Source organism: Cobetia sp. Ld8 (assembly GCF_045066615.1).
GTDB classification, from domain to species: domain Bacteria; phylum Pseudomonadota; class Gammaproteobacteria; order Pseudomonadales; family Halomonadaceae; genus Cobetia; species Cobetia amphilecti.
Window position 1 is genome coordinate 1 of record NZ_JBISHF010000007.1, and the last position, 55,906, is coordinate 55,906.

Genomic DNA, 55,906 nt, shown 5'->3' on the forward strand with positions numbered 1-55,906 from the left:
GAAGGAAAGGGGGCAAGAAGGAAAAGGGGGCGAGGGATAAGGGGCCGAGAGCCGGGCCAGGCTGCACGTCGGCGTATTGCCTGGCCCTGATTGCGCGATGACCTGATTGCGCGATGACCTGATTGCGCGATGACTTGTTGGTGAGGCGACTAGTGGGTTGGGTGGCGCGGCCTGGAGCTCAAGCGTCGCCAGTCTCACCCGGCGACTCGTCACCGGCGACATGCAGCGCGACCTCGTGCTGACGCATCAGGGTCAGGATACTTTCCGGGGGCTGGATGTCGGTGAAGAGCGCATCGAGCTGGCTCAGGTTGCCCTGGCGCACGACCGCATTGCGCTGGAACTTGGAGTGATCCGCGATCAGGAAGACCTGGCGTGAGTTGTGGATGATCGCCTGGGCGACACGCACTTCCTGATAGTCGAATTCCAGCAGCGAGCCATCTTCATCGATGCCGCTGATGCCGATAATCCCGAAGTCGACCTTGAACTGGTTGATGAAGTCGATGGTGGCCTCGCCGATGATGCCGCCATCGCGGGAACGCACCATGCCGCCGGCCACGATGACATTGAAATCCTCCTTGTGCTGGAGGATGGCCGCCACGTTCAGGTTGTTGGTGATGACTTCAAGCCCGTGGTGATCACACAGCGCCTCGGCCACCATCTCGTTGCTGGTGCCGATGTTGATGAACAGCGAGGCGTGGTCAGGAATCTGCCTGGCCAGGGCCGCCGCCATGCGCCGCTTGGCGTCCAGGTTCAATGTCTTGCGGGTGCTGTAGGCGGTGCTGACGGTACTGGACTCAAGCCCCGCGCCCCCGTGCACGCGCTTGAGCGCACCGGCCTCGGACAGCTGATTGAGGTCGCGACGAATGGTCTGCGGCGTGACCTCGAAGTGACTGGCCAGCTGCTCGATGGAGGCATATCCCTGACGCGTGATCAGTTCGACAATGGCGCGATGGCGCTTTGGCTGCATCATCCTGCTCTCTTGTTGTCAGCGGCTGCGGATCGTGAGTTCACTTCATGTCAGGAAGCGCGCATCACGGTTGCCGTTGGGGAGTGGGGTCGTCCAGTGAGGGTACATCCTAATCCAACAGGGGGGCGTCAGTGCAATTTGACGAATGGCGTCAAGGTGTTGCGAAGCTGCAACAGGCCATGTCGGCGCATTGGGTATGAGACCAAGGTACAATGATATTGATTGGTAATACGTTTGTGATAGCGCGCATTTGGCGCTAACGTTTGCAGCGATATTCGAAGACGAACATTTCGTGTTCGGTTGTGATGGTTCAAGAGGAAGTGTTCTCGCTGCGCCTGCCAAGCGCGAAGAGGACAAAGCCAACCCGCTTTCTCCTGTCGCCCTCACATGATACCCGAGCCAATATAGTGAAGTACCGCAGTCTCCGCTGACGTGTACTCTCAGAAGCAGCCTCGAAGCCAAGGACAGTCATAATGTCTAGCCCCAAGCCAGAGAAAGACTCTCGCGTCGATGGACCCACGCGCATTCTCGCGATCGACCAGGGTACCACCAGCTCCCGCGCCATCCTGTTCGATCGTGAAGGGACGGTGACAGGCCTGGCCCAGGAAGAATTCCCGCAGCATTTCCCGGACAGCGGGTGGGTCGAGCACAACGTCGATGATATCTGGGGGTCGGTGAAGCGCACCGTGCGTCAGTCGCTGATCAACACCAATGTCGGCGCCGAGCAGGTGGCCGCCATCGGGATCACCAACCAGCGTGAGACCACCATCGTCTGGGACCGCGAGACCGGCGTGCCGGTCTACAACGCCATCGTCTGGCAGGACCGCCGCACCCACGAGTACTGCCGTGAGCTTTCCGATGCCGGTCATGGTGACATGATCCAGCAGAAGACCGGTCTGCTGATCGACCCGTATTTCTCCGCGACCAAGCTGCGCTGGATTCTCGAGAATGTCGAGGGCGTTCGCGCACGCGCCGAGAAGGGCGAGCTGGCCTTCGGTACCGTCGACAGCTACCTGATCTGGAAGCTGACCGCTGGCAAGCGTCACGTCACCGATGCCACCAACGCCTCGCGTACTTGCCTGTTCAACATCGTCGATCAGTGCTGGGACAGCGAGTTGCTGGAGCTGTTCGGTATCCCGGAAAGCCTGCTGCCGGAAGTGCTGGATTCCAGTGATGATTTCGGCACCACCGACCCGCAGCTGTTCGGTGCGGCGATGCCGATTCGCGGCGTGGCCGGCGATCAGCAGGCGGCGCTGGTCGGTCAGGCCTGCTTCACGCCCGGCATGAGCAAGAGCACCTATGGCACTGGCTGCTTCATGATCATGAACACCGGCGAGAAGATGGAGCTGTCCCGCAATCGTCTGCTGACCACGGTGGGCTATCGCCTCAATGGCAAGCCGACCTATGCCATGGAAGGTAGCATCTTCGTGGCGGGCGCAACCGTGCAGTGGCTGCGTGATGGCCTGAAGCTGTTTTCCGATGCCTCCGAGACCGAACCGCTGGCGCGTGCGGCCAAGGCCGACCACGGTGTCTACATGGTGCCGGCCTTCACCGGCCTGGGAGCACCGCACTGGGACCCGCAGGCGCGTGGCGCGATTCTGGGGCTGACCCGTGGCACCGGCATCACCGATATCGTGGCGGCCGGCCTGCAGTCGGTGTGCTATCAGACGCGTGACCTGCAGGAGTGCATGCTGGATGACGTGGCCATCAACTGCGCGAATCTGCGCGTGGATGGCGGCATGGTCAGCAACAACTGGGTGATGCAGTTCCTGTCTGACATGCTGGGCGTGAAGGTGGATCGTCCGCGCGTGCTGGAAACCACGGCGCTGGGCGTCGCGTATCTGGCCGGCCTGCATATCGGCTGGTATGAAAGCCTGGATGAGATCAGCGAGCTGTGGCATTGCGAGCGTACCTTCGCGCCGGAAATGGCGGAAGAGCAGCGTGAGCGCCTCTACGCCGGCTGGCTGGAAGCGGTGGAAAGAGTGAAAAGCGACGGAGGCCACTGAGCATGTGGACCGATGTCATGACAGGCGAATTTCTCGGCTGTCTGTTCCTTATCCTGTTCGGCGGTGGCGTGGTCGCCAATGTGGTGTTGTCTGACACCAAGGGCAATGGTTCCGGCTGGATCGTGATTACCACCGGCTGGGGTTTTGCCGTGATGATCGGGGTGTTCGTGGCCGTCTCGACCGGCTCGCCCCAGGCGGACCTCAATCCGGCGGTGACGCTGGCCAAGTATCTGCTCGGGGTGCATGCCACCCTCATGGATGTGGCGCGGCATGTCATCGCGCAGATGCTCGGTTGTTTCGCCGGTGCCGTGATGGTGTGGCTGGCCTATCTGCCGCACTGGAAGCGCACCAGCGATGCTGGCCTCAAGCGGGCGGTGTTCTGCACTGACCCGGCAGTCGAGTGTCGTCTGGGCAACATGCTCAGCGAAGTGATCGGGACCGTGGTGCTGATCTTCGGTATCGGCGCCATCGTCGGTTCCGGCACCATCAGCGCCGGCCTGCTGCCGTATCTGGTCGGCATGCTGGTATGGGCCATCGGCCTCTCGCTGGGTGGCGCGACCGGCTATGCCATCAACCCGGCACGTGATCTGGGCCCGCGTATCGCGCACTCCTTGTTGCCGATCCACGGCAAGGGCGCCTCCGGCTGGGGGTATGCCTGGGTGCCGATCGCCGGCCCCCTGGCGGGTGCCTTGATCGCGGCCTCGATGTGGCATCTGCTGCTGTAACAAATCCTTGCCGCAATCCGCTGGAGCAGCCCCCTGCACCTGTGGCACTGTAGCCTGACTTCGCCCCGTCCCTCGACGGGGCGAAGTCATTTCGGGTCTCCCCCTTTTCTCGCCATCCCCCGGCGATAGCACCACTCCATCGTCATGGGGCGCGTTCGTGCGGGCGAGAGGTGGTGGTAGGCGACTGACAGGGGGCAAGTGGCGGAGGTCATCAAGATGTGGACTGACGTCATGACGTGCCTCGCTTGCGTGCCTCGCGCGCGGCCGATACGTGCCAGATTTTTTACCCAGCCATGGCAAGGCGGAATGGCGAGAAAATTTTTTATCATCAGGGGGTTGCATCAAAACGGGAGTTGCGTAGAATACGTCCTCGCTGACAGGGCAAAGCACTTCGCATCACACTGCTTCGCATTTCAGCATGCTGACATAGGACCATAGCTCAGTTGGTTAGAGCGCCACGTTGACATCGTGGAGGTCGGCGGTTCAAATCCGCCTGGTCCTACCAGCATCGGCACTGATGGCAACATCGCGCCACTTGATTCAGGACCATAGCTCAGTTGGTTAGAGCGCCACGTTGACATCGTGGAGGTCGGCGGTTCAAATCCGCCTGGTCCTACCAAGCCGTTCCACGGTATGTTTCAAGTGTTCCTGTGTCATCTGCCACACTTCAGGACCATAGCTCAGTTGGTTAGAGCGCCACGTTGACATCGTGGAGGTCGGCGGTTCAAATCCGCCTGGTCCTACCAGATTCCAGAAAACGCCCGGCTCATCGAGTCGGGCGTTTTCGTGTGCGTGTCATGAAAATCTGCCGTGGGCCAGGCGTGTGACCGGTGCGTGACATCTGGCGAGAAAGGCGCCGCTCAGGCAAGCGTCTCGTCGAGGAATTCGCGTGCTTCCTTGAGGGCGGCATTGGCTGCGCTCAGCAGCGGGGCGAAGCCGACGAACACATGCGGCATGTCCGGCCACAGGCTCAGGGTGACGGGCGAGCCGCAGTCCTGCGCCTGAGTAGCATAGCGACGGCTGTCATCGAGCAGGATCTCCGCCTCGCCGCACTGGATCAGCGTCGGAGGCAGGTCAAACAGGTTTCCCTCCAGTGGTGAGATGCGCGGATCGCTCATGTCGGTGCCGTCCTGCACATAGGCCATGCTCACGAAGGGCAGCAGGTTGGGATCGAGGATCGGGTCCACCTCGGCCTTGCGCGACAGCGAGGCGCTGCCCCAGCTGAGGTCCGTGGCGGGCGAGAAGGCGATCACCGCATCCGGCAGCCGCTCACCTGCGCTCTTGAGCGCATTCAGGGCCGCCAGCGTGAGGTTGCCGCCCGCACTGTCACCGGCCAGCAGCAGGTGGTCCTGCGGGTATTCGTCACACAGCCAGCGCCACGCGGCCAGCACATCCTGCAGGCCGGCCGGGAAGGCGGCCTCGGGCGCGAGGCGGTAATCCAGGGTGTAGGTCTCGGCGCGTGCCGCTCGCCCCAGGCGGCTGGCCAGAGGGCGATGGCCGGCAGGCGAGCCTGCGATCCAGCTGCCGCCATGCACATACAGCAGGCGACGCGGGCGCGCTGGTGCGTCATCGGGTGCCGGCAATACCTCACAGACACGCTCTCCCTCGCCACCCGGTACCATCGCGAGACGCGGTGTCACGCCGGTGTCGAGAATGCTGGCGTCGGCAGCGAAGTAGGCCTCAAGCAGGGTGCGCTTGGCGCCGAGGTCATTGCCGGTGCGCGCTGTGAAGGCCTTGATACGCTCAAGATGCTTGATGACTCGCTCAAGGCCGGCATGCGCATCGTCGTGATTTTGCAGCGAGGCCTCCGCGTGTGGGGGCGGCGAATCCGGGGAGGAGGGCGCTGTAGAGGATGATGTGGAGGGCGAAGTAGAGTGCGACGAGGGATGAGATGGCGACCGGGATGACATGTTTGGCTCCTGTCGGGGGCGAGAGCTCTTAACCTGTCATCTCGCACGGGGCTGTGCAAGGCCTGACAGGCCACAACGCAAGCCGCCCGCCGTGCGAGTGGCGCGGCGGGCGGCAGAGCGTGATGCTGACGTTCAGGCTGCCTGTCAGGCGGGCGCTCAGTTTGTCAGGCAGGAACGCTGTCGAAGTCGCTGGAGGCGATGAAGATCTCGACCAGGCGCTCGATGCCGGCCTGATCCTCTTCGTCGAAGCGCTCGGGGCTCGGGCTGTCCAGGTCCAGCACACCCCACAGCACTTGCTGACCGTCCTGCTCGATGAGCACCGGGATGACCAGCTCGCTGCGCGAGGCGGCGTCACAGGCGATATGGCCCGGGAAGGCGTGCACGTCCGCGACGCGCTGGGTGGTGCGCTCGGTAGCGGCGGCGCCACACACGCCCTTGGTGAAGGGAATCGGGTGGCAGGCCGGCTGACCCTGGAACGGCCCCAGGTGCAGGACCTGCGGCTGACGTTGCACGTAGAAGCCTGCCCAGTTGAGGTTCTCCACCGTCATGTTGACGAAGGCAGCCGTCTGGGAGGCATTGGTCAGCCAGTCGCGGGTATCGAGGATGGCATCCAGCTGGCGGGCCAGCAGTGAATAGTCGGGGCGAGTGGCCATGAGGGCTCCTGAGGGATAGGTAAGGTGGCGAGATGGCGCAAGAATGCGGTCGCGGGTCGCCTGTTTCAAGCGTGTCCTGCGCGTGTGTCTTCTCGCGCTGCGCCGGCATCTGGGCGTGATGAGATGCGTGATGAGATGAGTCATCCACCGGATGCAAAAGCGCCGACCAGTGGTCGGCGCTTTGCGTTCAGGCGTCTGTCAGTGACATGGGGTGAGGCTTACTTCCAGCCCGGCACCGCCGCACCCTTGAACAGCTCTTCCGCCTTGGCTTCGACTTCCGGCGTCTGGTAGGCCTTGACCAGCTTCTGCACCTTCTCGCTGTCTTCATCGCCCTGACGCACGACGATCAGGTTGACGTACGGAGATTCGGCGCCTTCACGGATCAGCGCGTCTTCCGGCTTCAAGCCAGCCGGCTGGGCGAAGGTGTTGTTGATGAAGGCCAGGTCGACGTCCGGCAGGATACGCGGCAGCTGGGCAGCCTCGATTTCCTTGAACTGGTAGTCATGCGGGTTCTTGGCGACGTCGATCGGGGTCGCTTCGAGGTTGCTCTTGTCGGTCAGCTCGATCATGCCCAGGTCGTGCATCAGGATCAGGGAGCGGCCTTCGTTGGACGGATCGTTCGGCAGGGCGATGGTCGCGCCGTCCGGCAGTTCGCTGATGTCTCCGTACTTCTCGGAGTAGGCTCCGATCGGGTACACGAAGGTCTTGCCGGCGCTGGCGAACTTGTAGCCACGCTCACGCACCATGGATTCCATGTATGGCTGGTGCTGGTAGGCGTTGGCATCCAGAGAGCCATCGGCCAGCGCGGCGTTCGGAGACACGTAGTCGGTGAACTCGGTGATCTCGACGTTCAGGTCGTACTTTTCCTTGGCGATCTCGGCCGCGACCTTCATCACTTCGGTTTCCGGACCTGCGACGGTACCCATCTTGAGGGTGTTCTCGTCGGACGCGTCGTTGCCGCAGCCTGCCAGCAGGGTGGCGCCGAGCAGGGTGGCAGCACCGGCAAGGCGCAGCGGGGAAGAAAGCGTGGTCAGCATGTTGCGCATCGATGTTCTCCTTGTGATCCGACGTGACCGGCGGGGTCCGCGGGATGTTATGAGTGACGGCTCATTGTGATGAGCCGTCACGATACCGAAAGCCGTGTGATTTGTAGATCGATCGCCACTTGTAGATCTGTCGCCGCTCATGGAGCGACGCTTACTTGTGGTTCGACTTGCGCACCAGATGGTCGCCCAGGCTCTGGAAGCCCTGCACCATGACGACGAGGATGACCACGGTCACCAGCATCACCATCGGGTCGAAGCGGTTGTAGCCGTAGCGAATGCCGAGATCCCCCAGGCCACCGCCACCGACGGTGCCGGCCATGGCGGAATAGCTGATCAGCGTCACCACGGTGATGGTCAGGCCATTGATGATGCCGCCGCGTGCTTCCGGCAGCAGCACCTTGGTGATGATCTGCATCGGCGTGGCGCCCATGGCCTGTGCGGCTTCGACCAGCCCCGGGCCGACTTCATTCAGCGCGCCTTCGATCAGGCGGGCGACGAAGGGAATCGAGGCGATGGTCAGCGGCACGATGGCGGCGTTGGTGCCGATGGAGCTGCCCGCGATCAGGCGCGTCAGCGGGATGATCGCCACCATCAGGATGATGAACGGCACCGAGCGACCGATGTTGGTGATGATGCTCAACACGCTGTTGAGTGCCGGGCGCGCGAGAATCTGGCCGGGGCGCGAGGTGTAGAGTGCCACGCCCAGTGGAATGCCGAGTGCCGCGGAGATCAGGCCTGCCACCGCGACCATGTACAGCGTCTCGAGGGTGGAGGACAGGACGAGTTCAAGCAGTGCGGGTGACATGACCGAGCACCTCCACTTTCAGGTCGTGGGATTCGAGATAATCGAGCGCTTGCTGTGTCTGGCGGCTGTCGCCCATCAGTTCGGCGATCATCAGGCCCAGTGTGCGGTCCTGAATGGATTCCACCTTGGCCTGCAGGATGCTGACATCCACCTGGCATTCACGCGCCAGTCGCGAGATCAGCGGAGTGGAGACGGCGTCGCCGCTGAAGGCCAGGCGCACCACTGGGTGGGTATGCGGGCCTGCGGTGGCTTCGAGGCGCTCCACCAGCGCGCGTGGCGGCTCAAGTTCCAGGAAGTCATTGAGGAACTCGCGGCCCAGGCGGGTCTGCGGTGCGGTGAAGAAATCGCCCACCGAGGCCACTTCCACCAGTTCACCGCCGCTGATCAGGGCGACCTGATCACAGATGCTCTTGACCACTTCCATCTCGTGGGTGATCAGCAGGATCGTCAGGCCCAGCTTGGTGTTGATGTCCTTGAGCAGCTCAAGGATGGAGGCGGTGGTCTGCGGGTCGAGCGCCGAGGTGGCCTCATCACACAGCAGCACCTTGGGGCGGCTGGCCAGCGCGCGGGCGATGGCCACACGCTGTTTCTGGCCGCCGGACAGCTGGGCAGGATACTGGTCGGCCTTGTCGCTCAGGCCGGTCAGCTCCAGCAATGGCTCGACGCGCTTTCTGATCTCGTCCTTCGAGATGCCAGCCAGCTCCAGCGGCAATGCCACATTGGCGAAGACTGTGCGTGAGGAGAGCAGATTGAAGTGCTGGAAGATCATGCCGATCTGGTGACGAGCGCTGCGCAGGGCGGACTCGTCGAGCTCGGTCAGTTCCTGGCCATCGACGACGACGCTACCGGCAGTGGGGCGTTCGAGCAGATTGACGCAGCGAATGAGGGTCGACTTGCCGGCACCGGACAGGCCGATGACACCGGTAATGGCGCCCTGAGGAACCGTGAGGCTGGCATCCTTGAGCGCGACCACGGCCTTGTCACCACTGCCGTAAGTCTTGGAGACGTTCTTGAGTGTGATCATGGGGGTCCGAGTGGTTAAGGCACCAACCGGATTGCGGGCGAAGGTCTGTAGAGGACAGAACGTTCTGCCGGCGTCTGCGCACATGGCAGACAGCGAAGAGGGGAGCGATCCAGTGGGGAGAAAAAAGACCACCCAAGACGGGTGGCCATCAACGCTGGACACACCCTTTTAGCAGAACTTGCACCCCGTGAGACCAGCTCTCGTGGTGGGCGCCCGCAATCCGGGTACAAATCGGCGCCAAACAGATTTGAGGCGCATTCTATCAGTCACCTTGGGGGTGTCAACGACTTTGGTCTTGCGCTGGACGTTTAATCGAACTGTCGTTCGATATGGCAATTTGGCGATACGCTCTGTAAGCCATTTCTTACAAGAGTCTTGTCGTGGCGCGGGTTTCAACAGGCATCGACGGCTTGCCTGTCTTGACGGTCAGTCGGGAATGAGTTGCGGCCCGCTCTGGCGACTCTGCGTTCGCGGTGGCAGCTGTGCTCATCTGTGGCGAGAGGCGAGAGGCGAGAGGCGAGAGGCGAGAGGCGAGAGGCGAGAGGCGAGAGGCGAGAGGCGAGAGGCGGGTGGCGAGGGCGGCAACGGCGCGCACTCCCACGGGCGGCAACGCCAGCATGTCGACGGCTAGTCCACCATGCTAGGATTTCGGCTGGGCATGCCGGTCATCTCGCTGCTGCATGCCGTCCCTTATTCACGGCTTCTCGACAGCAAGAAGCAGCAGTGCAAGGAAAGATCACGCATGTTCACGGGTATCGTACAAGGCATGGCGGAAGTGGTGGCCATTGAAGAGCGCACTGACTTTCGCACGCATCAGGTCCGGTTGCCGGCGGGGCTGGAGGCGGGGCTGGAGCTGGGGGCCTCGGTGGCCCATAACGGTTGCTGTCTGACCGTGACGGCGCTTGAGGGTCAGCTGGCCAGCTTTGACCTGATGCGTGAGACGCTGCGCCTGACCAATCTGGGCGAACTCGAGGTGGGCAGCATCGTGAACGTGGAGCGAGCGGCACGCTTCGGCGACGAGATCGGTGGGCACTCGATGTCCGGGCACGTGATGGCGATGGTGACCATCGATGCCATCGAGGCCACCGCTGACAATCGTCGTATCTGGTTCCAGGCGCCGGCCGAGCTGATGCGTTTTCTGTTCGACAAGGGCTATGTGGGACTTGACGGTGTCAGCCTGACGATCGGTGAGGTGCAGGGCACACGCTTCTGCGTCAATCTGATTCCCGAGACGCTCGAGCGCACCCTGATGGGCGTGCGCACCGTCGGTGATCAGGTCAACCTTGAAGTCGACCCGCAGACCCAGGCCATTGTCGAGACCGTCGAGCGGGTCATGGCCTCCCGTCTGGCATGAGGCTTGCAGGTCTGCAGCGGATCAACTCACTGGCATGACGCCAGAACTCGTCTGACTGGTCAGGAAATATGCCGGGAATGCTCGATTCGCTGCAGACCTTTGGGTACCATGTTGCGCCTTTCGATGCCCTGCCGCTGGCGGGGCATCGTGGTTCAGGCAGGCTGAACAGGGGAAAAGCTTCATCCGACGCCCTGTGCGGCATACCTGTCCGAGCGAGTTCGTCTTGATCTGCTGATTCTGACAATCACCGACCACTGCGCCTTGCCGGACAGGCACTGCTCAAGGATAGGGGCTACCTCAATGCTGGAACGTCTTTTCAAGCTCTCCGAGCACGGTACCAATGTGCGTACCGAAGTCATCGCAGGATTTACCTCCTTCCTCGCGATGGCCTATATCATCTTCGTGGCTCCCTCGATGCTGGCCTCCACCGGCATGGATCACGGTGCCGTGTTCGTCGCGACCTGTCTGGCGGCCGCCATCGGCTGTCTGGTCATGGGCCTCTACGCCAACTACCCGATCGCGCTGGCACCGGGCATGGGGCTGACGGCCTTCTTCACCTATACGGTCGCCGGCCAGATGGGCGTGCCCTGGCAGGTCGCGCTGGGCGCGGTCTTCCTGTCCGGGGTGAGCTTCTTCCTGCTGTCCGCCTTCAAGATTCGCGAGTGGATCATCAATGCCATTCCCGCCTCGCTGAAGACCGGTATCGCCGCGGGCATCGGCCTGTTCATGGCGATCATCGCCCTGCAGGGCAGCGGCATCGTCGTCGACGCCCCGGGCACGCTGGTCACGCTGGGCGATCTGTCCTCGCCGGCGGCCATGTATGCATTGCTCTCGTTCTTTTTGATCGTCGCACTGTCGTATCGGAAGGTGATCGGTGCGGTGATGATCGGCATACTGCTCGTCACGCTGCTGGCGACCCTGACCGGCAACAACGACTTCCACGGCTTTGCCTCGATGCCGCCGAGCATGCTGCCGACATTGGCGGAGCTCGATATCGCCGGCGCCTTCAATCTGGGCATGGTGTCGATCATCTTCGCCTTCCTGTTCGTCGATCTGTTCGACACCTCGGGCACGCTGATCGCCGTCTCCCAGCAGGCTGGCCTGACCAATGAGCGTGGCCACCTGCCGCGCCTGGGGCGGGCCTTGATGGCCGACTCCAGTGCCACCATGGTCGGCTCTGTCATGGGCACCTCGAATGTGACCAGCTACATCGAATCTGCCACTGGCGTGGCCGCCGGCGGACGTACCGGCCTGACGGCCGTGGTCGTGGCCGGCCTGTTCCTCGTCAGCCTGTTCCTGTCACCGCTGGCGACCTCGATTCCGGCCTTCGCCACTGCCGGTGCGCTGCTGTATGTTGCCTGCCTGATGACGGGCGGCCTGGCACGCATCGACTGGAACGACATTACTGAAGCGGCACCGGTGGTGATCGCCACCCTGGTGATGCCGCTGACCTACTCGATTGCCAACGGGATCGCGCTGGGCTTCATCAGCTACGCCGTGATCAAGCTGTTCTCCGGCCGTTATCGTGATCTGAGCCCGGGGCTGGTGATTCTCGCCATCCTGTTCGCCTGCAAATACCTGTTCCTCGACGGAGCCCTCTAATGAGCATCTACAGCGACTACATCAAGTCTGTCATCCGCACCGTGCCGGACTGGCCCCAGGAAGGCGTCAACTTCCGTGACATCACGCCGGTGCTGCAGAACTCCGCCGCGTTCCGCAAGCTGATCGACTCCTTCGTGCACCGCTATCAGGAGATGGAAATCGACGCCATCGCCGCCATCGATGCGCGTGGCTTCATCATCGGTGCTCCGCTGGCCTACGAGCTGGGCTGCAGCTTCGTGCCGGTGCGCAAGAAGGGCAAGCTGCCGTTCAAGACCATCAGCGAGACCTACTCGCTGGAATATGGTGAGTCCACCGTCGAGCTGCACTCCGATGCCTTCCGCGAAGGCGATCGCATCCTGGTGATGGATGACCTGATCGCCACCGGCGGCACCATGCTGGCGGCCTGCAAGCTGATCGAGCGCACCGGTGGTGTGGTCGTCGAGACGGCAGCCATCATCGACCTGCCGGAAATCGGCGGCTCCGCGCGCATTCGTGAAGAAGGCCACAGTGTCTTCGCGGCGTGCAGCTTCACCGAATCCGAGTAATGCCGGCTTGACGCGATGGCCCTGTCTTCTGGCAGGGCCATCGTCGTTGCTGCGGGCAGCGAATCTGAGGCCCTTGTCCGCGCTCTGGCGTGGCTGAGTGGATCTTCCCCTTGTGCGGTGGCGCGCCAGCCACCATGCTTTCCTTCTGTTTCGTCATTGCGAGTGACCCACATGTCTTCCGAACGCTACCACGACCACTTCATCGTCTCCTGGGACCAGCTGCACCGTGATGTGCGCGCGCTATGTCACGACCTCAGCGGTCGCGATTTCAAGGGCATCATCGCCATCACCCGCGGTGGCCTGATTCCGGCTGGCCTGATCGCCCGCGAGCTGGGTATCCGCCACATCGATACCGTGTGCATCAAGAGCTATCACGACCACATGGAGCAGGGTGGTCTGGAAGTGGTCAAGGGCGTCGACCACGACGGTGACGGCTGGCTGCTGGTCGATGACCTGGTCGACACCGGCAACACCGCACGTGCGGTGCGTGACATGCTGCCCAAGGCGCACTTCGTGACTGTCTATGCCAAGCCGGAAGGTCGCCCGCTGGTCGATGGCTTCATCACCGAAGTGCCGCAGAACTGCTGGATCCAGTTCCCGTGGGACATGGGTATCGCCTACGTCGAGCCGATCGCCGAGCAGCTCAAGAAGCAAGAGAGCGATAGCTGACATGCCGTTGGAGACTGCCGCGACTGGCCGCTCCGAGGTGTTGCCTGCCGATTGGCAGGCGCATCTTGGCCAAGAGTTTCAGGCTGACTATATGCAGCGCCTGCGCGACTTTCTGCGCGCCGAGAAAGATGCCGGCAAGGTCATCTATCCGCATTCCGATGACTGGTTCCGTGCCTTCTGGCTGACGCCGCTCTCCAACGTCAAGGTCGTGATCCTCGGGCAGGACCCCTATCACGGCCCGGGCCAGGCGCATGGACTGTGCTTCTCGGTACGCCCCGGCGTACGCCCGCCGCCTTCGCTGAAGAACATCTACAAGGAACTGGCCGCCGATGTCGGCGTCGAACCCGTCGATCACGGCTTCCTTGAAAGCTGGGCGAAGCAGGGCGTCTTGCTGCTCAACAGCGTGCTGACCGTCGAGCAGGGCAAGGCCGCCTCGCATCAGAAGCAGGGGTGGGAGCAATTCACCGACCGCGCCATCGACGTGATCAATCAGCACTGTCAGGGTGTCGTCTTCCTGCTCTGGGGCAGTCATGCCCAGAAGAAGGCCCGCGCTGTGGACACCCAGAAGCACCTGGTGCTCCACGCGCCGCACCCATCTCCCCTCGCAGCGCACCGCGGTTTCTTCGGCTCTCGCCACTTCTCGCAAGCCAACGCCTGGCTGGAAGCGCGTGGGAAAAAGCCGATCGACTGGCAGTTGCCGGTATCGACCTAGAGGCTGAGAAAAAGTTTCAAGTTGCTTTGCTCTATAGTGTTCTTATTCTCTTTGCCCAAGCTAAGAGGCGATTGTAGTTTGTGAAAGGAAGCCAAAATGGTGCTTTTTCTCGCTGAATCACCCCTGCAGGTGATTTCATGTTACGAATTGTTTAAGCAGAAGTTTTCTGGTGAGAGGGTTTTGCTCGTAGTGAAGTATTCGGGCGAGAGAAAGAAAAAAACTCATGATTATCAGCTCAAGAAAACAATTGAAGCTTTGGATTGGCCTGAATGCACTGAGGTGTCTTTTCTGTGCAGAGTCAAGCAGTTTTCATGGGTTAAAAAAAGATTTGTCAAATATAAGATCATCAAGGCATGTGAGGGGCGTGCAAGTGTAGTATGTATGGGTGACTTTAAAAGTGAATGGATGCATGATCTCAAGATAAAGTTATTGCCAGAAAGTGTCTATCTGACCGATGATGGGGTAGGTGTCATAGAGGCGAAGGAAAAATATATAGATAAAGGTTTATTCCATCGCAAAAAGAAGTTGGGGTGGCTTTCCGGTGATGATTATGTGCAGCCGATTATCTTTAGTTCGTTTGTCAGTAGCTCGGGTGATGGGAGTTCAGTACATAATGATTACAGGGCTTTGAGGGCGGAAAGTCGGAGTAAGGCAACTGACGTGGATGCCGTTTTTTATTTTGGTGCCAAGTATAGTGAAGCTGGTATCATGTCGTTGGAGGATGAGCTTGTGCTTATCAGTAAGGCCAAGCTATATTTTGAGGAACGCGGGAAAAAAATAAAGTATATACCACACAGGGCTGATACACTCGGTAAGCTTGAATTGATTGAGAGTCAACTCAATATTCCTGTCAACCCTCTCGGCTTGCCAGCGGAACTATACTTGTTGAAGCTGGATTACTTGCCTTGGGGGATTGCTGGAGCTTTCACAAGTGCACTTCTTAGCCTCGACAAGCTTTTCGATTTTGAGTCTGTGGTTTCTTTTGAAGTTCCCTCTGCTGTGTTGCGTGCAGAATCTTCAAGCGCAATAAGTAATATTTATAAGGAGTACCGTCAAGCCGGTATTGATGTAGTGGGCTTGGACTTCAATAAGCATGATCGGATTTAAGACTGAGTGTGATCAGGTGTACGGTTATTGGTGTATGAAATGAAGCAGGTTTTTTACCCATATAATTGGCGTTGCAGATTTTTCATGCGGCAAATTTGTGGTGAAGTTCTTGAGTGGATTCAATGGCTTCTATGTGTTAGAGTTTTCTATAAATTCAGTTTTCGTTGAGGGCGGCAGGGCATGTTCGATAATGCATCGATTTTGGTCACAGGTGGTACTGGATCTTTTGGTCATACATTCATTCCAATGTTGTTGGAAAAATATAATCCCAAGAGGGGGCGGATGCAGGCTCTGAGTGCAACACCCTATTGAATTGAGGGTGGTGCTTCATTGTGCTTTGCCATCAGTTCATTCATCACCTCGATAGGGCATTTGAAGTCAAAGCGTTTTCGAGGCCGAATATTCAGCTCGAAGGCAATGGCATCCAGCTCTTCCTGACTGGTCAGTGACAGATCCGTTCCCTTAGGAAGATACTGGCGAATCAGCCCATTGATATTCTCGTTGCTGCCTCTTTGCCAAGGGCTATGGGGGTCACAGAAGTAGATAGCGACGCCTGTGTTCTGCGTGATAGCGGCATGCCTGGCCATCCCCCGTCCTTGGTCATACGTCAGGGTTTTTCGTGCTGCCAATGGCATTCTGTTCAGCGCGGCACTGAAGCCCTCTACGGCTGATGTCGCAGTCGCATCATGCATCTTTGCCAGTATCAAGTATCCGCTACTGAGCTCTACAAGAGTGCCAATCGCTGAGGCATTGCCTTTGCCCTTGATTAGATCGCCTTCCCAATGCCCAGGCATCTCGCGCTTGTCCACCTCGGGCGGACGAAGGTGAATGCTGACCATGTCGGGGATCTGACCTCGCCGGTCCGTCTCACCACGCCGAGGCTTACGCGTACTTTTGCCTTGCCGCAGGCAATGGATGAGCTCTTTGCGCAGTTGCCCAACCGGCAGCGCATAGATGGCGGTGTAAATCGTCTCGCGACAGACGTAGGCGTCTTCAAGCTTGGGTAAATTCATGTGTCGAAGCTTGCCGGCGATCTGCTCAGGAGACAAGTAGCGGCGAAGAAGGTACTCGACAAGCCTGAACCGCTCACTACCGATGGCAAGCTTTCGCTTGGGCCGGCAAAAACGCCGACGTTTGAGTCGCGACGTTTGCGCGCGTTCAGCTCGGTAGTCGTTGTTCGGCTCACTATTTCGGCGAATTTCGCGGCTGATAGTGGAGGGAGAACGACTCAGACATCGAGCAATGGCTCGGAGGCTCAGGCCTTGAGAGAGACAAACCTGGATAGTGGCACGATCAGTAATGCTGAGTTCTGAGTATGACATGAGCGCAATACCTTACAGGGAAACTCAGGTGTTGCACTCAGAATCTGCGGCCAAGGGGTTATCATTTTTTCACGTGATGAAATGAAACAGTGGGAAATGGCCAAGAAGTTTCAGGGCGATTCTCGTGTGCGTTTCTTTATAGGGGATGTGCGTGACCGAGACCGGGTATATCGTGCTCTAGATGGCGTCGATTATGTCGTCCATGCGGCCGCCACCAAGATTGTGCCCACTGCCGAGTACAATCCCTTCGAGTGCGTGAAGACCAATGTTCAAGGCGCAATGAACCTGATTGATGCGTGCATTGACAAAGGCGTAAAAAAGGTCGTCGCACTGTCTACTGATAAGGCTAGCAGCCCGATCAACCTATACGGTGCTACCAAGCTGACATCCGATAAGCTGTTCGTTTCAGGCAATTCCTACGCAGGCGGCCATGAGACCCGCTTTTCAGTAGTACGATACGGCAATGTGATGGGCTCGCGCGGTTCAGTGATTCCGTTTTTCATGTCCATTCGTGACAAGGGAGTGCTGCCAATCACGGATGATCGTATGACACGCTTCATGATCTCTCTGGAGCAGGGCGTCGAGTTGGTCTGGCATGCTTTCGAAGACATGGAAGGTGGAGAGATTTACGTCAAGAAGATTCCTTCCATGAAAGTCACCGACCTTGGGCGTGTCGTTGCGCCGGAGGCCAAGCAGGAAGTCGTCGGCATTCGTCCCGGAGAGAAACTTCACGAGCAAATGATTGGCGCTGAAGATGCTTATTACACCTATGAGTATCCTGAGCACTTCAAGATTCTGCCGGCTATCAACAGTTGGGATCAAGATGCCAATCGTATCAAGGATGGCAAGAAGGTGCCGGAAGGGTTTGTCTATTCCAGTGACAGCAACAGTGAGTGGATGAGTGAAGGCGAGCTCGAAGCCTGGATAGAGACTAACTGGGACAAGATCGGAGCTATCTGAATGATTCCCTACGGACGTCAGGATATCCAGCAGGCCGATATTGATGCCGTGATAGCCGTCTTGCAGTCAGATTTTCTGACACAGGGCCCCATGGTGCCGCGCTTTGAGCAGGAGGTCGCTAACAAGGTGCGGGCACGCCACGCCTTGGCTGTGAATAGCGCCACATCAGCCTTGCATATTGCCTGCCTGGCATTGGGCTTGGGGCGGGGCGATTGGCTATGGACTACCCCGATCACCTTTGTGGCTTCCGCCAACTGTGGTTTGTATTGTGGAGCTCAGGTCGACTTCGTGGATATTGATCCGCATACCTATAATTTCTGTCCCAAAGCGTTGGAAGCCAAGCTTGAGCAAGCCGAACGTGCCGAGCGTCTGCCAAAGGTGGTAGTGGCCGTGCACCTGTGCGGGCAGCCCTGCGACATGCAGGCAATCCATGCCTTGGGGCAGCGATACGGCTTTCGCATCATTGAAGATGCGTCACATGCCATTGGTGGTCAGTATAAAAACGAGTACATCGGTAGCGGTCGCTATAGTGATATCACAGTGTTCAGTTTTCACCCGGTGAAGATCATCACGTCCGCAGAGGGGGGGATGGCACTGACCAATGATGATGCTCTGGCTCGTAGCATGGACCTGCTCCGGAGCCACGGGGTGACTCGTGATCCTGCATTGATGAGCCACGAAGCCGATGGCTCATGGTACTACCAGCAGGTTGCTTTGGGCTTTAACTACCGTATGACTGAATTGCAGGCCGCGTTAGGGTTGTCCCAGCTTGAGCGCCTGGACGTTTATGTGGCGAAGCGTAACAGCCTTGCAGATCGTTATGATCAATTGTTGGCCGATCTGCCCGTGATGATCCCGTATCAGCATCCCGATAGCTATTCTGGTCGCCATCTCTACGTCATTCGTCTCGAGCTTGACCAGGTCCGTGTGAACCATCGGGAAGTCTTCGATGCCCTGCGCGAGCAGGGGGTTGGAGTCAATCTGCACTATATCCCTGTGCATACCCAGCCCTATTATCGGGATTTTGGCTTCCGGGCGGGCGACTTCCCTGAGGCTGAGCGCTATTACGAGCAGGCCATCAGCCTGCCTTTATACCCCATCATGAGTGATATACAGCAGGACAACGTGATTGTTGCCTTGCGCCGGGCAATGGAGGTGGTATGAGTAATCTCGCTGTTGCTGGCCCGGTCGCTATAATCCCCGCGAGGGGCGGTAGCAAGCGGATTCCGCGCAAGAATATACGGGAATTTTCTGGCAAGCCCATGATCGCTTGGTCTATCAAAGCCGCGTTGGACAGCGGATGTTTCGCGCGTGTGATCGTCTCAACTGATGATGATGAAATCGCTGCCGTAGCGGAAGCCAATGGCGCGGAGGCACCGTTCCGTCGTCCCGCCGCACTCTCTGACGATCACACTGGCACCATCCCGGTGATCGCTCATGCGATTGATTGGCTTCGCGAACAGGGTGAGTCGTCTCAGTCGGTGTGCTGTCTCTATGCAACCGCACCTTTTGTTCAGCCACATGATTTGAAAGCAGGTTTGCTCGCGCTACTAAGTGGCGATGCAGACTATGCCTTCTCAGTCACAAGTTATGCATTCCCTATCCAGCGAGCCTTGCGCTTGACGTCTGACAGTCGTGTCACAATGTTTCAACCAGAGCATTTCACCACGCGCTCTCAGGACCTCGAGGAAGCCTGGCACGACGCCGGGCAATTTTACTGGGGGCGCGCAGAAGCCTGGGTTGCCGGGAAAGCGATTTTCACTCAGTGTGCCGTGCCGGTAAGGCTACCGCGCCATCGGGTACAGGACATCGATACTCCTGAAGATTGGAAGCGCGCCGAGTGGCTATTCCGGGCCTGGCAGGCCGAGATGGCATTGGAGCGGGGGGGGCAGAGAAATGAGTGATGAGACAAGTCAGCCTCCCTCCTCTGTGGTGGTTTTTCGTGCAGACGCCTCAGTCGAGATTGGCACTGGTCATGTCATGCGCTGCCTCACGCTTGCCGAAACTCTCAAGGCGCAGGGTATTCAGTGCCACTTTCTTTGTCGTGAACATGTTGGGCATTTGATCGATACCATTCAGGCGCGGGGCTTTGTTATCCATCGATTGCCTGTGTGGAGCCAGCAGGACATTGATGATGCGTCCGGGAGTCCTCAGCCGAGCCACGCGCATTGGCTGGGTGTGTCATGGCAGCAGGATGCCGAGGCCTGTGCCACTCTGCTGCGGAGTTTGGCTCCAGACTGGCTTGTCGTGGACCACTACGCACTGGATGCTCGCTGGGAAGCTGCGGTATTGCCTGCCCGAACCCGTTTGCTCGTCATAGATGACCTGGCGGATCGCCCCCATCTTGCCCACCTGCTACTTGATCAAAATCTGGGTCGCCAATCAGAAGACTATGCTGGATTGGTGCCAGTGGAATGCCAAGTGTTGGCGGGACCACAGCATGCCGTATTGCGGCCGGAGTTTGCTGAGCGTCGTGAGAGCAGTCTGACTCGTCGGCTCCGACGCCCGACGATCAAGCGAATGTTGATCAGCCTTGGTGGTGTCGACAAGGACAATGCAGCCTGTCGCGTACTTGACGCTCTGAACGACTGCGACTTGCCACATGATCTCGAGATTACCGTAGTCATGGGCGCCACCGCGCCTTGGTTGAGAGAGGTCAAGGCTAGAGCCGGGGAGCTCCCGTGGTTCACCGAGGTGGTCGTCAATGTATCAGATATGGCGAGGCGGATGGCCGAGGCTGACCTCGCAATTGGTGCCGCAGGTAGTACTTCCTGGGAGCGCTGTTGCCTGGGGCTGCCTACTCTCATGCTGGTACTGGCCGAGAATCAGAAATCTATTGCCAAGGCGCTGGATATGGAGGGCGCGGCGGTTTGTCTAGGCGACCAAGAGCAGTTGGTCGAGGGGCTGTCTCGACATTTATCAGCTCTTCAGGTTCCTCATGCCTTGTATGAAATGAGCGTAGCTGCTGCTCAACTGACCTCTGGCGGCGGAACGCTGGCCCTCTGCCGGGCTCTAAATGGGGAGTCAAAGTTTAGATGATATTACCCGCAACTTTACGCACTCTCGAGGAGGCCGATCTCTTCTTGGTACGTCAATGGCGTAACCATCCTGATGTTCGGCGTTACATGTACACACAGCATGAGATTTCTGAGGGGGAGCATCGCGCTTGGTTCAAGCGTTCACAGCACGACCCAAATCGGCATCTCATGCTGGCTGAAGCAAATGGCCAGCCATTTGGGTTTGTCAGCATTCAGCTGGAAAATGATGAGCCGCATCGCGCTGTATGGGGGTTCTATCTTGCTCCTGAGGCACCGCGAGGCAGCGGTCAAGCGCTTGGGGAAGTCGCTTTGGAATTCGCGTTTGATCAGCTTGGTCTGCACAAACTTTGTGGTGAAGCTCTTGCCAACAATCAACGCTCGTTAGCGTTTCACGAGCGTTTCACGAGCGTTTCGGATTTGTGCGCGAGTCATTATTAAGAGACCATCACTTTGATGGAAATACTTATCACGATGTCATTGGCTTCGGGCTATTTCGTAGCGAATGGCAATTGCAGCAAGGAGCATGACGCTACATGACAGTCCCCTCTATTGAGATCGCTGGTCGCCGTGTTGCGCCTGATCAATCTCCCTATATTATCGCCGAACTTTCCGCCAACCATAATGGCAGGCTCGAAACGGCCATGCGTATTGTCGAAGAGGCTGCCAAAGCAGGTGCTGATGCTATCAAGTTGCAGACTTACCGACCCGATACCATTACCCTCGACTGCAACAGTGAAGAGTTCAAGATCAAAGGCGGTCTCTGGGACGGGCGTACTCTCTATGAGCTTTATGAAGAAGCTCACATGCCTTGGGAGTGGCACCAGCCGCTTTTTGAGCATGCACGAAAGTTAGGGATCACGATTTTTAGTTCACCCTTCGACACTACAGCAGTTGATCTTCTTGAAGAGCTTGGTGCGCCAGCATATAAGATTGCTTCTTTTGAGGCTATTGACTTGCCGTTGATCGAGTATGTCGCCAAGACGGGTAAGCCGATGATTATTTCAACGGGCATGGCAAATTTGGAAGAAATTCAGGAGGCTATTGAAGCTGCCCAACGTGCAGGCTGTCACCAGCTGGCGATATTGCACTGTGTCAGTGGATACCCGGCACCATCTGAAGATTATAACTTGAATACAATTGCCGATATGATAAGCCGTTTCGGCTTGGTAACGGGTCTGTCGGATCATACCGTAGACAATACTACCGCTATTACCAGTGTCGCTCTTGGTGCAAGCCTGATTGAAAAGCATTTTACGTTGGATCGTAATGGTGGTGGGCCTGATGATAGCTTTTCTATAGAGTCTGAAGAATTGCGGGCATTATGCCGTGATACGAAAACTGCCTGGAAGTCCTTGGGTGAAGTCAACTATGGTCGAAAGTCCAGTGAAATTGGGAATGTACAGTTCAGGCGATCACTCTATTTTGTGAGAAGTATGGTGAAAGGTGAAAGGATAACTAGCGAGTGTGTTCGGAGTGTAAGGCCTGGGTTTGGTGTGGCTCCAAAATATTTGAATGATATCATTGGCTCCCGAGTGCTGAATGACGTCGATATCAATACCCCAGTCTCTTTTTCTATCATTTCGAAAGATTCTTGATTTTGCAGCATTCTGGTATGTAATATAAAAAGCTGTTAATTTGAATCACTGTCAGATCAGCATATAGGTAAAAATTACATAATAAGTTATAATGGTCTAGTCATTATGTATGTTGCCTTGCGCAGCGTACCTCCACACCAAGAACCATTTTCGACCTTAACTTGTTGAGCGCATTACGCTAGAATGCGCTCAATTTACCAGCCTCCCCGCTGCTATCGTCCGAGCCGGCGGGGGTAGTGCTGCGTATCGTTTGCACCATCTTCTGTCCCAAGAGGTATTTCCATGAGCGTCCATGCCATCAATCATCCACTGGTCCAGCACAAGCTCGGCCTGATGCGTGCAGCAGGCATCAGCACCAAGAGCTTCCGTGAGCTGGCCAGTGAGGTCGCCAAGCTGTTGACCTATGAGGCAACCCAGGACCTGGAGCTGGAAACTACCACCATTGATGCCTGGAGCGGCAACGAGCTGGATGTCCAGACCATCAAGGGCAAGAAAGTGACCATCGTCCCGATCCTGCGCGCCGGCCTGGGCATGCTGGATGGCGTGACGGACCTGATTCCCCCGGCACGCATCAGCGTCGTGGGCCTGTACCGTGATGAAGAGACGCTGGAGCCGGTACCGTATTTCGAGAAGTTCGTGTCAGACCTCGATGAGCGTCTGGCCATCGTGATCGACCCGATGCTGGCGACCGGCGGTTCCATGATCGCCACGCTGGACATGCTCAAGGCCAAGGGCTGCCAGCAGATCAAGGTCATCGTGCTGGTCGCGGCGCCTGAGGGGATCGCCAAGGTGCAGGAATCCTACCCGGACATCGAGATCTACACCGCCTCCGTCGATGACCGCCTCGACGAGAACGGGTACATCGTGCCGGGTCTCGGCGATGCCGGTGACAAGATCTTCGGCACGCGCTGAGCGCCCGCCAGAGATGACAACGCCCTGCGCATCTGCGCGGGGCGTTTTTGTATCTGTCTGACCTGTCTGAGCAGTCAGGATCAGGCGGTTGACTCCTCCGTCCGTGAAAAGAAGTGCTGCCATGTCGTCTTCATCACCGTCCTCTGATACCTCCTCTCCCCATGCGTCGTCTGCCCATGTGCCCTTGCCGGAACAGGAAGGCTTCTCGCTGACGACGCTCGTCACCGGCGCGCAGATGCTGTTCGTCGCCTTTGGTGCGCTGGTGCTGGTCCCGCTGCTGACCGGGCTTGATCCCAACGTCGCCCTATTCACGGCCGGTGTCGGCACCCTGGTCTTCCAGTGCGTGACCAAGGCCAGCGTGCCGGTCTTCCTCGCCTCATCGTTTGCCTTCATTGCGCCCATCCAGAGCTCGGTCGCGAACTTCGGCATCCCTGCCACCATGGGCGGCTTGTTCGTCGCGGGCCTGGTCTATGTGCTGCTGGCGCAATGCATCCGCCTCAAGGGTGTCGGCATCGTGCATCGTCTGCTGCCGGCCGTCGTGGTCGGTCCGGTGATCATGGTCATCGGCTTGGCACTGGCACCGACGGCGGTGCAGATGGCCACCGGCGAATTCAGCGACAACATCTCGCATGCCCAGGCGCTGACGTTGTCATTGGCCAGTCTTGGCGTGACGCTGGTGCTGTCGATCTTCGGGCGTGGCATGTTGCGTCTGGTGCCGATCCTCGGCGGTATCCTGACGGGATATGGGCTGGGGCTGGTGATGGGAGTGATCGACCTCTCGCCGGTGCATGCCGCTGAGTGGTTGGCGCTGCCAAGCTTCACTGCGCCGACCTTCGAATTTTCCGCCATTCTGTTCATGATTCCCGTCGCCATCGCGCCTGCCGTCGAGCACATCGGCGACATGGTGGCGATCGGCTCGGTGACACGGCGCGACTACCTGAAGAAGCCGGGACTGCATCGCACGCTGCTCGGTGACGGCCTGGCGACGTCGGCGGCGTCACTGTTCGGTGGTCCGCCCAATACCACCTATTCCGAAGTGACCGGTGCGGTGATGCTGACCCGCAATTTCAATCCGCGCGTAATGACGGTCGCGGCCTGTGTCGCGATCTCGCTGGCCTTCATCGGCAAGGTCGGCGCCGTGCTGCAGACGATTCCCACGCCGGTGATGGGCGGCATCATGTGCCTGCTGTTCGGCTCGATCGCGGTGGTCGGCATGAACACGCTGGTACGCGCGGGGGATTCGCTGACCGCACCGCGCAATCTGGTGATCGCCTCCTTGATCCTGGTGTTCGGGATCGGTGGCATGCAAGTCGGTGGTGGTCAGTTCACGCTGCAGGGCGTGAGCCTGGCCGCCATTCTGGGTATCGTGCTCAACCTGATTCTGCCGCCGGCGAAAGAGGGAGAATGATTACCATTTGATGAGTGGTCGCAGGGAACATTTCCGCGAATGACGGTTCAGATAAATGCAACTCTCCTGTGCTGAGCGACTGGCACATGTGAGTTGCATTTTTCGTTTTCCCACCAGACGCCAGCTATCGTTTTCGCATGTCTTGCACGCGACACAAAGCGGTACTGGCGGACATTCGAAGGAGTGATGCTTGCGTACCCTGGTCGTAGTGAGAAGCCTGAAAATGGGCGGCATGGAGCGAGTGGCGGTCAATCTTGCCGACAGTCTGGCCGCGAATGACCACGAGACGCATATGGTCATCTGGCGCGGTCGTGATCAGGTGCTTGAACCGCAGGATGCCAGCGTCCAGCAGCACATCGTGCCGATTCAGCAGCGCGTCCAGCGTTCCGTCGGCGGCGCCCTGACGACACTGGCGTCACGTCTGGTGCTCAATCCCGTCATCCGTCGCTCCAATTTCGTGTGGGTCGGCAAGGCCGGCGGCGAGGAATTCGCCGCTTGGCTCAAGGAATTCGAGCAGAAACGCGGCAAGGTTGACCGCATCATCTTCCGTGGCCTGGGAACCTTCGAGCAGGTGTGGGGCTTCAAGGATTCCCGTGCACGTTACGTGCTGGAAAATCGCGTCAACTTTAGCGGCCCGCAGTGGAAGCAGCGCATGTTTGCCCGCTGTCTGCTGGAGGACAAGCATCTGGTGGCGGTGTCCGAGGATGTGGCGCAAGGGGCACGTGACATTGCTCGCCAGCATGGGGTGACGCCGGCGCATATCGAGACGATCGTCAATGCCTGTCCGATCACCCGGATCCGCAAGCAGGCCGCCATGGATGAGCCGGATATCCCGGCTGAACCCTTCATTCTCAATGTGGCGCGTCTGGTGCCGCAGAAAGACCACGCCCTGTTGCTCGAGGCTTATGCCCTGGCCAATCCGAAGGAGCCATTGGTGATCGTGGGGGCAGGCAATTGCCGTGAAGCCCTGGAAACCCAGGCTGAAAGGCTTGGCATCGCCGAGCGGGTGATCTTCGCCGGTCAGCGTGACAACCCCTATGCCTGGATGCGTGCCGCCAAGCTGTTCGTGCTCAGCTCGCGTGTCGAGGGCATGGGTATCGTGCTGATGGAGGCGCTGGCCTGCGGCACACCGGTGGTATCGGTGGATTGCCGTGGTGGAATACGCGAGATCCTCAAGGGCGAGCTGGAACACGCCATCGCGCCGCATTCCGCCGAAGGCCTCGCGCGACGCATGAGCGAGTTGTTGGCAGAGGAGGGCTATCCGGTTCGCGAGGAATGGTTGGCTGATTTCTGCCCGCACACCATGGTGGAGCGTTTCCTGGCCGAGCCGGCCACCAATGACCCCTGGGATGAGGCGCGCGAGCAGTCGACTGATGCTGCGGGCCAGCCTCACTCCCGCGCTGCAAGAGGCTAGCGACGCGCTTTACGCCAACTTGACCGAGCTGGCCAGGGTTGAGCTGGCAGGGCCGAGCAGCTCTCGAGCGAATGCCGGTCTAGCGACTCTGTGCGATGCATAGCCACTGGCAGTCTGGGGCCTCGGCAGCGTCGGAGGTCCCGTGGTGGTTAACTTCACTGCTTGAGAGTTCATGGCTTGCGGCTTGTGACGCCGCCGGCTTGCGCCAGTGCAGTTGATAGCGCTCCCCGGCATGCAGTCGCGCAGCATCACCACATTCGAGAAGTGCCTCCTGGCAGGCCGCCGTCGCGGGGAACTCGATACATAGTGCGCCGTGCGTGACCAGTACCAGGCTGTCATGCGCGGCCTGCAGATAGGCGCTGCACTCCGGTGCGAGGCTGCCCAGCTCGATCTGGGGCTGTGGCGATGTCTGCCGGGATTGATCAATGCGTCGCAGCGTGAGCCCCGGTCCACAGCCCGCGATCGGCTCATGCTCGCTGTCACGCAGAATGCGTGGTGGTTCGACGGGTATCTCATCGCTGAAGAAGTCACTCAGCGAGATCGGAAATACCTCGAGAATCTTGTTCAGCGAGCTGACGGAAGGGCTGACCGCGTCCTGCTCGACCTGCGAGATGGTCGAATTGGTCACCTGGGCGCGCTTGGCCAGTTCACGCTGAGAGAGGCCATGACGCGTGCGCAGTTCGCGCAGCCGCTTGCCCAGCGTGCGAGACGCTGCCATTTCCTCGTCCGCCATTTCCTGGCCGTTAGTGGACTGCGCTGCCTTGCCGGCAGTGAGAGGTTCGGGGGCAGTAGGGGAGCTATCGTGCGACATCAGTGGTGCCTGATTAAGTGAGCATGCGCGCAGGCTAGCACGTGGGTGGGAGTGCGTGGCAGTGCACCTCGTCACGCCCAGGTGAGTTCATTTGTTGCTTGTGGCTCAAGGCGAGCGACTGCTCCCCCCGGCGCTGAGCGTCTCGAGCAGATGGCGCCCTTGATCATCCTCATGATGCCGGCGTGCGATGCACGGCAGCCACAGGCAGAAGGTGGCGCCGCCACCGGGCGTATCTTCCAGCCATAGCCTGCCCCCCAGCTGGGTGATCAACCCGGATGAGACCGACAGACCAATGCCCGAGCCATTGGCGCGCGTGGTGAAGAAGGGCGTGAAGATGCGCGACTTCAGGTGCTCGGGCACGCCAGCGCCGTGATCGATGACGCGTATCTCGACCCCCGCCACGGGGGCGAGCTCCGTTGGCACTGAAGCTGGCGCTGGCACTGAGGCTGACGTATCCGGACGGCTGTTTGGCTCACCATTCATTACGGCCAGCGCCGCATCGCGATCACGGCTGGTGATGCACAGCGTATCCGGCACAGGCGCCATCTCGATGGCGTTGATCAGCAGGTTGACCAGCACCTGAGTCAGTTGCGCGCGGTCGGCCTCGATCAAGCGGGTCGCCGCCAGCTCATGCTGCAATTGATGGCCGTGATGATCCAGCGCGTGCCTGACCAGCACCTCGACACTGTGGATCGCCTCGTCGGGATGAATCTGGCTGAGGTGAGGCGCGCCGAGTGACGGCGTCAGTGAGTTGCCGTCGCCAATGTCGTTGGAGGCGAGCGGGTCGCGTGCGTACTGACGCAGGTTGTCGACCAGCGCGCGAATGCGCTCGACCTGATGGATGATGGTGGCGATTTCCTCGCGCACCGGCTCGGCCTGCTCACCGAGTATCACCTCGATCAACTCGACATGACCCAGAATCACCGCAGCGGGGTTGTTGATCTCGTGGCCGATACCCGCCGTCAGTTCGCCCAACGCCGCCAGTTTCTCGCGGGTCAGCAGGCGCGCGCGCGCTTCGCGCAGCAGGCGGACGTGCTCCTCCAGCGCCTGACTGCGTTCGCGCAGTGTGGCGGTCTGGGTGCTCAGGTCGCGAGTGCGATCCTCCACCTGGGCTTCCAGCGTCTGGGCCGCGAGCTGTATCTCGTGGCGGTGCGCTTCCAGACGCGCCAGCATGGCGTCGAATTCCTCGGCCAGTTCATCCAGCTCATCACCGTGCCGCTGCGCCGGCCCCAGAGAGGACAGCGGGCCTATGCGCAAGCCCTCCTGGGACGGGGTATCACGCACCGCATGCACCACACGGCGAATCTGGCGGATCGGCTGCATCAGGCGCTCGATGCTGCTCCATACCAGCAATACCCCCAACAGACTGACCGCGATAAGCACCAGGCTGATATGCGTCAGCGTCTCGCGATAGAGTCGCGCGTAGGGCGCCTGCGGATAGCCCGCGTATATCATGCCGATCCGCTGGCCATCCAGAGAATCCAGCGGGGCATAGGCGGCCACGAACCAGTCACGAACCACGAAGGCACGATTGATATAGCGCTCGCCATTGCCTATCACCTGACGCTTCACCTCCAGCGAGGCGCGCGTGCCCAGTGCACGCTCGCCGCTGGCATCGGTGACATTGGTGGCGATGCGGACATCATCGAGAAACAGGGTGATGGTGCCGGTGCCATCTTCCGGCAGGGTGCCGGGGCCATAGAGCAGATCGCGGATTTCATCGACCAGACGCGGGTCGCGATTGAGCAGGCGGCCCGCATCCAGCGCGCCCAGCAGCTTGCCCTCGCCATCGAGGATGGGCACCAGCGCCCGCAGCAGCATGCCGCGGTTTTCCTCGCGGCGGGCACTGGGTTGTGCGTAGGGCGTCTGGCGCAGCGCAAGGCGCGCACGCTCGGCAAGGGCAGGGTCCAGCGTCGCCAGCGAGTCGCTGGACAGCATGTCGAGGCCATCCAGGCTTTCGCCGCGCGCCAGTTGCGGAATCAGCGCGGCGACGCCGGGCGTCTGGCGCAACTGCTCGGTGGGCAGCCAGCGCAGCCAGTCGGCATTGAGAGTGTCCCGCATGGTATCCAAGCGCGGCACCAGGCGTGGCAACAGCTGCGCGGTCTGCTCATCGGGTGCCACCAGCTGGCGCAGGTTACGACGCATCGCCTCCAGGCCATCACGCAGGCGCTGATGCTGGCTCTGCAGCGTGCGGCTGGCGACATCGAGGTCGCTGCGCACGTTCATGTACAGCTGGCGGTCGGTATAGGCCGTGGTCCAGTAGGCGGTCAGGCCGACCAGCGCCAGCATCAGCGCCAGCAGCGGCGCCAGTGTCAGCAGCAGCAGCCTGCGCCGCAGCGAACCGGCGAAGTAATGGCGCAGGCGTTTGATCATGCGCTGCCGTCGGCTCCGTAGGGAGCGGCGGACGAGGTGGCGGGGGCGGGTTGATCGCTCTCAGTACCAATCTCAGTGCCACTCTCAGTGGCATTTTCAGCGCCGCTGTCCTCACTGATTTGCTGCTCGGCGCGCCAGGTGGTCAGTTTGCGATCCAGTGTCTTGCGCGAGATGCCTAGCTGGCGGGCGGCGGCTGACTTGTTGTTGGCATGTCGCTCCAGTACCGCGCACAGATGGGCCTTTTCCACCGCATCCAATGACCACTCGAGCGGATAGCCGCTGCTGGTGGCCTCTTCCTCGATGGAGGTGGTCGCGTCTCCGCTGTCATCCCATGCCGGGTGGCTTGATGCCTGTGCGGCCTGACTGTCGACCGGCAGGGTATCGCCGGGCAGGCGGCCGAGCAGCAAGGCGCGCTCGATGACGTTCTTGAGTTCCCGCACATTGCCGGGCCAGGAATAGTGGCACAGGCGAGTGAGATCAGAGTGCTGCCAAGGCACGGCGGGGAGGTTGAGCTCACGCGACAGTTGGCGCGAGAAGTGCTGAGCCAGCGCCGGGATGTCCTCTGGGCGCTCGCGCAGGGCCGGCAGTGTCAGGCTCAGCACGTTGAGGCGATAGTAGAGGTCTTCGCGGAAGCGGCCCGCGGCCACCTCCGTCTCCAGTGTGCGGTGAGTGGCGGCCACGATACGCACATCCACCGCCTGTTCCTGCTCGCCGCCGACGGGGCGCACGCGGCGCGTCTCCAGCACTCGCAACAGCTTGGCCTGCATCGCCAGGGGCATCTCGCCGATTTCATCCAGGAACAGCGTGCCGCCATCGGCGAAGCTGAACAGGCCATCACGGCCTCGATGCGCGCCGGTGAAGGCCCCCTTGAGGTGGCCAAACAGCTCGCTCTCCAATAGCTCCGGGCTGATGGCGCCGCAGTTGACCGGCACGAAGGCGCCGCGCCGACCGGATAGGCGATGCAGATCACGCGCCGCCAGCTCCTTGCCGGTGCCGGACTCCCCCAGAATCAGCACCGGCGAGGGCGCAGGGGCAACGCGCGCGATGATATGCGCCAGTTCCTGCATGGCAGGGCTCTCGCCCTTGAGGCTGGCCTCTTCCTGCTGATGGCGGGCATTGTCGCGACGGAGCAGGAAGTTTTCCCGCGTCAGCTGGCGGCGCTCAAGGCAGCGGTCCAGCGCGGCCTGCAACTGTTCGAGGCGAAACGGCTTGATGATGAAATCACAGGCCCCGGCCCGCAGTGCGCGCACAGCGGTCTCGAGGTCGGCGTAGGCCGTCATGAAGATGACATCGCTGACCGAAGAGGGCGCAAGCGCCTCATCCCAATCCAGGCCATCACACCCCGGCAGGCGAATGTCGAGCAGGATGAGGTCGAAATGCAGGCGCGAGCGCAGGGCTTCGGCCTGCTCGACACTCTCGGCACACTCGATCAGCGCGAAGCGCGAGGACAGTGCCTTCTCCAGATAGCGGCGCATGCCGGGCTCGTCATCGACGATCAGTACCGAGGCGGTGGGGAGGGGATCGCTGCCGCTACGCCGGGTCTCACGGGGTGTGGAGGGGGCGTGGGCAGTCATGGCATTCCTCGGGTCAACAGGGCAGTAGTGGTCGCAGGGGAGATCATCTCTATCATGCGGGCATTGTGGCGTGCTGCTCACTGGTAATCTAGCGCTGGATGCCACATTGCTGCCTCTTTCTGCTTACGCTTGCCACAGGCAGGGCCTTGCAGCCTTGTCAGCACGCGGCGCTGGCGGGCAGGGTTGGCAGGCTGTCCCGTTGCGCTACGCAAGGCCCGGCGATGACTCGTCAATCGGGTCGTCATGGGGCAGTGGTGGTCATGCCTGGACTTATTGTCAGTATTTTCTCGGCCATTCCCGCAGTGCCATTCCGGTAGCGCCATTCGCTCCAGTCGATATAGCGACGTCAGCAGGGCGACAGGGGAGTCAGGGATGAGAGGGGCGTCAGGGACGATAGGGACGACAGCAGGCGGGAGCCGGCAAGTCTGCCTGCTGGAGAGGATTCCGGTATCATCGCCGGCTGTCTTGCGTGCCAGCCCATGTATCAGCGCTGTCTGGCAAAGCCTTGAAAGCCTTTATTGGATAGTCCGTTTCGTCACCACAGCGCTTTCGGCATGTCGTTTGCAGAGTCACATTCACGCTGATGTCATCAAGACCGTCACGCCAGAAAAATATTCAGGGAGCACCACCCATGCCGCAACGCCATACCTTGTCTTCTCGTCGCCTGCTGGCCACCCTCGCAGGCCTGTCATTCGGTGCGCTGAGCATTCTGCCGGCCCAGGCAGCCGACGACATCATCCGTCTGGCTACCACGACCAGTACCTACAATTCAGGCCTGCTCGATCACCTGCTGCCGGAGTATGAAGAGGCCCACGATGTCACCATTCAGGTCATCGCGGTCGGTACCGGCAAGGCATTGCGCATGGGCCAGGATGGCGATGTGGATCTGGTGATGACTCACGCCCCGGGCGCCGAGCGCAAGTTCGTCGATGCCGGCTACGGTGTCGAGCCGCATGGCGTGATGTACAACGACTTCGTGCTGCTTGGCCCCGAGGCGGACCCGGCGGCCATTGACGGTATGCAGGATGTGGACGCGGCACTGGGCAAGATCGCCGGCGCCAATGCCGGCTTCATCTCGCGCGGCGATGACTCCGGCACCCACAAGAAGGAATTGGCCCTGTGGCAGAGTGCCGATGTCACCCCTGACTTCTCCGGCTACAAGGCCGTCGGCCAGGGCATGGGCAAGGTGCTGAGCATGGCCAGTGAGCTGCAGGATTACACCTTGAGCGATCGTGGCACCTGGCTTGCGATGGAAGACAAGCTCGAGCTTGAGATTCTGGTCGAGGGCGATGCGCGCCTCTTCAATCCCTATCAGGTGATTCTGGTCAACCCGGCCAATCATGACGGGCTCAATACCCGTGGTGCGCGTGAGCTGGCCGAATGGCTGATCTCCAGCGAAGGGCAGCAGGCAATCGATGATTACCGTCTCAAGGGCAAGGCGCTGTTTCATGCCAGCCACGGCGAGACCGGCTTCGATGCTCGCCAGACAGCCGACCGCGCCTCTGAGCGCACGCCGGTGAAGGCGCAGGGCGCACAGGCTGAGCCGCGTTCGTGAGCTTGTGGCAAACCACGCAGGAGGCCATGAGCCTCCTGCTGAGCATGGATGGTGCGCTGTGGGAGATCATCGGCGTGTCGTTTCGTGTCTCGTTGATGGCGATGTTGATCGCGGTGCCACCGGCACTGTTGATCGCCTTCGTGCTGGTTCGCTGTGCCTTCCCGGGGCGCTGGCTGCTGATCTCGCTGATCAATACCCTGATGGCCGTCCCCACCGTGGTGGTGGGGCTGCTGCTGTTCATCCTGCTGTCGCGCGCTGGCCCGCTGGGCGACTGGCATCTGCTGTTCACCCAGCCGGCGATGGTGATCGGGCAGATTCTGCTCGCCCTGCCGATTCTGGTGGTGATGCTGCATGCCGCGCTGGCGGGCGTCGACAAGCGTGCCTGGGAGACGGCCTTGCAGCTGGGGGCGTCGCGCCGGGCGGCGCTGTGGCGGCTGGTGATGGAGGCCCGTTTCGGCGTGATGGCGGCGTTGGTGGCCGCGTTTGGTAGAATCATCGCTGAAGTGGGTTGCGCCATGATGGTGGGTGGTAACATTGCCGGTTTCACGCGCAATATCACCACGGCCATCGCGCTGGAAACCCTCAAGGGCGAGTACGCCCAGGGGGTCGCCCTGGGCATGGTATTGCTGGTGTTGGCACTGGCGCTCAATCTGATGCTGGGGCTGTTGCGTGGTCGTGGTCAGCTGGTGGTGCAGGCGTGACCCCAGGCCTCGCCACCAGTCACGTTCTGCTCCCGCAGTCTGCAAGCCGCCTGCCAGCCAGTTGAGACAAGCACACGCCAGCACTGATCGCGTCAGGCTGAATCGTCGTATGGAGTCATGATGTTCCCCCCTAGTTCTTCGTCCTCGTCTGTTCCCCCGGGCGACCCCTCCTGCCCGGTGGCGGGGACTGGCTTCGCGCAAGCCTCGCCGTCTGCTGCCCAGGCACTCGCTGCCGCCGCAAGCGTTGCCCCTCTGTTGCGTGTGCGCGGCCTCGAATATCGCTTGCCGCCTGCGGCGCAGGCATCTGGCGAGGGCGCCGAGGCGCAAGGGCGCCTGTTATGGCATGTGGCGGCGCTGGATTGGGCGCCGACCCCGGCGTCCGGCTGGGTGCACCTCAAGGGCGACAACGGCAGCGGCAAGACCACGCTGTTGCGCGTGCTGGCCGGCATGCAGCCAGCGACTGGCGGCAAGCTTGAATGGCAGACCCGTGACGCTCATCCGGTGCGCTACCTGCACCAGCAGCCGTATCTGTTCGACACCAGCGTGGCCGGCAATCTGGTGCTGGCGGCTCGCTGGCAACCCGACAGCGGCTCTGCCGGCCAGCAGCGCGATCAGGTCGAGGAGATGCTGCGCTGGAGCGGGCTGAGCGATCAGGCCCGTCAGCCCGCCCGCTCATTGTCGGGTGGCGAGCGGGCGCGACTGGCATTGGCGCGCGCCTGGTTGTCGCGTCCGCCGGTGCTGTTGCTGGATGAGCCTGCCGCCAATCTGGATCAGGCCGCCGTCGAGCAGTTGGCGCTGCGACTGGAGCAGATGTGCCAGCAGGGGTGTGCGGTGATCCTGTCCTCGCATCAGGACAATGCCTTGAGTCAGGGCTCGAGTGCGCGCTGGACGCTGAGCGCTGCCAGCCTGCACACTGAGCCCACAGCGGGCTGAGTCGTCTTCATGAGCTGAGCCTTCAGTGCAAGCACCTCAAGCTTCAGGGCTGAGAAAGCCTTGTTCATCAGCCGCTTGCACTGGATGCTCTGCCAGCAGCCCTGCTGCATGACATTACCTGCGCCTTTGCGCACTCGACCGGGATACGCCTTCATGCCGAGCTCCAATCACACCTCTGACGCCACGCCACTGCCGAGCGATGCCGAGCAGCTCAAGGCCTCGCTCACGCCCGCCAATATCACCGGGGTGGTGCTGGCCGGTGGCCAGGCGCGGCGCATGGGTGGCGTCGACAAGGGACTGGTCATGCTCAATGAGGTGCCGCTGGTGGCGCATGTGCTGGCGCGCCTGACCCCTCAGGTGGGCGAGCTGCTGATCAATGCCAACCGCTCTCACGCCGAATATGCCGCCTATGGGCATCCGCTGGTCGAAGACAGCGAGCAGGGTTACCACGGCCCCCTGATGGGCATGGCCAGTGCGCTGGCGGCAGCGCGGACGCCCTGGGTGATGATGGTGGCCTGTGATGTGCCGCACCTGCCCAATGAACTGGTCGAGACGCTGAGTGTGGCGCTGATCGACCATGCCAACGGCGATCATCTGGAAGGCTTCACTGTCGAAGGCGGTCACGCGGTTGATGCCGGGCCTGCGCTGCTGGCCGTGGCGGCAGACGAGTTCCGTTACCATCCGGTGATCTGTCTCATGCACCGTGGCCTGCTGCCCTCGCTGCAGGCGGCGCTGGCCGCTGGCGAGCGCAAGATCGACCGCTGGTTCGATCAGCACGTCTGGCTCAAGGTGCAGGCGGGCAGCGAGCAGGACTTCGCCAACCTCAATACCCTTGAAGAATGCCGTGAGATGGAAGCCGGCTCGCGCTGAGCGTGCTTCTTTCCTGACGTCTTCTGCGTGTCATCCGTTCCCGCTTGCACGTCCAGAGTGTGTCATTGTGATGCAGGTGGTCATTGCCGGGGGCGTCTCTTCAGGAGTCTGGCGGGTTATTGTCTTTGCCTGCCCGGTATTGATGGCCTTGGCGTTGCACCTCAAAAGTGTCGTGTCTGGCGGTTCTGGCGGCTGTCTTGCCACTCTGCGTCGTTGCCCCCATTGAACCCTTGCTCATATCGAGCCGTTGCCCCATTGAAATGAGCGCCATGCGTGTTCACCTTCATGGCATCCGCTCAGCCCGCATTGTCATCGTCACCTTTTTCCTTTGCGGGCGCGGGAGCGCTGCGGTGAGCCCGTCGACAGGCCGCCTTACGCCGGAATCATCAAGAGAACCTTCATGCCTGAGTCTTCTTCCACGACTGACCAGCGTGCTGATACCGCTGTCAGTGCTGAACATTCCTCCCCCCGCAGTGATGCTCCCACGCCGCGTGGTGATATTTCTCATGAAGTCGGGATGTCGCCCGCCTGGCAGGTACGGCTGGCGGCGTCAGCGTGTCCATTGTTGGGCATCGCGGCCTGGAGCGGCACCGGCAAGACCACGTTGCTCGAGCAGCTGCTGCCCGAGTTGAGAGCGCGCGGCCTCCGCGTCGCCGTGATCAAGCATGCGCATCATGCCTTCGATGTCGATACGCCGGGCAAGGACAGCCATCGTCTGCGAACGGCGGGTGCCGTGCCGATGCTGGTGGCGTCCGCCAAGCGCTTTGCGCTGATGATGGAGACGCCGGACCAGGCGGAGGCCGATCTGGAGCAACTGGTGGTGCAGCTCGAGGGGCTGGAGGTGGACCTGATTCTGGTCGAGGGCTTCAAGCAGTGGCCGCTGCCCAAGCTTGAGCTGTACCGCGAGGCCGTGGGCAAGCCGCTGCGTGCCCCAGAAGACCCCTGGATCCATGCGCTGGCGACACCGGCGGCGCAGCTGCCGCCTCGTGATGATGTGCCGCAGGACCTAAAGCGGCTGGATCTTGACGATCCTCAGGCGCTGGCCGCCTGGATCGCCGCCTGGCCGGTGCATTGGCGCCTGGAAGGCGGCAAGCCGCGTGGCGAGGTGGGCGCATGAGTCTGTCGTGTTTCGATCCGCGTTTCGGCGAGCGCATGCTGAGTGTCGATGAGGCCTTGAGCGTGCTGGGGGAGAGCCTGGCGGGCGTGATGCGCACGCCACGCAGCGAGCGTGTCGCCCTGGCGCAGGCGCCCGGGCGTGTGCTCGCCGAGACGGTCATCTCGCCGCTGGATGTCCCGGCGCAGACCAACGCGGCGATGGATGGCATCGCGCTGGCGCGGGCTTCATTGCCAGAGGCGGCGAGCGGCGAGCCCCTGAGCGATCGCGGCGAATTGAGCGATCACTGCGAGCTGAGCGTGATCGGCAGCTCGCTGGCGGGCCATCCCTGGACGGGCCGGGCGCTCGCCGCGGGGGAAGCCATGCGCATCACGACCGGCGCGGCCCTGCCCGCAGGCGCCGACACCGTCATCATGCAGGAGCAGCTCGAGTATCGCTCCGCGCAGGGCGAGGGCGAAGGGCTGGGTGAGGGCTTGATTGAGGGCGAAGCAGGCGAGCGGGTGGTGATCGAGGGCGTGACCAGCATTCGCCGTGGCCAGAATGTGCGTCAGGCCGGAGAGGACATCGCGCGCGGTAGCCAGGTGATGGCGCCGGGCCAGTGGCTGACGCCTGCCGCCGTGGGTGTGCTGGCGTCGCTCGGACTCGCAGAGATCGCCGTCTATCGGCCGCTGACGGTGGCGATCTTCTCCACCGGTGACGAGGTCACGGCCCCCGGCGAGACACTGCCGGCCGGCGGCATCTATGACGCCAATCGCTTCAGCCTCGTGGCGCTGCTGCGCGACCAGGGCATCGAGGTACTGGATCTTGGCATCCTGAGCGATGACGAGGCGAGCGTGACTGCTGCCCTGCGTGATGCCGCGACGCGTGCCGACATGGTCATCACCTCCGGCGGCGTGTCGGTGGGTGAGGCCGATCATGTGCGCAGCGCCCTCGCTGCCTGTGGTGAGCTCGCACTGTGGCGCATCGCCATGCGACCGGGGCGCCCGCTGGCGTTCGGCATGTTGCGTGCCACTCCCGCCGACGCCGCGTCGTCATCTGGCCAGGTGCCGTTCTTCGGCTTGCCGGGCAATCCGGTGGCGACCATGGTCACCTTCCTGCAGTTCGTGCTGCCGGCGCTGCGCCTGTTGTCGGGCCAGCAGCGGTTGGCGAGGGTTGAGGCGAAGGATGAGGCGAGCGCCTCCGCGACGACACTGGCGCAGTGGCAAGCCCCGCGCCTGCAGCTGATCGCCGGCGAGACGCTGCGCTCACGTGCCGAGCGTGTCGACTATCATCGCGGCCAGATCGTGCTGGATGACCAGGGGCGTCAGGTGGTGATGACCACGGGGCGGCAGGGCTCGGGTATTCTGACCTCGATGTTGCTGGCCGAATGCCTGATCGAGATTCCCGCCGGCTGTGCCACGCTTCACGCCGGCGAGCCGGTCATGGTGCAGTGGCTGGGCAGTCGCGGCATCGTCTAGGCGATCCCCGCGCAGTGGTCATGCCTGCTGATTCATGAAAAGATAGTCTGCTAATTTCTTGGCCAGTCCTGTTCATCAGGGCTTGCCTGCCTGCTTCTTCAGGCATTGGTATTTCTGAGATTGCCGCCAGTCAGGCGCACCCGATACGGATACGAGACAGCTCATGAGCCTTACTCATCTCAACGCACGCGGCGAAGCCCATATGGTGGATGTTGCGGACAAGCAGGAAACCCGCCGCGAGGCGCGAGCCAGCGCACGCGTCAGCATGCTGCCTGCCACGCTCGCTCTGCTCGCCGAAGGTGGCCTGCCCAAAGGGGATGTGCTGGCGACGGCGCGTATTGCCGGTATCCAAGCGGCCAAGCGCACTCATGAGCTGATTCCGCTCTGTCATGCCTTGATGCTCTCCAAGGTGACGGTCGAGTTCACGCTGGACAGCGCCAACAGCTGCGTGGAAATTCAGGTGCTGTGCCGCCTCAATGGGCGTACCGGTGTCGAGATGGAGGCGCTGACGGCGGCCTCGGTAGCGGCATTGACGCTCTATGACATGTGCAAGGCGGTCGACAAGGGTATCGTGATCGGCGATATCCAGCTCGAGACCAAGACCGGCGGCAAGAGTGGTGACTGGCAGCGCCCGGACGAAGCCGCCGCTGTCGAGCAGACGTCGGCTGAGCCAAGCCGGACTGAACCAAGCCGGACCGAACCAAGCCGTGCTGCGACAGCTGAGCCCATCGAAGCGCCAGCGACAGCGACAGCGGGACAGGCCACTCCGGCGGCACGCGGTGATGCCACCGTGCGGGTCCTCTTCCTGGCGGAACTGCGGGAACGCCTGGACCTCGACAGTCTGGCGCTGAATCTGACGACGCTGTCACAAGCGACGGTCGGGGGCCTGAAGCGCACCCTGGCGCTGCGTGACCCTCAGCTTGAAGCGCTCAATGACACTCGCGTGCTGTGCGCTGTCAATCAGGACATGGTGCGCGATGACCACCCACTGAATGCCGGTGATGAAGTCGCCTTCTTCCCACCGGTGACGGGGGGCTGACATGACCCAGGTCGCAAACGAAGCCTCGCAGGCCTTTTCGGTCAGCATTCAGGCCAGCGATTTTGATCTGCGTGTCGAGCAGGACATTTTGACGCGTGGGCGCGGCGACATCGGAGCCGTGGTGTCCTTCACGGGGCTGGTGCGTGATTTCAATCAGCGACCGGATGTCGTCGCGCTGACGCTGGAACACTATCCCGGCATGACGGAGCGCAGCCTCGAACGCTTGATCACAGAGGCGCGCGAGCGCTTCCCGCTCACCGGGGTGCGCATCATTCACCGTGTCGGGCGGCTCGAGCCCGGCGACAATATCGTGCTGGTGCTGGTCGCCAGTGCGCATCGTCAGGCGGCCTTTGCCGGCTGTGACTTCCTGATGGACCACCTCAAGTCGCGGGCGCCTTTCTGGAAAAAGGAGCACACCGCCACGGGAGATTATTGGGTGCGGGAACGCTCGAGCGATCGCGAGGCACTCGAGCGCTGGCATCCAGAGTCCGTGGTGACGGCAGAGGGTGAAGCGGTATCCCCCTTTGCCGAGCAACACAAGGCTGATGACTCATTGGCCGAGGCCAGCAGCGAAGAGAGACAATCAGCGCTGGCAACACCCAAGTTTTCGGGAGAGTCATGATGGAAACCCTGGTCGATGACTTCGGTCGTCGCATCCGCTATGTTCGCCTGTCAGTGACGGACCGCTGTGACTTTCGCTGCGTCTATTGCATGAGCGAAGAGATGACCTTTCTGCCGCGCGACGAGGTCTTGAGCCTCGAAGAGATCGCGTTGCTGGCGCGCGCCTTTGTGGAATTGGGGGTCGAGAAGATTCGCCTGACCGGCGGGGAGCCGCTGGTACGTCGTGATATCGGCAAGCTGGTCGATGAAATCGGCGCGCTCGAGGGGCTCAAGGACTTCTCGATGACCACCAACGGCGCGGGCCTTGCCAAGCACGCCGCTCAGTTGAAGGCCGCCGGCATGTCACGGCTGAATATAAGCCTTGATTCTCTGGACCCGGAGCGCTTCAAGGCGCTGACGCGTACCGGCGACCTGAACAAGGTGATCGCCGGCATCCGTGCTGCGCGCGAGGAAGGCTTCCGCATCAAGCTCAATGCAGTGGTGCTGAAAGGGCGCAATGATCACGAAGTGGTGTCGCTGGTCGAATTCGCGCGTGAGGAAGGGTTGGACATCAGCTTCATCGAGGAGATGCCGCTGGGCCAGGTCTCGGATCACGGTCGTGACGAGACCTTCTGCTCCAGTGATGATGTCCAGGCGCGTATCGAGACGCGTTATCCGCTGATTCCCACGCTTGAAGACAGTCTGGGGCCGGCGCGCTATTTCCGCATGGCGGACAGCGAATCACGGGTGGGATTCATCTCACCGCACAGTCATAACTTCTGCTCGACCTGCAACCGCGTTCGCGTCACGGTAGAGGGGCGTCTGTTGCTGTGTCTTGGTAATGAGCACTCGCTTGATCTGCGTGACATCATGCGGCGCCACCCGGGTGACATCGAGCCGCTCAAGGCTGCGATCATCGATGCCATGCACCTCAAGCCCGAGCGTCATCACTTCACGACGGATGGTGATGTCCAGATCGTTCGCTTCATGAACATGACGGGAGGCTGAGTCCTTTTTCGTCATCAGTCGTGGCGCTCATGTTGATCGAGCCATCTCGGATAACTCACAGACGCTCACAAAAACCCCGCTATCAAGCGGGGTTTTTGTTGGTCTATCCTATGGAAACACTGCCTTGCTTTTGACAAGGCTTGTTAGTTCATATTTAGCGCTTATACTTTGCTGCATTATCACATCCAATGCGATGACTCGCAGGGATTCCAGCTCAGTGCATATGGTGGAGGTAGCGAAATGACAGCCGATTCTCTCGAAAAGATCGCTCGTAACAAGAATGTTGCTCGTGCAGCAGCGCGTCAGCTGTCCATGGAACAACTGCACAAGCTCTCCGAGGTCATCAATGAGGTGATCGAGCAGAAAGCCGAAGAAGACGAGCAGCGCCGCGAAGAAGAAATCGCCAAGGAGCGCAAGCTTGCCGAGATTCGTGATGCGATGATCGAAGCTGGCCTTTCCGTGGATGATCTGGTCAGTGATCAGCCCAAGCGTCGTGGCCGTCCGCCGAAGAACAAGTCCGTTTGAGACCTTCGGCCTGACGCCATGGAGGTGGCTGAAGCGCTTGAGATCGAGATTGCCAGCCGGCAAGTCGGCAATCTCCCCATCACCAGTCCCTGAGCGCCTCCCAGCAGCAGAAAAGCCCGCCCGGTATTTCCCGGGCGGGCTTTTTCATGCGCTGCTTTGTGCAGGGCAGTGAGCTCAAGGCGGCCATCACTTCAATGATGGCGCGACACTCACTCCTGATTCATGGCCATGATATGCAGGAAGAGCACCGGCTCATGGCGCAGGTGGTTGCGCAGCCAGCGATTGATGCGGCCATCGAGTTGCTGCTTGAGTTCACGTTCATTGCTGGCATCCAGGCCTGCCAGGGTGTCATCCAGCCACTCGGCGAAGCTGTCTTCATCCAGGCTTGAGGTGCCGCTGATATCCAGCATCAAGCGGCCGATGCGAACCCAGCCGGCCTCCTGTAGCGTGACGGGCAACGCCAGCGAGACGCTGCCATGCCGGCCGAGACGCGCGCGGGCACGGCGGTCCATGGAATCCAGCGGACGCACCTTGTCATGCTCGATGATGCGTTCGTGCAGTGTCAGGCGTTTCTCCACCGACAGCCCCTGAGCATCGAGGCGAATCACGTCACCATTGACGGGAATCAGCGGTGCCTCGATGCCCAGGGACTGTGCCACCTGGGTGTGAGCGAGCTGGTGGCGATATTCGCCATGCACCGGCAGCAGACGTACCGGTTTCAGCCAGCCATAGAAGGTGCGCAATTCTTCCTGCGCCGGGTGCCCGGAGGCGTGCAGGTCCGGGAACTGCTTCTCTTCCATGATGCCGACGCCGAGGCGTGTCAGGGCGTTGTGCAGCTTGCCGATGGCCAGCTCATTGCCGGGAATCGCCTTGGAAGAGAAGATCACGGTGTCGCCGGCAGCCAGCTCGAAGTCCGGATGGCGGGAATTGGCCAGGCGTGACAGCGCGGCGCGTGGCTCGCCCTGACTGCCGGTGGCGATCACCATGACCTCTTCCGGGGGCAGGTAGCCCAGGTCCTTCACCGGTACCAGCGGCGGGAAGTCTTCCAGATAGCCGAGACCGCGGGCGACGCGCACCATGCGCTCCATCGAGCGCCCCAGCAGCGTGATGCGGCGACCATTGCGTGCGGCGGCGCGCCCCAGTGCCAGGATGCGGGCCAGGTTGCTGGCAAAGCAGGTCACGACGACGCGTCCGCGGCAGCCGGCCAGCGTCTTCTCCAGCGCACGGGCTACCTCGCCTTCACTGCGCGAATGACCCGCCAGCGGCGCATTGGTGGAGTCGCCGACGACCAGATCGACCGGTGCCAGTGCCTGATAGCGCTCTGGATCAGTGGGCTCGCCGATCAGCGGCTCCGGGTCCAGCTTCCAGTCGCCGGTATGCATCACGCGATATTCCGGCGTGACGATCAGCAACGAGCAGCTTTCCGGAATGGAGTGGGTCAGCGGCAACAGGCGCAGCGCGAAGGGGCCGGATTCAAAACCTTCATCCACCTCGATGATCTGCAGGCTGGAGGTTTCCAGCTCGCGCTCGGCAAACTTGGCGCGCAGCAGGCCAGCCGCCAAGGGCGTGGCGATGATCGGGCAGCGCCATTTCGGCCACAGCCAGGCGACCGCCCCGATGTGGTCTTCGTGGCCATGGGTGATCACCAGCATCTGCGGGCTGATGCCCAGGCTTGCCAGAGACTCGATATCCGGCACCTGCAGCGGACCTTCCGGCAGGTCCTGGCGAATCATCATGCCGCAATCCACGGCAATCCAGTGATCCTGATAACCATACAGCGTCAGATTCATGCCGATCTCGCCGCAGCCACCCAGCGGTAGCAGGTGCAGCGGCGGACGTTGTCTCTGACGGACTTGAACGCGGGGTTTCAACATGGATGTCATGCCATCTATAAAATGTGGCTCAACTATACGGGAATCCCGCGAAGCGCCACAAATGGCGCTGTTGTCCGGTCGAGTCGATTCGAGGGCGGCCCGGCCGTTCGCGTGACGCCTTGAGGTGGGCCGGCGTGATGGCCGCTGATCGCAATGTCGTATTGACCATATGGACAGAATCGGGGCGCAGCACTGTTTCAGGCCGCGTGATCAGCTACAATAGCCCACCTTTGCCGAGGGGCTGCTTACGGGCGGTGTCATGATTCCTCGCGCAGGCCGGCGCTTCGCCGGCTGAACATCATTCCCGCTATCACAATGGTTGAACTTACGATGTCTCACGCCTATCGCCTGGTGGTGTCCTGCCCTGATCAGGTCGGAATTGTTGCCCGAGTTTCCACTTTCATCGCCGAGCAGGGCGGGTGGATCACCGAAGCCAATCAGCATTCTGATCTTGGCGCCGGTCGTTTCTTCATGCGCTATGAGATCAACCCCGAAACCATCGGCCTGAGTGCCGCTGAGCTCGGCAAGCGCTTCGCCCCGATCGGTGAAGAGTTCGGCATGCAGTGGCGCGTGCATGACACCGCTGCCAAGAAGCGTGTCGTGCTGATGGTCTCCAAGGACTCCCATTGCCTGGTGGACCTGCTGCATCGCTGGCAGTCCGGTGATCTGGATTGCGAGATTCCCTGCGTCATTTCCAACCACGATGACATGCGTTCGCTGGTGGAATGGCACGGCATTCCGTTCCATCACGTGCCGGTCGACAAGAATGACAAGGCGCCGGCCTTTGCCGAAGTCGAGCGTCTGGTGGAAGAATCCCAAGCCGATTGCATCGTGCTGGCGCGCTACATGCAGATCATTCCGCCGAGCCTGTGTGAGCGCTATGCCGGTCGCCTGATCAACATCCACCACAGCTTCCTGCCTTCCTTCGTGGGCGCCAAGCCGTATCACCAGGCCTTCGGGCGTGGGGTCAAGCTGATCGGGGCGACTTGCCATTACGTGACCGAAGAGCTGGATGCCGGCCCGATCATCGAGCAGGACATCCACCGCGTCACTCACTGCCATACCGCCGAGGAACTGGTGCGCATCGGCCGTGATGTCGAGCAGAAAGTGCTGGCGCGCGGCCTGCGTTGGCACCTGCAGGATCGCGTGCTGATCCACGGCAACAAGACCATCGTCTTCGCCTGAGCCTCGCTTGCTCAACGCATGAGTCTGTCATCGACCTGAGGTCGTGACGAAGAAGCCGGTACCTGTTTCAGGTGCCGGCTTTGTTGTTTGCGGGAAATGCCTGACGGCCATCTGGTTGCCAGGGAGTGTGTTGAGCAGAGCAGTATCGTCAGGACGCGCATGCCAAGGGAATGACTGGGAGGCCATGCATTGGGGGGGGGGGCTTGACGGAGGGAGAGGTTCAACGAGGAGAGATTCAATAGTCCATCAGGTTAAATGCAATTTGCATCAAACTTTTGTGTCAGTTTTCTCAGTCCTTGTCATTAGATAGATGTGTATTTGACGACATGAGGGTATGAAACCACTGCTCAAAAGGCCGATGTTGGCAATCCGCCATGAACTCCATTTCATGGTGTCAGTCCCATGGGGTTGATTCTGAACCAGTGTTTCATCCGTGATGCCTCATGCTGAAGTATGGGCGCGCGTGGTGGGGCGAAGACTGACCTCACGGGATTTTCTGATGTACATAGCCGTTGTTGGCCGTCCTGCGGCTGCAAGTAGTGAGCACTCAAGTGGTGGGCATTCGCAGATCGAACAGGGAGAGTGGGCAGTCGAGTCACAGGACCTGCTGGCGATGCTTACGGAGCGAGCGCCATATCGCGCCTCGCACGCCGCCGCGGCTGAATTTTCTGCGACTGGCTTTCCTGCGACTGACGTTTCTGCGGGCAGCCAGTGTGATGCCATCCATCTGGCGGTTCAGCCGGCGGGGCATCTGACGCTGCAGGAGGCCGAGCGCCTGTTGTGCGATATCCGAGCCACGGCGCCAGGAGCGCTGATGCCCGTGATCGTGACGGGGGCGAGCTCTCCGGCAGTCGAGGCGCTGGCCAATCAATGGCCGGGCAGCCGTCTGCTTGACCTGTCAGATGTGGTGAAGCGCCTGGAGGCCTCGGCGTCAGCTGAGCAACCCGAGGCTGGGCTGTCGGCGAGCGCCGAGCGTCTGCTGCGCTGGTGGCGCCTCTATCCCGACCATGTCCTGCAGGTCTCTCTGTCACCTGCACTGATGGCCGGTTGTGAATGGCCTCTGTTGAGTGCATGGGGCATGACTGCCAGCGTGCAGCACGATCTGCTTGCGCTGTTCGCTCAGCGTGGCTGGACCCGCGAGGTGACGCTCATGACACGCACGCGTCATTGCCGACAGTGTCGCAGCGTGCACCTCAACTATATCGATGTCTGTCCGCGTTGCCGCCATCTGGATCTCGTGGCGCTCGATGGGCTGCACTGTTTTACCTGCGGTCATGTGGACCGTCTGGATCACTTCACGCATGACGAACGACTCGTCTGCCCGAAATGTCATGTCCGGCTGCGGCATATCGGGGTCGACTATGATCGACCGCTGGAATCGCTGGCCTGCGGGAAATGTGATCTATGGCTGGTAGAGGGCGAGGTGGAAGTCCAGTGCATGGATTGCGGCCAGTTGCAGCAGCCCGGAGAGCTGATCCAGCAACGTGTTGCCTCGCTGGCGCTCAGCGAAGCCGGGCGTCGCGTCGTTGCCTTGCCGCGCAAGGAAGGCATGTCCGAGCAGATGGTGGGACAGCGAGTCTCACGCGCCGAGCTTCATCACATGCTGGACCTGCTGGTGCCGCTCGCCCGTCGTCATGCCCACCGCCATCTGCTGATGGTGATGTCCTCCGGCGCCCTTCCTTCACGCTCGGTGGCGTCTCCGCTGTCGGCTTCATCGCCGGCTGCGTCATTGAGCGCCATGGCCCAGCGTCTGACGAGCCTGCTGCGTGATACTGACCTGGTCTGTGAATACGACGCCGGCCATTGGCTCTTTCTACTGCCCCATACGCCCCGTGAACACTTTGCGGATATCGCACGACGCATCAAGTCACTGACTGATCTGGCAGAGGACGACGCGGGGCTGAATATCGCGCTCGAGATGCATGAGCTACCCAGCGAGCGCTGCACAGGCAAGGCGCCATACTGGCTGGCGCAATTGCTGGACGATCAAGCGTCTGGTCAACCGAGTGGCAAGATGCCATCCGAGGCCGAGGCATGAGAGAGCTGGATATCTTTGTCTCGCAGGTATTGATGGAAATGCACTGGGTCAGTGGCTCGATGCTGCACTCGCCGTGGGTGGCGGTATCCATTCTGCCCTTGTTGATTCTCTTCGAACTGCCGCTGGCCGCCATCGTGATTACTGGCATGGTCGGCCATCTGCGCGATCGCGGCTGGGGCAGCACTCATGATGCCAGGGGCATGCCCGAGCGCTATCCCTCCGTCAGCTGCCTGGTGCTTTGCTATTCCGAAGGCGAGGGGGTGACCGCCAGCGCCGAATCCTTGTTGCATCAGGATTATCCCGGCCACGTCGAGGTGATCATGGTGATCGATGGCGCCACGGCCAATCACGAGACGTTGGCGGCTGCCCGGCGTCAGGCCAGTGCCTTTCGGCAGCATGCCAACCGTACCCTGCGGGTGGTGCCCAAGTGGCAGCGCGGGGGGCGGGTCTCGTCACTCAATACCGGGCTCGGGCTTGCCACCGGTGAGCTGGTGTATGCATTGGATGGTGATACCGGCTTCGCCAGTGACATGGTCACGCGCAGCGTGGTGGTGTTCGAAGACCCCGATGTACTGGCGGCGGCCGGCAACTTGCGCATTCGCAATCGCAAGGTCTCGCTGGCGACACGCCTGCAATCCCTGGAATACCTGCTGTCGATCGAATATGGCCGTACCGGGCTGGCGCGCTGGAATCTGATCAACAACATCTCGGGGGCCTTTGGCATCTTCCGCACCGATATCGTGCGTCAGGTCGGCGGCTGGGACACCCATACCGCGGAAGACCTGGATCTTACCTTGCGTCTCAAGCAGTACCAGCGTCGCCATCCGCATATGCGACTTGCGTTCATCCCCGAAGCCGTCGGCTTCACGGATGGCCCGGAAACCCTGCGCAGCCTGGCGAGTCAGCGCATGCGCTGGGAGGGCGACCTCTATTTCATCTACCTGCGCAAGCATTGGCGTGGCATGCGGCCGCGCTTGATGGGGTGGCCCGGCACGCTGTTCACGATGACCTACGGCTTGGTGCAAAGTGTGGCGCTGCCTTTCCTGATCGGTGGCTATGTCATCTGGTGGTACGCCACCCAGCCACTGGTGCATGCGGTGTCGATCAGCGTGCTGCTCTATCTCATCTATCTGCTGCTGTGCAGCTGGTACGCGCTGGCCGGGCTTTGCTGTGTCAGTCGCGACATTCCGGTCGCGCTCAGGAACATGGTCTGGCTGCCGGTGCTTCCGTTCTACCAGCTGAGCATGCGTCTGTTGGCACTGGTCGCGATTCTCAATGAAATGCTGCGTCGCAGCCACGAAGAAACCAGCATGGCCCCGTGGTGGGTCCTGCGCCGAGGAAAACGCTTCTGATGGATATTCGATTTGACCCGGAAAAGTCTCGTCACCCGGACCAGCAGTCCGGGCTGAAGGTCCCCTACGCCAAGGCCAGGCGGGGCGGAGGGCGCTGGCGCTGGATAGGGCTGATGGCTCTGGTACTGGTGCCGGTGGTGGCCTTCTCCTGGTATGCGCTGCGCGACCGCTTGCTGCTGTCGGCCCCGGCGGTACTGACGCACGAGCCGCTGGTGATCACCAGTCCGCGTGATGCGCGTGTCGTGGATGTGCCTCAGCGTGCCGGCCAGCGCGTCAAGCAGGGCAGCCCCCTGTTCGTGCTCGAGGATGGTGAGCTGGAGGCTGATCGCACCGCGCTCAAGGAGATTCTGGCCACGCTTCCCGACAAGGGGGCACAGCAAGAGAGCGAGTCGCTGGTCGATACCGCTCGCCAGCGGGTCGATAACGCCGAGGCCTCATTGCGCTTCCAGTCCGGGCTGGCTGACAAGTTCGATGACTTCCGTCGCCAGGGTGAGGTCCCCCTGACGGACCTCGCCAGTATTCACGTGGCACGTGCCAGTGCTCAGGATCAACTGTCGGGAGCGCGTGAGAACCTGCTGCTGCAGCTGCGCGAGAATACGCGCTCCGAGCTGGCTGGCCCGGTAGTTCAGCGCCGTCAGGACCTGACTCGCCAGCTGGCGCGTATCGAAGCCAGTATCGCGGCGATGTCCTTGATGGCGGCTCAGGATGGCCTGTTGGCCAAGAGCTATGTACAGCCTGGTCAGCAGGTGAGTGCTGGCGAACCTCTGGGCGTGCTGGTGCCTGCCAATGCGCCGGAACTGCATGCCTATTTCTCGCCGAAATATGTCGGCAAGGTGGCTGTCGGGCGAGTGGCCGAGGCGCATTTCGCGGATGGCCGCAGTGTATTGGCGCGTATCGTGGCGCCGCCGGAGCTGACCCAGAAGCTGCCCTCACAGCTGGCGGGCCCCTTCGATGCCAATCAAGCGATGCTCGAAGTCAGGTTGCGCCCCCTCGAAGCCATCGACGTTCAGCATGATGTGGAAGGTCTGCCGCTGGAGATTCGTCTGCGTTCCCCCTCGGCGCTCTGGGGAGATTGGGGCGATGAAGGTGAAGCGGATACCACTGCGGCAGAGCGCTCTTCGCCCGAGGCGAAGGCGGAGGCATGACCGCGAACGAGCAAGGAGCTAGAACAATCCCAGCTGCTGGGCGTCCTCACGGGCCTTGAGGCGCACGCCGACGCCCAGCAGGCGCACAGGTCGATGGCCGCGTTGCCAGGCTTGCTCCATCAGCAGGGCGAAGCTGTTGGCGCTCGGCAGTGTGGTGGTCGAGGCTGGGAGCAGGCTTTCCAGCGTGGTGCTCTCGAAGTTGCTGAAGCGGATCTTGACGAACTGCTTGGCCAGCACCGGCTGGTCATGGCGGGCGTGACGGCTGGTCAGGCGTTCGAGCAGGGCGGGCAGGCGCTCGAGACAGGCCGGCAGATCAGGCAGGTCGTGATCGAAGGTGTGCTCGACACTGATCGACTTGCGCTCGCGCTCGACACGCACCGGTCGCTCATCGATGCCGTGCGCCAGTTCGTGCAGGCGGGTGCCGAACTTGCCGAAGTGCTCGGCCAGTGTCGTCAACGGCGTGGTGCGCATGTCTTCGCAGGTGGTGATGCCCAGGCGCGTCAGACGCGCCAGCGTCGCGGGGCCGACCCCATGCAGCTTGCCGACGGGCAGCTGGCGGATGAAGGCGTCGCTGGTCTCGGGGGTGATCACCGTCAGGCCATCGGGCTTTTCCCAGTCACTGGCGATCTTGGCCAGAAACTTGTTGGCGGCCACGCCAAGGGAAAGCGTGATGCCGGTGCGCTTGAGCGCCTCTTCCTTCAACCAGCGCGCCATCCAGGTGGCGCTGCCCTGAAAGTCAGTCACGGCGCTGACATCCAGATAGGCCTCATCCAGCGAGAGGGGCTCCACCAGGGGCGTCAGCTCATGGAAGAGTGACTGGATCTCGGCGGAAACGGCGCGGTAGCGCTCGAAATCCGGGGGCACCAGAATCAGCTGAGGGCACAGGCGCAGCGCGCGGGCAGTCGACATCGCCGAGCGTACGCCGAAGGCACGTGCGGGATAGTTGCAGGTGGCGATGACACCGCGTTGCTCGGTGCGGCCACCGATGGCGATGGGCACCTCGCGCCACTCGGGATGGCGGAGCATCTCGACGGCGGCATAGAAGCAATCGCAGTCGGCGTGGAGGATCTTGCGCATGCGCGCATCATGCTAAAAGACTGGATGGCTGTCCAGTGGCGGTACCCATTCATTGCGCCTGAGTCGGCTCCGCAACGACAACGCCCGACAGTGAGGGAGTCCTCTCTGTCGGGCGTTGGCATGTCTGGCATCTCGCTTGGGTGTGAGACTGTCGTTCAGCGGATTACAGCGTCATCGCGGCCACCCAGCCGAACACGATCAACGGGATGTTGTAGTGGATGAAGGTCGGCACCACGCTGTCCCAGATGTGGTCGTGCTGCTGATCGACATTCAGACCGGCCGTCGGGCCGAGGGTCGAGTCAGAGGCCGGTGAGCCGGCGTCTCCCAGCGCGGCGGCGGTGCCGATCAGCGCGACGGTAGCCAGCGGCGAGAAGCCGAATTGCAGCGCCAGCGGCACATAGATGGCGGCAATGATCGGAATGGTCGAGAAGCTGGAGCCGATACCCAGGGTGATGAACAGACCGACCATCAGCATGACCAGCGCGGCCAGCGGCTTGTTGTCACCGATGAAGTGGAAGGAGGCGTCGACCAGGGTCTGGATGTCGCCGGTGGCCTTCATCACGGAAGCGAAACCTGCCGCCGAGATCATGATGAAGCCGATCAGCGCCATCATGCGCATGCCGGAGGTGAAGAGGTCATCCGCTTCGTTCCACTTGAACAGACCACCCAGCGAGAGGATGGCGAAGCCGACCAGGCCGCCGAGAATCATCGAGCCGGAATACAGCTGAATGCCGAGGGCGGCGATGATGGCGACGCCTGCCATGATCAGGCCGCTCTTGGACGGCGTGTGCATGGGCGTGTGGTGCGGTACGTTGCTGGACTTGATCTCGCGGGTCGCGTAGTCACGCGGCTTGCGGTAGGAGACGAACAGCGCCGTCAGCAGGCCGAGGAACATGCCGCCGACCGGAATCGCCATCGCCATCGGCACCATGCCGCGGGTCACGTCGAGGCCGAGCGACTGGCCGGCCTCATTGATATTGGCCAGCAGGATGTCGTTGAGGAATATGGAGCCGAAACCGACCGGCAGCAGCATGTAGGGCGCGGTCAGGCCGAAGGTCAGTGCACAGGCCACGGCACGACGATCCAGGCGCAGGCGGTTCATGGCGACCAGCAGCGGCGGAATCAGGATCGGGATGAAGGCGATGTGAACCGGAATCAGGTTCTGGGAGGAAATCGCGACCAAGGTCACGCTGCCCAGCAGGCCGTACTTGATGGCCGTCTGGCGGCGCGGCGTGCTTTCGCCATTGAGCAGGCCGATCAGGCGTGCGGCGAGCAGGTCCGGCAAACCGGAGCGAGACAGGGCGACGGCGAAGGCACCGAGGGTGGCATAGGCCAGCGCGACCTTGGCGCCGCCACCGACACCGTCATTGAAGGCGCCGAGCGTGTCGGTCAGGGACAGGCCGCTGAACAGACCGCCGACCAGGGCGCCGGCGACCAGCGCGAAGACGACCGAGACGCGAGCCAACGACAGGCCGACCATGACCAGGACGGCCAGAATTACCGCATTCATGCGAGTACCTCTATGTGGGGTTGTGCCAGCTTTGGGAGTGTTGCGGACAGAGCGGGCGAACTGTGGGTGCGTGGCCACCCGATCCCGGGGCAATGCCTCGCATGACGTGTACATTCGTGACGAATGCCTTGCTGTCGCAGTGTTCCTGCGGCTTCCTCCTGAATGCCGTCAAAAACGGCGCATTATCTTACCAGAAGGGCAACGCAAGCTGAATGGCCGATGAACGTGGGCGCTGCCAAATGCCACAAGTTGGCGTGCCATGACGGCTTTTTGTAGAATGCCACGCTGCCCGGCGGCTGCAGTCGCAGGCGTTATTCAACAGGAGTGCGCATGCTGGAGCTGGAAAATGCCCGCGTCATCGGCATGGGAAATGATCGGCGTGTCTATCAGGACCCGAACGACCCCCATCGCTGCATCAAGGTCCCGCGTTACCCTGACAAGGGCAGCCGCCAGAATGAACGCGAGCAACGCTATTTCGAGGGCCTGGTCAGACGTGGCATGCGCGACTGGTCCTATGTGCCTGCCTACCACGGCAGTGTCGCCACCGCCGAGGGGCTCGGGCTGGTCTTCGATCTGATTCTCGACAGTGACGGCTCCACGTCACGCCGACTGCGCGAGGTGCATCTCGAGACCCCCGAGCGCCTGAGCGCCGAGGTGCTGGTGAGCGAGCTGGCCAATCTCTACCGCTATCTCGAGAAACGCTGGTTGATTCCGTCTGATCTCAATGATCGCAATATCGTGGTCCAGTTCAGCGACGACCAGTCGCCCAGGTTGTGGCTGATCGACGGTATCTCGAATCCTGACTTCATTCCGCTGGCGACCAGTGTCGCCTGGCTGGCACGGCGCAAGATCGCGCGTCGTTATCGTCACTTCCTCAAGAAGCTGGTCAAGGGCGGTCAGCTCTCGCCAGAGGATTACCAGGCACTCGAAGCCCGCCTGTGGGGGTGAATGCCTCTGATGGTGACGGCTCTCGTGACTGGTGGCTCTCGAGAGTGACTGCCCCTGATGGCGCTTGTCGCTGATGGCAATCGCCTTTGATGAACATCGCCAGGGGCAGTCGTGTTGTATGTCAGTGCAATCAGTGCATCAGTGTTCCAGGGTCTCGAAGTAGCTGGTCATCGCATGGGTGATCTGGCGCAAGTCCTGCGGTGAGGTGATATAGGCCGGCATGGTATAGAGCCAGCGACCGAAGGGACGTAACCAGACACCCAGTTCACGGGCATGGGCCTGAGCGCCTGCCAGACTGCTGGCATCGTGCACTTCTATCACCGCCGTGGCACCCAATACGCGTATATCGCGAATGGCGGGGTGGGAGAAATTCAGCAGGGTGTCGCGCAACAATTGATTGAGCTCGGCAATCTTGCCCAGATAATTCTCTTCCTCGAATACCGCGAGACTTTCCAGTGCTACCCGACAGGCCAGCGGATTGCCCATGAAGGTCGGGCCGTGCATGAAGGCGCTATTGGCATCCTCGCCATCAAATGCATGGAAGATATGACTCTGGGCCAGGGTGGCGGCATGTCCCAGATATCCCCCCGTCAGTCCCTTGGAGAGCACCATGATGTCGGGAGAGACATTGGCGTGTTCACAGGCAAACATCTTGCCGGTCCGACCGAAACCGGTCGCGACTTCATCGAAGATCAATACGATTCCGAACTCATCACATAACTCGCGCGCCGCCTCGAGATAGTAGGGCGAGTACATGTTGAGGCCACCTGCCGCCTGCAAGAGAGGCTCCATCAACAATGCCGCTATCTCATGCTGGTGTGTTTCCAGACAGGCGCGCAATGCGCTGATATCGTCTGCTACCTCGTCACGACTGGCGCTGAAACCGGCAGTCGGCGCCGGTGCGAAATGATGTCTGGGTAGGAAATCGGCGAACAAGGAATGCATGCCTTCTTCGGGGTCACACACTGCCATGCAACCCGCCGTATCGCCGTGATAGGCCTTCATCAATGACAGCATGCGCGTCCGTCCCCGCGTGTCATCGCGGTCTTTGCGCTGTTGCTGATATTGCACTGCCATCTTCATGGCGACTTCCATGCCCACCGAGCCGCTATCCGAGAAGAAGACATGATTCAGGCCCTCGGGGGTGACGCGCACCAGCGCATCGGCAAGCTCCTTGGCCGGTCGATGGCGAATGCCGCCCAGCATCACATGGCAGAGTTCTGCCGCTTGCTGCTGAATGGCCGCGACGAGACGCGGGTGTCCGTAGCCATGGATCATGCACCACCAGGAACATGTCGCATCCAGCAGTGTCTCACCTTCCGCCAGTGTCATGCGGGCTCCCGTGCCGCCGACCACCTCCAGTGGCGCTTGCATGTCCTGCATCTGGGTATAAGGGTGCCAGAGAGAAAGTGAGTCCGTATCGCGGGTCGGCATCTGGGAAAATGGCATGGAGTGTCTCTGCGAGTGGCGGGAGAGTGGAATGGCGTGATGACGGCTCAATCTTTGTCAACTTTGATCATTCTATCAGGTTGACGGTGTTTTTGAAGTGACGCTTTCTGGAGAAAGTGTTGCATTTTGCACCACTATTAGTTCGCCACCTGCTTTAGTATGGACTTCTGTTGTTCGTTCATGTGCATGCTTTTTGAGGTGCGCAGGCAATGACAGCTCTACATCGAAAGTCTGCAATCTGGCGCCGCCACGCCAACGTGAAAGTGGTTGCATAATACTTCCTTGTGGGTTGTTGTCATGAATTGTGCATATCCCGTGAATATTGGAGGTCCAGTGATGGCGGGCCCTCAAGCCTGATATCAGGTCGTGGTAAAGACTTCTTCGTGTTGTTGCAGAGACGCTTTTGGCAGATCTGTCTTCAGTTGTGACAGGGGATAATGAAGTGCCTGGGCAGTGAGTACTGTTTTTTTGATGGCTATTGCATTGATCGGAAAGATTGCATACTTTGGAAACATGTTATTTAAGACTTCACCTCGCAGTTGACTCGGTCTATAATCGCCCTTGATCTGGTGTGGGCGCTTAACTGTCCCGAGTGTCCTGCACAAGTCTTTATGAAAACGCGCTGTTAAACATGTACGGCAGATGAATATCGCCGAGCCTCTTTCAGCATCGTGTTTTCGTGACTCAACTGTCTGTCCCGACATCCTGGAGATACTCATGTCCCTGTTGACTGATTTCATGCAGAAAGAGCAAGAGCTCAAGAAACTTCAAGAGCAGCTGGAAAGCCTGCGCAATGATGACCGTCTGAAGAACGAACTCGAATTCAAGGACAAGCTGGACGCGCTGATGGGCGAGTATGGCAAGTCCACTCGTGACGTCATCACCCTGCTGGACCCGAAAGCGTCCCAGGCGCCGGCTGCTGCTGCACCGGAAAGCAAGACCGGTGGCGTGCGTCGCAAGCGCAAGCTGAAGGTCTACAAGAACCCGCACACCGGTGAAGTCATCGAGACGCGTGGTGGCAACCACAAGCAGCTGAAAGAGTGGAAGGAAGAGCACGGTGCTGAAACCGTCGAATCCTGGCTCGAGCGCACTGAAAGCTGAGCACTGGCTTTATTGCCAGCTAGCTGACGCTGCCAGACATGAAAAAGCCCCGCGATTGCGGGGCTTTTTCATGTCTGGCGTTTGACTGACGCTAGACGACGGACTCCCTCTTTTGAGAAGGCCTTGAGCAGACCGATAGGGCGCTTTCCCGTGAGACTCGCTGTGAGATTACAGCGTCAGAAAGCGCCACTATCGGCAGCCGTCATGCATGAGGGCTACCTCGAGGGCTATCAGCTATCACGCTGATTGAGGTCCACCAGGCGACCGATGGCGAGAATCTTGCCCGTCGGTTTGCCGGTCGGCGAACCGCCTTCTGGCTCCAGCGTCATCTCCAGCAGCTGGCCCGGACTCATGCTGCCGATCTGCTCGGCGCTGAGTTCGATGCCGGCAATCGGGTCGACCAGCCCCAGTGAGCGCGGCCCTTCTTGCGGGTCGGTCAGGGTCCACAGTTCGATGGCGCGATCCGTCGGGCGCTCGATGGAGACCTTCGGTGTCAGCTGCAGGCCACCGCTGGGCGTGACATTGGCCACCCAGGTCGGCGTGCCCGGATCTTCCAGTGTCTGCAGGATAGCGACCATGCGTTGCGCGTCGCCGTCAGGTGTCTGGGTCGCCACCTCCGGTGACGTGCCTTCCAGCGGCGCGCTGGGAGAGAAGGGCCCCATCTGCATGACCAGCGCCAGGGCGAGACCTGCCCCCAGACCCAGTCCGAGGCCACCGCCGAGCCAGCGCAGCAGCCAGGGCGCCTTGGTTGAGGTGCTTGTCTGCTCTGCGTCATGGCGAGCGGCGTCATCGCGGGTGGCGGAGGACTGCTTGAGGCGCACCAGGCTGGCGTCGATGCGCTTCCATAGTGAGTCGGAAGCGGGCTCCGGCGGTAGGCGATCACTCACGCTCAGCCAATGTTGCTGCCAGCGCAGGGCCATGCGTGCGGCATTGTCATCGCGCTCGATCCAGGCGCGCACTTCGGCCTCGCGCTCAGGGTCCAGCAGCCCGAGGGCATGCTCACCCAGCAGCAGGTTCTGTTCTTCGGGAGATTCGGGAATCAGGGGGCTATTCATCGTGACAGGCACTCCTGCAGTAGCTTGAGACCGGCGCGGATGCGTCCCTTGATGGTGCCAAGCGGTGCGCTCAGCTTCTCGGCGATCTGTTCGTGTGTCAGTCCCTTGAAGAAGGCCAGCAGAATGGGTTCGCGACGCGGCACTTCCAGCTCACCCAGGCAGTCGCTCAACTGATGGGCCGTCTGGCTGTCATCGGCTGCGGTTTCCGGATTGGCGAGCAGATCGGCTAGCGTGTCGAGCGCATCACTGTCGCCGCGTGGCGTCCGCCCCTGGGCGCGCAGCTGATCCAGAGCGCGATAGCGCAGGATGGTAAACAGCCAGGCGCGACCATTGCCAAGTTCACGGCGGTACTGGCCCGCGTTGGACCACAGCTTGATGAAGGCGTCATGGACGGCATCTTCCGCCTGGTCGCGGCTGTTCAACAGGCGCATGGCGAGCGCCAGCATGCGACCCGATTCAAGATCATAGAGACTGCGGAACGCGGCCTCGTCTCCGCGTGCACAGGCTTCTATCGCACTGGCGTGGTCAAAGCTTTCCGCGTCTGGCGGACTGACTGACGGCTTCTGTGCTGGCATGGGGCGGCCGGCTCCTTTGGCAGGTGGTCCATTGATCAGCTGACGGTAAGTGCATCGCCGGGGAATGGCAAGTTGCATGATAGAGGCCTTTGTTCAGGAAAGAATCAACGCCCGTGACGGTCGGGATGGCGGTGCGTCAATTGCGGGGGATAGTCAGGTAACGCCCCGCTTCCCGCCTTGGATGTTCGCGGCCGGTTTTCAAACGTGTCTGGGCGTGGCGTCAGCCGGTCACCTCACATCCGATGGGAAAGCGCGGCGCGGCT

50 protein-coding genes and 3 tRNA genes are annotated in these 55,906 nt (G+C 61.0%); 36 read left to right on the plus strand and 17 right to left on the minus strand.

The features are described 5' to 3' along the window. Window positions 1-178 precede the first annotated feature (178 nt). Window positions 179-970 carry a DeoR/GlpR family transcriptional regulator gene (locus ACJJV2_RS04950; RefSeq protein WP_405278673.1) on the minus strand — a complete coding sequence of 264 codons (792 nt, stop codon included), beginning with the start codon at window positions 968-970 and terminating at the stop codon, window positions 179-181. A gap of 470 nt (window positions 971-1,440) precedes the next feature. On the opposite strand from ACJJV2_RS04950, the gene glpK reads away from it, so the two are divergent. The 5 genes from glpK to ACJJV2_RS04975 all read left to right on the plus strand — a co-directional run bounded on the left by glpK (window position 1,441) and on the right by ACJJV2_RS04975 (window position 4,444). After that, complete coding sequence (glpK, locus tag ACJJV2_RS04955; RefSeq protein WP_052384799.1) at window positions 1,441-2,973, plus strand: glycerol kinase GlpK; 1,533 nt, start codon at window positions 1,441-1,443, stop codon at window positions 2,971-2,973. 2 nt (window positions 2,974-2,975) lie between these two features. Further along, on the plus strand, window positions 2,976-3,698 hold the full coding sequence (locus tag ACJJV2_RS04960) for an MIP/aquaporin family protein (protein WP_052384798.1): 723 nt from the start codon (window positions 2,976-2,978) through the stop codon (window positions 3,696-3,698). 428 nt (window positions 3,699-4,126) lie between these two features. Further along, window positions 4,127-4,203 (plus strand) — tRNA-Val (locus tag ACJJV2_RS04965). A 37-nt stretch (window positions 4,204-4,240) separates the two neighbouring features. Next, window positions 4,241-4,317: transfer RNA gene (locus ACJJV2_RS04970), tRNA-Val, on the plus strand. Between the two features lie 50 nt (window positions 4,318-4,367). Next, window positions 4,368-4,444: transfer RNA gene (locus ACJJV2_RS04975), tRNA-Val, on the plus strand. Between the two features lie 114 nt (window positions 4,445-4,558). On the opposite strand, the gene ACJJV2_RS04980 is transcribed toward ACJJV2_RS04975, so the two are convergent. The 5 genes from ACJJV2_RS04980 to ACJJV2_RS05000 all read right to left on the minus strand — a co-directional run bounded on the left by ACJJV2_RS04980 (window position 4,559) and on the right by ACJJV2_RS05000 (window position 9,136). Next, entirely contained in the window at window positions 4,559-5,608 is a 1,050-nt protein-coding gene (locus ACJJV2_RS04980) for an alpha/beta hydrolase (protein WP_405278676.1), read from the minus strand. A gap of 164 nt (window positions 5,609-5,772) precedes the next feature. Next, on the minus strand, window positions 5,773-6,261 hold the full coding sequence (locus ACJJV2_RS04985; protein ID WP_107336313.1) for a GAF domain-containing protein: 489 nt from the start codon (window positions 6,259-6,261) through the stop codon (window positions 5,773-5,775). A gap of 218 nt (window positions 6,262-6,479) precedes the next feature. Further along, window positions 6,480-7,298, minus strand: a complete 819-nt coding sequence (locus ACJJV2_RS04990) for a MetQ/NlpA family ABC transporter substrate-binding protein (protein WP_405280669.1) — start codon at window positions 7,296-7,298, stop codon at window positions 6,480-6,482. Window positions 7,299-7,458: 160 nt separating this feature from the next. Continuing rightward, a complete protein-coding gene (locus ACJJV2_RS04995) occupies window positions 7,459-8,112 on the minus strand; it encodes a methionine ABC transporter permease (RefSeq protein WP_107336314.1) in 654 nt (217 codons plus the stop codon). Next, window positions 8,093-9,136 (minus strand): methionine ABC transporter ATP-binding protein, encoded by a 1,044-nt coding sequence (locus ACJJV2_RS05000; RefSeq protein ID WP_405278679.1) that lies wholly within the window; start codon window positions 9,134-9,136, stop codon window positions 8,093-8,095. Before ACJJV2_RS05000 ends, ACJJV2_RS04995 begins: the two co-directional genes overlap by 20 nt. Before the next feature lie 742 nt (window positions 9,137-9,878). Here ACJJV2_RS05000 and ACJJV2_RS05005 point away from each other — a divergent pair. The 6 genes from ACJJV2_RS05005 to ACJJV2_RS05030 all read left to right on the plus strand — a co-directional run bounded on the left by ACJJV2_RS05005 (window position 9,879) and on the right by ACJJV2_RS05030 (window position 15,125). Then, window positions 9,879-10,490, plus strand: coding sequence for a riboflavin synthase subunit alpha (locus tag ACJJV2_RS05005; protein WP_405280672.1), 612 nt, complete (start codon window positions 9,879-9,881; stop codon window positions 10,488-10,490). 300 nt (window positions 10,491-10,790) lie between these two features. After that, window positions 10,791-12,092: an NCS2 family permease gene (locus ACJJV2_RS05010; protein ID WP_192837612.1), complete on the plus strand. Its 1,302-nt coding sequence runs from the start codon at window positions 10,791-10,793 to the stop codon at window positions 12,090-12,092. Further along, entirely contained in the window at window positions 12,092-12,637 is a 546-nt protein-coding gene (locus tag ACJJV2_RS05015; RefSeq protein WP_043335609.1) for an adenine phosphoribosyltransferase, read from the plus strand. Before ACJJV2_RS05010 ends, ACJJV2_RS05015 begins: the two co-directional genes overlap by 1 nt. 171 nt (window positions 12,638-12,808) lie before the next feature. Beyond that, window positions 12,809-13,306 carry a xanthine phosphoribosyltransferase gene (gpt, locus tag ACJJV2_RS05020; protein ID WP_043335607.1) on the plus strand — a complete coding sequence of 166 codons (498 nt, stop codon included), beginning with the start codon at window positions 12,809-12,811 and terminating at the stop codon, window positions 13,304-13,306. Between the two features lies 1 nt (window position 13,307). Then, complete coding sequence (ung, locus tag ACJJV2_RS05025; RefSeq protein ID WP_405278682.1) at window positions 13,308-14,018, plus strand: uracil-DNA glycosylase; 711 nt, start codon at window positions 13,308-13,310, stop codon at window positions 14,016-14,018. A 96-nt stretch (window positions 14,019-14,114) separates the two neighbouring features. Then, entirely contained in the window at window positions 14,115-15,125 is a 1,011-nt protein-coding gene (locus ACJJV2_RS05030) for a hypothetical protein (protein WP_405278684.1), read from the plus strand. A 305-nt stretch (window positions 15,126-15,430) separates the two neighbouring features. On the opposite strand, the gene ACJJV2_RS05035 is transcribed toward ACJJV2_RS05030, so the two are convergent. After that, entirely contained in the window at window positions 15,431-16,447 is a 1,017-nt protein-coding gene (locus ACJJV2_RS05035; protein ID WP_405278686.1) for an IS30 family transposase, read from the minus strand. A gap of 63 nt (window positions 16,448-16,510) precedes the next feature. On the opposite strand from ACJJV2_RS05035, the gene pseB reads away from it, so the two are divergent. The 9 genes from pseB to ACJJV2_RS05080 all read left to right on the plus strand — a co-directional run bounded on the left by pseB (window position 16,511) and on the right by ACJJV2_RS05080 (window position 25,774). Then, window positions 16,511-17,407: a UDP-N-acetylglucosamine 4,6-dehydratase (inverting) gene (gene pseB / locus ACJJV2_RS05040; protein ID WP_405280675.1), complete on the plus strand. Its 897-nt coding sequence runs from the start codon at window positions 16,511-16,513 to the stop codon at window positions 17,405-17,407. Beyond that, window positions 17,408-18,571, plus strand: coding sequence for a UDP-4-amino-4,6-dideoxy-N-acetyl-beta-L-altrosamine transaminase (gene pseC / locus ACJJV2_RS05045; RefSeq protein WP_405278688.1), 1,164 nt, complete (start codon window positions 17,408-17,410; stop codon window positions 18,569-18,571). Then, the gene (gene pseF / locus ACJJV2_RS05050; protein ID WP_405278690.1) at window positions 18,568-19,311 is read left to right on the plus strand and encodes a pseudaminic acid cytidylyltransferase; all 744 of its coding nucleotides are present in this window, start codon (window positions 18,568-18,570) and stop codon (window positions 19,309-19,311) included. The genes pseC and pseF overlap by 4 nt, the downstream gene beginning before the upstream one ends. Further along, on the plus strand, window positions 19,304-20,446 hold the full coding sequence (gene pseG / locus ACJJV2_RS05055; RefSeq protein WP_405278692.1) for a UDP-2,4-diacetamido-2,4,6-trideoxy-beta-L-altropyranose hydrolase: 1,143 nt from the start codon (window positions 19,304-19,306) through the stop codon (window positions 20,444-20,446). The genes pseF and pseG overlap by 8 nt, the downstream gene beginning before the upstream one ends. Next, on the plus strand, window positions 20,443-20,883 hold the full coding sequence (gene pseH, locus ACJJV2_RS05060; protein WP_405278694.1) for a UDP-4-amino-4,6-dideoxy-N-acetyl-beta-L-altrosamine N-acetyltransferase: 441 nt from the start codon (window positions 20,443-20,445) through the stop codon (window positions 20,881-20,883). Before pseG ends, pseH begins: the two co-directional genes overlap by 4 nt. Before the next feature lie 95 nt (window positions 20,884-20,978). Continuing rightward, window positions 20,979-22,040 (plus strand): pseudaminic acid synthase, encoded by a 1,062-nt coding sequence (gene pseI, locus ACJJV2_RS05065; protein ID WP_405278696.1) that lies wholly within the window; start codon window positions 20,979-20,981, stop codon window positions 22,038-22,040. 282 nt (window positions 22,041-22,322) lie between these two features. After that, the gene (upp, locus tag ACJJV2_RS05070) at window positions 22,323-22,952 is read left to right on the plus strand and encodes a uracil phosphoribosyltransferase (RefSeq protein ID WP_043335602.1); all 630 of its coding nucleotides are present in this window, start codon (window positions 22,323-22,325) and stop codon (window positions 22,950-22,952) included. Window positions 22,953-23,073: 121 nt separating this feature from the next. After that, window positions 23,074-24,360, plus strand: a complete 1,287-nt coding sequence (locus tag ACJJV2_RS05075; RefSeq protein ID WP_084589577.1) for a uracil-xanthine permease family protein — start codon at window positions 23,074-23,076, stop codon at window positions 24,358-24,360. A gap of 190 nt (window positions 24,361-24,550) precedes the next feature. Further along, window positions 24,551-25,774, plus strand: coding sequence for a glycosyltransferase (locus tag ACJJV2_RS05080; protein WP_405278699.1), 1,224 nt, complete (start codon window positions 24,551-24,553; stop codon window positions 25,772-25,774). Between the two features lie 79 nt (window positions 25,775-25,853). Here ACJJV2_RS05080 and ACJJV2_RS05085 read toward each other — a convergent pair whose 3' ends face one another. From ACJJV2_RS05085 to ACJJV2_RS05095, 3 genes are all read right to left on the minus strand, one after another. After that, window positions 25,854-26,585: a helix-turn-helix domain-containing protein gene (locus ACJJV2_RS05085; protein WP_405278701.1), complete on the minus strand. Its 732-nt coding sequence runs from the start codon at window positions 26,583-26,585 to the stop codon at window positions 25,854-25,856. A 105-nt stretch (window positions 26,586-26,690) separates the two neighbouring features. After that, window positions 26,691-28,958, minus strand: a complete 2,268-nt coding sequence (locus ACJJV2_RS05090) for a cache domain-containing protein (RefSeq protein ID WP_405278703.1) — start codon at window positions 28,956-28,958, stop codon at window positions 26,691-26,693. After that, window positions 28,955-30,532 (minus strand): sigma-54-dependent transcriptional regulator, encoded by a 1,578-nt coding sequence (locus tag ACJJV2_RS05095; protein WP_405278705.1) that lies wholly within the window; start codon window positions 30,530-30,532, stop codon window positions 28,955-28,957. The genes ACJJV2_RS05090 and ACJJV2_RS05095 overlap by 4 nt, the downstream gene beginning before the upstream one ends. A gap of 631 nt (window positions 30,533-31,163) precedes the next feature. Between ACJJV2_RS05095 and ACJJV2_RS05100 the strand changes: the two genes are divergently transcribed. The 10 genes from ACJJV2_RS05100 (at window position 31,164) to ACJJV2_RS05145 (ending at window position 40,334) form a co-directional block, all read left to right on the plus strand. Then, window positions 31,164-32,087, plus strand: a complete 924-nt coding sequence (locus tag ACJJV2_RS05100; RefSeq protein WP_303593687.1) for a substrate-binding domain-containing protein — start codon at window positions 31,164-31,166, stop codon at window positions 32,085-32,087. A gap of 26 nt (window positions 32,088-32,113) precedes the next feature. After that, a complete protein-coding gene (locus tag ACJJV2_RS05105) occupies window positions 32,114-32,788 on the plus strand; it encodes an ABC transporter permease (protein ID WP_199852303.1) in 675 nt (224 codons plus the stop codon). 120 nt (window positions 32,789-32,908) lie between these two features. Then, on the plus strand, window positions 32,909-33,721 hold the full coding sequence (locus ACJJV2_RS05110) for an ATP-binding cassette domain-containing protein (protein WP_405278708.1): 813 nt from the start codon (window positions 32,909-32,911) through the stop codon (window positions 33,719-33,721). Window positions 33,722-33,874: 153 nt separating this feature from the next. After that, window positions 33,875-34,591: a molybdenum cofactor guanylyltransferase gene (gene mobA, locus ACJJV2_RS05115; protein ID WP_052384886.1), complete on the plus strand. Its 717-nt coding sequence runs from the start codon at window positions 33,875-33,877 to the stop codon at window positions 34,589-34,591. A gap of 517 nt (window positions 34,592-35,108) precedes the next feature. Then, on the plus strand, window positions 35,109-35,708 hold the full coding sequence (gene mobB, locus ACJJV2_RS05120) for a molybdopterin-guanine dinucleotide biosynthesis protein B (protein WP_405280678.1): 600 nt from the start codon (window positions 35,109-35,111) through the stop codon (window positions 35,706-35,708). Continuing rightward, window positions 35,705-37,162, plus strand: coding sequence for a gephyrin-like molybdotransferase Glp (gene glp / locus ACJJV2_RS05125; protein ID WP_405278710.1), 1,458 nt, complete (start codon window positions 35,705-35,707; stop codon window positions 37,160-37,162). The genes mobB and glp overlap by 4 nt, the downstream gene beginning before the upstream one ends. A gap of 163 nt (window positions 37,163-37,325) precedes the next feature. Further along, the gene (gene moaC, locus ACJJV2_RS05130) at window positions 37,326-38,201 is read left to right on the plus strand and encodes a cyclic pyranopterin monophosphate synthase MoaC (RefSeq protein WP_405278712.1); all 876 of its coding nucleotides are present in this window, start codon (window positions 37,326-37,328) and stop codon (window positions 38,199-38,201) included. 1 nt (window position 38,202) lies between these two features. Next, window positions 38,203-38,823: a molybdenum cofactor biosynthesis protein MoaE gene (locus ACJJV2_RS05135; protein WP_405278714.1), complete on the plus strand. Its 621-nt coding sequence runs from the start codon at window positions 38,203-38,205 to the stop codon at window positions 38,821-38,823. Further along, the gene (moaA, locus tag ACJJV2_RS05140) at window positions 38,820-39,809 is read left to right on the plus strand and encodes a GTP 3',8-cyclase MoaA (protein ID WP_054556294.1); all 990 of its coding nucleotides are present in this window, start codon (window positions 38,820-38,822) and stop codon (window positions 39,807-39,809) included. Before ACJJV2_RS05135 ends, moaA begins: the two co-directional genes overlap by 4 nt. A 240-nt stretch (window positions 39,810-40,049) precedes the next feature. Further along, complete coding sequence (locus ACJJV2_RS05145) at window positions 40,050-40,334, plus strand: hypothetical protein (RefSeq protein WP_043336782.1); 285 nt, start codon at window positions 40,050-40,052, stop codon at window positions 40,332-40,334. 209 nt (window positions 40,335-40,543) lie between these two features. Here ACJJV2_RS05145 and ACJJV2_RS05150 read toward each other — a convergent pair whose 3' ends face one another. Then, on the minus strand, window positions 40,544-42,124 hold the full coding sequence (locus ACJJV2_RS05150) for a ribonuclease J (RefSeq protein ID WP_043336797.1): 1,581 nt from the start codon (window positions 42,122-42,124) through the stop codon (window positions 40,544-40,546). A gap of 414 nt (window positions 42,125-42,538) precedes the next feature. Here ACJJV2_RS05150 and purU point away from each other — a divergent pair, with 414 nt between their 5' ends. From purU to ACJJV2_RS05170, 4 genes are all read left to right on the plus strand, one after another. Continuing rightward, a complete protein-coding gene (gene purU / locus ACJJV2_RS05155) occupies window positions 42,539-43,393 on the plus strand; it encodes a formyltetrahydrofolate deformylase (RefSeq protein ID WP_054556293.1) in 855 nt (284 codons plus the stop codon). Window positions 43,394-44,207: 814 nt separating this feature from the next. Then, a complete protein-coding gene (locus ACJJV2_RS05160) occupies window positions 44,208-45,431 on the plus strand; it encodes a hypothetical protein (protein WP_405278718.1) in 1,224 nt (407 codons plus the stop codon). Then, window positions 45,428-46,783 (plus strand): glycosyltransferase family 2 protein, encoded by a 1,356-nt coding sequence (locus ACJJV2_RS05165; protein ID WP_405278720.1) that lies wholly within the window; start codon window positions 45,428-45,430, stop codon window positions 46,781-46,783. Before ACJJV2_RS05160 ends, ACJJV2_RS05165 begins: the two co-directional genes overlap by 4 nt. Beyond that, on the plus strand, window positions 46,783-47,928 hold the full coding sequence (locus ACJJV2_RS05170) for an HlyD family secretion protein (RefSeq protein WP_405278722.1): 1,146 nt from the start codon (window positions 46,783-46,785) through the stop codon (window positions 47,926-47,928). Before ACJJV2_RS05165 ends, ACJJV2_RS05170 begins: the two co-directional genes overlap by 1 nt. An 18-nt stretch (window positions 47,929-47,946) precedes the next feature. On the opposite strand, the gene dinB is transcribed toward ACJJV2_RS05170, so the two are convergent. Both dinB and ACJJV2_RS05180 read right to left on the minus strand, forming a co-directional pair. Continuing rightward, window positions 47,947-49,005 (minus strand): DNA polymerase IV, encoded by a 1,059-nt coding sequence (gene dinB / locus ACJJV2_RS05175; RefSeq protein ID WP_054556292.1) that lies wholly within the window; start codon window positions 49,003-49,005, stop codon window positions 47,947-47,949. A 163-nt stretch (window positions 49,006-49,168) separates the two neighbouring features. Next, window positions 49,169-50,515 (minus strand): Na+/H+ antiporter family protein, encoded by a 1,347-nt coding sequence (locus tag ACJJV2_RS05180; RefSeq protein ID WP_405278725.1) that lies wholly within the window; start codon window positions 50,513-50,515, stop codon window positions 49,169-49,171. Between the two features lie 330 nt (window positions 50,516-50,845). Here ACJJV2_RS05180 and ACJJV2_RS05185 point away from each other — a divergent pair, with 330 nt between their 5' ends. Beyond that, window positions 50,846-51,463, plus strand: a complete 618-nt coding sequence (locus ACJJV2_RS05185) for a YrbL family protein (protein WP_405278727.1) — start codon at window positions 50,846-50,848, stop codon at window positions 51,461-51,463. A 138-nt stretch (window positions 51,464-51,601) separates the two neighbouring features. On the opposite strand, the gene bioA is transcribed toward ACJJV2_RS05185, so the two are convergent. Beyond that, on the minus strand, window positions 51,602-52,912 hold the full coding sequence (bioA, locus tag ACJJV2_RS05190; protein ID WP_405278729.1) for an adenosylmethionine--8-amino-7-oxononanoate transaminase: 1,311 nt from the start codon (window positions 52,910-52,912) through the stop codon (window positions 51,602-51,604). A 75-nt stretch (window positions 52,913-52,987) separates the two neighbouring features. Further along, window positions 52,988-53,185, minus strand: a complete 198-nt coding sequence (locus ACJJV2_RS05195; protein ID WP_405278731.1) for a hypothetical protein — start codon at window positions 53,183-53,185, stop codon at window positions 52,988-52,990. A gap of 444 nt (window positions 53,186-53,629) precedes the next feature. On the opposite strand from ACJJV2_RS05195, the gene ACJJV2_RS05200 reads away from it, so the two are divergent. Further along, a complete protein-coding gene (locus ACJJV2_RS05200) occupies window positions 53,630-54,013 on the plus strand; it encodes a histone-like nucleoid-structuring protein, MvaT/MvaU family (RefSeq protein ID WP_043336770.1) in 384 nt (127 codons plus the stop codon). 230 nt (window positions 54,014-54,243) lie between these two features. On the opposite strand, the gene ACJJV2_RS05205 is transcribed toward ACJJV2_RS05200, so the two are convergent. Next, on the minus strand, window positions 54,244-55,068 hold the full coding sequence (locus tag ACJJV2_RS05205; protein ID WP_405278733.1) for an anti-sigma factor domain-containing protein: 825 nt from the start codon (window positions 55,066-55,068) through the stop codon (window positions 54,244-54,246). Beyond that, the gene (locus tag ACJJV2_RS05210) at window positions 55,065-55,643 is read right to left on the minus strand and encodes a sigma-70 family RNA polymerase sigma factor (RefSeq protein WP_043334088.1); all 579 of its coding nucleotides are present in this window, start codon (window positions 55,641-55,643) and stop codon (window positions 55,065-55,067) included. Before ACJJV2_RS05210 ends, ACJJV2_RS05205 begins: the two co-directional genes overlap by 4 nt. Window positions 55,644-55,906 lie beyond the last annotated feature (263 nt).

What these genes read in the sequence shown, in the direction of transcription:
- ACJJV2_RS05145 (WP_043336782.1), top strand. Translation starts at nt 40,050, where the DNA reads ATGACAGCCGATTCTCTCGAAAAGATCGCTCGTAACAAGAATGTTGCT.
- mobA (WP_052384886.1), top strand. Translation starts at nt 33,875, where the DNA reads ATGCCGAGCTCCAATCACACCTCTGACGCCACGCCACTGCCGAGCGAT.
- ACJJV2_RS04985 (WP_107336313.1), bottom strand. Translation starts at nt 6,261, where the DNA reads ATGGCCACTCGCCCCGACTATTCACTGCTGGCCCGCCAGCTGGATGCC.
- moaA (WP_054556294.1), top strand. Translation starts at nt 38,820, where the DNA reads ATGATGGAAACCCTGGTCGATGACTTCGGTCGTCGCATCCGCTATGTT.
- ACJJV2_RS05150 (WP_043336797.1), bottom strand. Translation starts at nt 42,124, where the DNA reads ATGAATCTGACGCTGTATGGTTATCAGGATCACTGGATTGCCGTGGAT.
- ung (WP_405278682.1), top strand. Translation starts at nt 13,308, where the DNA reads ATGCCGTTGGAGACTGCCGCGACTGGCCGCTCCGAGGTGTTGCCTGCC.
- ACJJV2_RS05210 (WP_043334088.1), bottom strand. Translation starts at nt 55,643, where the DNA reads ATGCCAGCACAGAAGCCGTCAGTCAGTCCGCCAGACGCGGAAAGCTTT.
- dinB (WP_054556292.1), bottom strand. Translation starts at nt 49,005, where the DNA reads ATGCGCAAGATCCTCCACGCCGACTGCGATTGCTTCTATGCCGCCGTC.
- ACJJV2_RS05165 (WP_405278720.1), top strand. Translation starts at nt 45,428, where the DNA reads ATGAGAGAGCTGGATATCTTTGTCTCGCAGGTATTGATGGAAATGCAC.
- ACJJV2_RS05095 (WP_405278705.1), bottom strand. Translation starts at nt 30,532, where the DNA reads ATGACTGCCCACGCCCCCTCCACACCCCGTGAGACCCGGCGTAGCGGC.
- pseG (WP_405278692.1), top strand. Translation starts at nt 19,304, where the DNA reads ATGAGTGATGAGACAAGTCAGCCTCCCTCCTCTGTGGTGGTTTTTCGT.
- ACJJV2_RS05205 (WP_405278733.1), bottom strand. Translation starts at nt 55,068, where the DNA reads ATGAATAGCCCCCTGATTCCCGAATCTCCCGAAGAACAGAACCTGCTG.
- ACJJV2_RS05000 (WP_405278679.1), bottom strand. Translation starts at nt 9,136, where the DNA reads ATGATCACACTCAAGAACGTCTCCAAGACTTACGGCAGTGGTGACAAG.
- ACJJV2_RS05135 (WP_405278714.1), top strand. Translation starts at nt 38,203, where the DNA reads ATGACCCAGGTCGCAAACGAAGCCTCGCAGGCCTTTTCGGTCAGCATT.
- glp (WP_405278710.1), top strand. Translation starts at nt 35,705, where the DNA reads ATGAGTCTGTCGTGTTTCGATCCGCGTTTCGGCGAGCGCATGCTGAGT.
- purU (WP_054556293.1), top strand. Translation starts at nt 42,539, where the DNA reads ATGTCTCACGCCTATCGCCTGGTGGTGTCCTGCCCTGATCAGGTCGGA.
- ACJJV2_RS05105 (WP_199852303.1), top strand. Translation starts at nt 32,114, where the DNA reads ATGAGCCTCCTGCTGAGCATGGATGGTGCGCTGTGGGAGATCATCGGC.
- ACJJV2_RS04980 (WP_405278676.1), bottom strand. Translation starts at nt 5,608, where the DNA reads ATGTCATCCCGGTCGCCATCTCATCCCTCGTCGCACTCTACTTCGCCC.
- ACJJV2_RS05110 (WP_405278708.1), top strand. Translation starts at nt 32,909, where the DNA reads ATGTTCCCCCCTAGTTCTTCGTCCTCGTCTGTTCCCCCGGGCGACCCC.
- glpK (WP_052384799.1), top strand. Translation starts at nt 1,441, where the DNA reads ATGTCTAGCCCCAAGCCAGAGAAAGACTCTCGCGTCGATGGACCCACG.
- pseF (WP_405278690.1), top strand. Translation starts at nt 18,568, where the DNA reads ATGAGTAATCTCGCTGTTGCTGGCCCGGTCGCTATAATCCCCGCGAGG.
- mobB (WP_405280678.1), top strand. Translation starts at nt 35,109, where the DNA reads ATGTCGCCCGCCTGGCAGGTACGGCTGGCGGCGTCAGCGTGTCCATTG.
- ACJJV2_RS05170 (WP_405278722.1), top strand. Translation starts at nt 46,783, where the DNA reads ATGGATATTCGATTTGACCCGGAAAAGTCTCGTCACCCGGACCAGCAG.
- ACJJV2_RS05035 (WP_405278686.1), bottom strand. Translation starts at nt 16,447, where the DNA reads ATGTCATACTCAGAACTCAGCATTACTGATCGTGCCACTATCCAGGTT.
- bioA (WP_405278729.1), bottom strand. Translation starts at nt 52,912, where the DNA reads ATGCCATTTTCCCAGATGCCGACCCGCGATACGGACTCACTTTCTCTC.
- moaC (WP_405278712.1), top strand. Translation starts at nt 37,326, where the DNA reads ATGAGCCTTACTCATCTCAACGCACGCGGCGAAGCCCATATGGTGGAT.
- ACJJV2_RS05180 (WP_405278725.1), bottom strand. Translation starts at nt 50,515, where the DNA reads ATGAATGCGGTAATTCTGGCCGTCCTGGTCATGGTCGGCCTGTCGTTG.
- ACJJV2_RS05200 (WP_043336770.1), top strand. Translation starts at nt 53,630, where the DNA reads ATGTCCCTGTTGACTGATTTCATGCAGAAAGAGCAAGAGCTCAAGAAA.
- ACJJV2_RS05085 (WP_405278701.1), bottom strand. Translation starts at nt 26,585, where the DNA reads ATGTCGCACGATAGCTCCCCTACTGCCCCCGAACCTCTCACTGCCGGC.
- ACJJV2_RS05185 (WP_405278727.1), top strand. Translation starts at nt 50,846, where the DNA reads ATGCTGGAGCTGGAAAATGCCCGCGTCATCGGCATGGGAAATGATCGG.
- ACJJV2_RS05195 (WP_405278731.1), bottom strand. Translation starts at nt 53,185, where the DNA reads ATGCAACCACTTTCACGTTGGCGTGGCGGCGCCAGATTGCAGACTTTC.
- upp (WP_043335602.1), top strand. Translation starts at nt 22,323, where the DNA reads ATGAGCGTCCATGCCATCAATCATCCACTGGTCCAGCACAAGCTCGGC.
- pseC (WP_405278688.1), top strand. Translation starts at nt 17,408, where the DNA reads ATGATTCCCTACGGACGTCAGGATATCCAGCAGGCCGATATTGATGCC.
- pseI (WP_405278696.1), top strand. Translation starts at nt 20,979, where the DNA reads ATGACAGTCCCCTCTATTGAGATCGCTGGTCGCCGTGTTGCGCCTGAT.
- ACJJV2_RS05030 (WP_405278684.1), top strand. Translation starts at nt 14,115, where the DNA reads ATGGTGCTTTTTCTCGCTGAATCACCCCTGCAGGTGATTTCATGTTAC.
- ACJJV2_RS04990 (WP_405280669.1), bottom strand. Translation starts at nt 7,298, where the DNA reads ATGCTGACCACGCTTTCTTCCCCGCTGCGCCTTGCCGGTGCTGCCACC.
- ACJJV2_RS05005 (WP_405280672.1), top strand. Translation starts at nt 9,879, where the DNA reads ATGTTCACGGGTATCGTACAAGGCATGGCGGAAGTGGTGGCCATTGAA.
- gpt (WP_043335607.1), top strand. Translation starts at nt 12,809, where the DNA reads ATGTCTTCCGAACGCTACCACGACCACTTCATCGTCTCCTGGGACCAG.
- ACJJV2_RS05010 (WP_192837612.1), top strand. Translation starts at nt 10,791, where the DNA reads ATGCTGGAACGTCTTTTCAAGCTCTCCGAGCACGGTACCAATGTGCGT.
- ACJJV2_RS05100 (WP_303593687.1), top strand. Translation starts at nt 31,164, where the DNA reads ATGCCGCAACGCCATACCTTGTCTTCTCGTCGCCTGCTGGCCACCCTC.
- ACJJV2_RS05160 (WP_405278718.1), top strand. Translation starts at nt 44,208, where the DNA reads ATGCCCGTGATCGTGACGGGGGCGAGCTCTCCGGCAGTCGAGGCGCTG.
- ACJJV2_RS05015 (WP_043335609.1), top strand. Translation starts at nt 12,092, where the DNA reads ATGAGCATCTACAGCGACTACATCAAGTCTGTCATCCGCACCGTGCCG.
- ACJJV2_RS05090 (WP_405278703.1), bottom strand. Translation starts at nt 28,958, where the DNA reads ATGATCAAACGCCTGCGCCATTACTTCGCCGGTTCGCTGCGGCGCAGG.
- pseH (WP_405278694.1), top strand. Translation starts at nt 20,443, where the DNA reads ATGATATTACCCGCAACTTTACGCACTCTCGAGGAGGCCGATCTCTTC.
- ACJJV2_RS04950 (WP_405278673.1), bottom strand. Translation starts at nt 970, where the DNA reads ATGATGCAGCCAAAGCGCCATCGCGCCATTGTCGAACTGATCACGCGT.
- ACJJV2_RS04995 (WP_107336314.1), bottom strand. Translation starts at nt 8,112, where the DNA reads ATGTCACCCGCACTGCTTGAACTCGTCCTGTCCTCCACCCTCGAGACG.
- ACJJV2_RS05075 (WP_084589577.1), top strand. Translation starts at nt 23,074, where the DNA reads ATGTCGTCTTCATCACCGTCCTCTGATACCTCCTCTCCCCATGCGTCG.
- ACJJV2_RS04960 (WP_052384798.1), top strand. Translation starts at nt 2,976, where the DNA reads ATGTGGACCGATGTCATGACAGGCGAATTTCTCGGCTGTCTGTTCCTT.